This window comes from Spirillospora sp. NPDC048819 (assembly GCF_040650055.1).
Lineage (GTDB): Bacteria > Actinomycetota > Actinomycetes > Streptosporangiales > Streptosporangiaceae > Spirillospora.
Genome location: NZ_JBEZGN010000035.1, coordinates 1 through 55,531, shown reverse-complemented (window position 1 = coordinate 55,531; position 55,531 = coordinate 1). Strand labels below are relative to the sequence as shown.

The window sequence follows — 55,531 nt, the reverse complement described above, 5'->3', positions numbered from 1 at the left end:
CCCCGTCCGGGTGCGATGGCCCACACGACCATGGTGCCCAGAGTGGGCTTAGGGTTCCAATGTGGACCTTGGTGACGGTACGGCCCTGTTGACCGACCAGTACGAGTTGACCATGCTCCAGGCGGCGTTGCGCAGCGGAACGGCCGGCCGGCGCTCGGTGTTCGAAGTGTTCGCACGGAGCCTTCCCGCCGGCCGCCGGTACGGCGTCGTCGCCGGTACGGGACGGCTCCTGGACGCGATCGAGGCGTTCCGGTTCGAGCCCGCGCAGCTGGAGTTCCTGGCGTCGAACGGCATCGTGGACGAGCCCACACTGCAATGGCTGGAGAAGTACCGCTTCACCGGGAACGTCTGGGGTTACGCCGAGGGCGACTGCTACTTCCCGGAATCGCCGATCCTGGTCGTCGAGGGGACGTTCGGGGAGGCCGTCCTGCTGGAGACCCTCGCCCTGTCGATCCTCAACCACGACTGCGCGATCGCGTCCGCGGCGTCCCGGATGGTGCAGGCGGCGCAGGACCGTCCCATCATCGAGATGGGGTCGCGGCGCGCCCACGAGCGCGCCGCCGTGGCCTCCGCGCGCGCGGCCTACCTCGCGGGGTTCGCCACCACCTCCAACCTGGAGGCGGGCCGCCTGTACGGCGTGCCGACCGCCGGGACGAGCGCGCACTCGTTCACGCTCCTGCACGACAGCGAACGGCACGCGTTCGAAGCCCAGCTCGCCTCCCTCGGCGAGGGCACCACGCTCCTGGTCGACACCTACGACGTCGAACGGGCCGTCCGCACCGGCGTGGAACTCGCCGGGCCGGGCCTCGGCGCCGTCCGGCTCGACAGCGGCGACCTCGGCGTGCTGGCGCGCCGCGTCCGCGATCAGCTCGACGCGCTGGGCGCGCACGGCACGCGCATCGTGGTGACGGGCGATCTCGACGAGTACGGCATCGCGGCCCTCGCCGCGGCACCGGTGAACGGCTACGGCGTCGGGACGTCCCTGGTGACCGGCTCGGGCGCCCCGACGGCGTCGCTCGTCTACAAGCTCGTCGCCCGGTCGGACGGGCCCGACAAGGACGCCCCCATGCGCCCGGTGGCGAAACGCTCCACCGGCAAGCCGAGCCGTGGCGGCCGCAAGACGGCCGTCCGCCGCATCGACGGACACGGCGTCGCCTATGCCGAGACCGTCTCCACGGGGGAACCGGCCCCCGGCCCGCGCGACCGCGTCCTGCAGGTACCGCTGGTGCGCGACGGCGAGATCGTCGGACGCGAACCACTCGCCGAGACCAGGGAACGCCACGCGCGCGCGGTCGCGGAACTGCCGGCGACGGCGGTTCAGCTCTCCAAGGGCGAACCCGCCGTCCCCACCGAGTTCGTCAACGGCGGCCCACGCAGTTGAGCCCGAACCTTCGGGACCGGGTAGCGTCCCAGTTGTCTGGGCAAAAACCGTCTGGGCGAATCCGGAGGAGAAACCGGTACAGGGAGCGGTCATGGGCAAGAAGGCTCTGATCATCGTGGACGTGCAGAACGATTTCTGCGAGGGCGGATCACTCGCCGTCGGCGGCGGGGCGGACGTGGCCACGGCCATCTCCGGACACATGACCGGGCACCGGGACGAGTACCAGCACATCGTGGCGACCCGGGACTTCCACCTCGACCCCGGCGACCATTTCTCCGACGAACCCGACTTCGTCGACACGTGGCCGCCGCACTGCGTCATCGGCACCCCGGGCGCGGACTTCCACCCCAACCTGGCTCTCGCGCCCATCGAGGCCGTGTTCAGCAAGGGCCGCGAGACCGCCGCCTACAGCGGCTTCGAAGGCTCCTCCGACGACGAGACGCCCCTCGCGGACTGGCTCACCACCCGCGGCGTCGACACCGTCGACATCGTCGGCATCGCCACCGACCACTGCGTCCGCGCCACCGCCGTGGACGCCGCCCGCGCGGGCCTGCGCACCACCGTGCTGCTCGACCTCACCGCCGGGGTCAGCAAGCCCACCGTCGACCGGGCGCTGGACGAACTGGCACAGGAGGGGATCGTCCTGTCCGGTGCCCCCGTGGTGGCCGCCTGACCATGACGGAACACCGTGTCATCCTCATCGCCGGCGTGTCCGGCAGCGGCAAGACCACCATCGGGACCCTGCTCGCCGAACGCCTCGGCTGGGACTACGCCGAGGCCGACGCGTTCCACTCGCAGGCCAACATCGACAAGATGAGCTCGGGTCACGCGCTCACCGACGCCGACCGCCTCCCCTGGCTGCGCTCCATCGCCGCCTGGATCGACGACCGCCTCCGCACCGACCGCCCCGGCGTCGTCACCTGCTCCGCCCTCAAACGCAGATACCGCGACATTCTGGCGGGCGGCCGCCCGGAAGTCGCGATGGTGATGCTGGACGGCGACCGCGACACGATCGCCGCCCGCCTGAGGGCCCGCAAGGGCCACTTCTTCAGCGCCGACCTCCTGGACACCCAGTTCGCCGACCTGGAGCTCCCCGACCCGGACGAGGACGTCTTCACCACCCCCATCGACGGCACCCCGGAGGAGGCGGTCGCCCACATCATCGCCGCTCTCGGCCTCGCCCCCGCCGGCGCGGACCGCGGCGAGGCGGACCAGTCGTCCCAGTGACGGACGTGCTTCCGGGACCTGCGCACATCCGCGGCCAGTAGCGGTATCCGACCCCACTGGTGCGGGTAGAGCCGGGGCGAACCCGCACAACCGGCGCCACCGTAGGGGCCGGTGCTAAGTTGGTGAAACGACGCCACCACCGTTGAGCCCACGAGGAGACCTCCGATGACGGCGATGCCCGAAGAGCCGTCGTTCGTTCGTTACGACTTGCGTGAAGCGTTCGCCACGCTCGAGGTGATGCCGGGCTTCCGCGCCGAACTGGTGGATGGAGAAATCATCGTGTCACCGCCCCCGGACGGGCAGCACGAGACCGTCGTCGTCGCAGTCGACGACTGGGTGCGCGATGTTCACGGGCTGCGGTTGCACCGCAACCTGACGTTGATCAGTCCCGAGGGCGAGTACGTGCCCGATGGGATCGCCGCCCCAAAGGGCACATTCGCCGGACGTGAGTGGCACAGCAAGCCCGACGGCGTGGTGATGGTCTTGGAGGTCACCTCCGGTCGACGGGGGGAGCGCAAGGGCGCCGAGCGCGACCGCGGGCCCAAGCGCCGCGGGTATGCCGCGGCCGACATCCCGCTGTACCTGCTGATCGACCGGCTGGACGGCAAGGCCACGATTTTCTCCGAGCCGCGCGGCGACGACTACACGCACAGCACCTCAGTCGCCCTCGGCGAGGACCTGCCGATTCCAGCACCACTCGAAAGCATCCTGCCCACCGAACTCTGACGTCGCCCGCGCTGACGGCACCGGCACAGGGACCGGCGGCATCGACTCTCAGTGGCGGCGTTTGGCGGCCCATTCGCGGATCTTGGCGATGCGCTTGTGGATGTCGTCGGCGCTGGCATGGGCGGTGACTGGTTCCAGCTCCATCGGTACGGTGCGGATCGCGTGCTGCTGGTCGGCTTCGACGTCGAGGACGGCGAGACCAAGTTCGGCGGCGCGGCCGACGAGGTCGAGACCGATCTGCTCGCAGGGGCCCCCGGATGGTGGGCCGAAATCGTGCGCACCCGCCATCCCGGAGCATTCCTGGACGGCGCCGAATCCGACCCGATCACCCTCGTCTGCGGCTGGGACGGCAAGAATTGGACCAAGGCCATAGGCGCCCCCGACGCAACCCTCGTAGCCCAATGCCTCGAACTCGACGAAGACGCCTGAGGGGATCACATCCCGCCCGCATCAGTCGCGGACGTAGTAGTGCCCCAGCATGTCGTCGTAGCGTCCCGTCGGACGGCAGCAGCGGCGGAAAGCGCCGCCCGGACCCGCACGGGCAGGGGTCCTTGCCGCCGAGTTTCTCGATCAGCTCGGTGTCGACGCCGACCGTCCGGTCGCCGCGCTTGACCTTGGTCTCGCTAAGGGGAACCCCCGACGGCGCTTGCTGATCGGCTCAAAAGGACGTCTCGGCGTCGCGGTCGCGGTACATGACAGCCTCCTGTGCTCGGGAGTCGGCAGTGCAGACGGTAGAGCCGAGGGCACCCCGCACGCCACCGATTAACGGCCGCGCCGGGAGTCCCGGGCGCGGGATCGGGGCTGCCGGCGATGATGGCGGCTCAACCCGGGCGCGCCAGGTCGTGTCGTGCGAGGGTCGGCCGGCCGCCGCCGAGACGGCCTCGCGGCGCGTCGGCGCCTGCGGCATGCCGAGGCGGCGAAGCCGGGCCACCAGGCGCGCCCGTTCCTACCGCGCCGACACCTGGAACCGCGGTCGGCCGGTCACGGGCCGGCGCGGGCGGGCGTCAGTGGCGGCGTTTGGCGGCCCATTCGCGGATCTTGGCGATGCGCTTGTGGATGTCGTCGGCGCTGGCCTGGGCGATGACGGGGCCGCCGCACGCGGCGCGCAGCTCGGTGTGGATGACGCCGTGCGGCTTTCCGGTGCGGTGGTTCCACGCGCCGACGAGGCCGTTCAGCTCGCGGCGGAGGGCGGCGATGTCCTCGGCGGCGGTGCGGTCGGCCGAGGGATCACCCGTCTTGCGCCTGCGCTCCCCGGCGATCTGCTCCGCCTGCCGCTTGCGCAGCAGCGCCGACACCTGCGCGGGCTCCAGCAGGCCGGGGATGCCGAGGTACTCCTCCTCCTCGGCCGAGCCCGGCTGGGCGTGCATGCCGAACTCGCCGCCGTCGAAGAGCACGCGGTCGAACGTGGCGGACGCCTCGACCGTCTCGAACGGAAGCTCCTCGCCGACGTCGGGCGAGTCGTTCTCGCGGTTGGCCTCGGCGAGCAGCTCGTCGTCCAGGCCGTCCTCGCGGACCGGGCGGTCGAGGACGTGGTCGCGCTCGGTCTCCATCTCGGCGGCGTGCTCCATCAGCGTCGGCACCGACGGCAGGAAGACCGAGGCCGTCTCGCCGCGTCTGCGGGCGCGGACGAAACGGCCGATGGCCTGCGCGAAGAACAGCGGCGTGCTCGTGGAGGTCGCGTAGACGCCGACGGCGAGGCGCGGGATGTCGACGCCCTCGGACACCATCCGCACCGCGACCATCCAGCGGTCGTCGGTGTCGGCGAACCCCTTGATCTTCTTGGACGCGCCGGGATCGTCCGACAGCACGACCGTGGCGCCCTGGCCGGTGACGGCGCGCAGCATCTTGGCGTAGGCGCGGGCCGTCTCGTGGTCGGTGGCGATGACCAGGCCGCCGGCGTCGGGGATGACGCGGCGCAGCTCGGTGAGGCGGCGGTCGGCGGCCGCGATGACCTGCTTGATCCAGTCGCCCTTGGGGTCGAGCGCGGCGCGCCACGCCTGGGCGGTCTGGTCCTGGGTGAGGGGCTCGCCGAGCGTCGCGGTGATCTCGTCGCCCGCCCGGGTGCGCCAGCGCATCTCCCCCGCGTACGCCAGGAAGATCACCGGGCGGACGACGCCGTCGGCGAGGGCCGGGCCGTACCCGTAGGTGTAGTCGGCGCGGCTCCGCCTGACGCCGTCGGGCCCCTCGTCGTACTGGACGAACGGGATCGGGTTGATGTCGGTGCGGAACGGCGTGCCGGACAGCGCGACCCGCCGCGCCGCCGGCTCGAACGCCTCCCGGACGGCGTCGCCCCAGGACAGGCCGTCGCCCGCGTGGTGCACCTCGTCGAAGATGACCAGCGACTTGCGGGACTCGGTGCGGTTGCGGTGCAGCGCGGGACGCGCCGCCACGGTCGCGTAGGTGATGGCGACGCCGTGGAAGTCCTTGCCGACGGGCCCCTGCCCGTTCTGGTACTCCGGGTCGATCATGATGCCGACGCGGGACGCCGACTCGGCCCACTGCCGCTTGAGGTGCTCCGTGGGGCAGACGATCGTGATGGCCGAGATGACGCGGCGCTCCATCAGCTCGCGGGCGAGGCGGAGCGCGAACGTCGTCTTACCCGCGCCGGGCGTCGCGACGGTGAGGAAGTCGCGCGGGCCCGGCTGCCGGCCGTCCGCTCCGAAGTACGCCTCCAGCGCCTGTTGCTGCCAGGCGCGCAGGGACGACGCCGTCCCCCAGGCGGCCCGCTCGGGGAAGGCGGGAGGCATGCTCGATGCGGCGAAGGTGCTCACGGTCATCGAAGGCTACCGAGCCCCACCGACAGTTCGTGCCCCGGGCGCCTCACGTGTGCCGAGATCCACACTCCGGTGACCGCTCCGGCGGGACCGGTAGGCGGCCCAGGCGGCCCGGATGCGACGGCCCTGACCTGCGGTGAACTCCCGCATGCAGGCGTCGTGGGCGTAGTCCATGAAGTTGTGCACGGGATCACTGCCGCGCCTGGGACAGGTGTCCCGGGAGTGAGGACATCCTTGCGCCGGCCGCGCCTCGTACGGGGTGTCGGCCACCCCGTCCCCGGGTGAGAAGCAGCCGCCCTCGAACGTGTGGAAAAGGCCGAGCCAGTGCCCGATCTCGTGGACGGCCGTGTAACCGTGGTCGTACGGACCGAACGACCCGCCCGGCAGGCTCCGGTAGTCGACGACGACGCCGTCCATGCGCGGGTTCTCGCGGTACCACTGGGGGAACGTGGAGAAGCCCAGCACGTCCGTTCCCACGGCGGCGGTGTAGATGTTGAGCGTGCGACGCCCTCCCTTGCGCAGACGCCGCTTCATGGGGCTCTCGTATTTCCGCGGGTTGAGGAACCAGGCCGATTTGTCGGTGCGGTCGTAGCCGGTCAGGCGAAACCTGACGCGAGTGTCCGCGCCGCCCTTCTTGCCGCCGTACGCGGCGTTCAGCGTGGAGATCTGCCGGCGGACGTCCCTCTTGGACAGCCTGCCCTTGCGCCCGCTGTGGACGACGTGGAACCGCACCGGGACGACGACGCGCCGCGCTCTGCGCAGCGTCGAGTCGAGGCGTCGCTCGTCGGAAGTGCCGAACTGGCCGAGGAGCGTCCGCCGGAGATCGGCGAGCATGGAGACGACCTGGTCATGGCCGAGGTCGGCCCGGTCTCGCGGACGGCCCCCCGGATGAGACCTTCGCGCGACGGGATCCGGGACGCATCCGTCCGCCCGTCCCGCCGCCGGAGCGGCCCGCACCCGCGTCCGATCACCCACCGAACCCGGAACAGCACACACCGTAATCAGCAGTGCGCACACCGAAACCCCGGCCAACCGCCGCATTCATCCCCCGTATGTGTGAAGACACCGAAGTCCCGCGATCAGCGCCCCTCAGGGATCTCCCAGAGGTGGAACGCGACCGCGGGACCGCACGCGCGCACGCCGGAACGGGCGGCGCGCCATCAGCCGCCTCTCAGCGGCCGGTCACTCGTCGCCCTTGCCGCCGCCCGTCTTCATGGACTCGTAGATCTCCTTGCACTCCGGGCAGACCGGGTACTTCTTCGGATCCCGGTTCGGCACCCAGACCTTGCCGCACAGCGCGATCACCGGCGCGCCGGTCACCGCACTCTCGGTGATCTTCTGCTTCTTCACATAGTGCGCGAACCGCTCATGGTCGCCGTCACCGTGCGAGAGGTCGGGCCTGACATCAGTCTGGGTGTCGCCGTCGGGAAGGATCTTCGTACTCACGTCGTCCACCTTAGTTCAGCGTCGGGTCCTCGGGGAAAGTGGAGACGAACGCCAGGTCGCCGCCCTGCCTGCGCAGGACCTCCTGCCACAGCCGGTCCGGGTCGGCCGCGAAGACGTCCCCGGCCTCGGCCGGCACCAGATACCAGGAGCCGTCCTCGATCTCGGCGCGCAGCTGCCCGGCCGACCATCCGGCGTAACCCGCGAACACCCGCAGCTGCAGCAGCTCGGCCGCCAGCAGGCCCGGAGGGGCCTCCAGGTCGACGAGACCCACCCGGGAGACCTCGGCGCCGCCGTTCAGGGCGCGCCATCCGAGCGGCTCGTCCTCCCCCGGAAGGCGGGCCAGGGCCAGCGCGTTCTCCAGCGCGACCGGACCGCCCTGGAACACCACCGCCGGCCCGGTGACGAGCTCGGCCCACGGCGGCAGCACGCGGTCGACGGGGACCTCCGTCGGCCGGTTGAGGACAACGCCCAGCGTGCCGCCGTCGCCGTCGTGCTCGACAAGCAGGACGACGCTCCGCCGAAAATTGGGATCCTCCAGTTGGGGGGTCGCCACCAGCAGAAGCCCCACCCTGATGCCGTCTTCCATGGGTTCCATCATGCGTTGCGCGGACCTCCGGCGGCACGTCCCCCAGCTCGTTAGCCTGTTACGCATTCCTATCGATGGGGATATCGGCACCACAAGGACCTAGGTTAAGAATGATCTAGCAACATCGGCCACCCGCTTGGGACGCCCCGGCGGGCCGGGGAGGACAGCGTGCAGTTGCCCAGGGTCGTCATCGCCGCCGTGTTCTTCGTCATCGGGGCGCTCCTCCTGATCCCGATGCTGTTCGACTGGGGGTCATCGGCGTCACGCGCCTCCACCTCGGCCACCACGAGCCCCAGCCCGTCCGGGACGGCGACCTCGCCGTCGCCCGGCCCGTCCAAAACATCACCGGCGCCCGCGCAGCCCGTGACGGCCTCGATCGGGTCGGTCTCCTGCCCGGCCGGCACGGTGAAGGTCACGGTCCGCAACACCGGGAAGCGGAACGAGGACTTCGGGGTCGAGAAGAACGACGGCAGCGCCGCCATCCCCGGCCAGATCCGGGCGAACTCGACCCGGTCGGTGGCCGTCGAGGTCCGCGAGGACCGCCGCACCCGCATCACCGTCAACTGGGCCAACAAGCGGATCGAGAGCAAGACGGTGAAGGCGAACTGCGAGAAGGCCGGCGCCGCACCGACCAAGACCCCGCCGGAGGAACTGCCCCACACCGGGCCCGACGCCGTCCTGTGGGCACGCGGCGCGACCGGCGTCGCCATCATCGTCACCGGCGCGATCATCTTCTGGTACGGCGGCATCTGGCCCCGCCGCCGCGACCAGATCTTCCCCGAGAAGCGCTAGCCCAGGGGGGCGACCCCCTGGAACCCCCGTTGCGAGCCGGTCGATCCTCACGACACGGTTTCGGTTGCTGTGACCGTCTCGGTCTGCCTCGTGTCGCTGCGGTCGCCCGGCTCGGCGGGTCGTGCGACCTCCGGCGCCTGGGGCGCCTCCGGCCGCACGACCCGTGCCGTGATAGTCCAGGGGGCGTTCTCCCAGGGGCGGTCGCCCTAGCGTGCGTCGGGGGTTGGGTTTCGTCGGGTGGGTGTTGGGGGTCAGGCTTCGGTGCGGGGGCGGCCGCCTGCGGCCTCGCGGACGGCGCCTGCCACGAAGTTGCTCACGTCGGGGTGGAAGACGCTGGGGACGATGTAGTTGGGGCCCAGCTCGTCCGGGGTCACGACCTCGGCCAGGGCCTTGGCGGCGGCGGCGAGCATCTCCAGGGTGACGATGTCGGCCTGGGCGTCCAGGAGCCCGCGGAAGACGCCGGGGAACGCCAGCACGTTGTTGATCTGGTTGGGGTAGTCGCTGCGGCCGGTGGCGACGACGGCGGCGTGCTCGCGGGCCTCGTCCGGCGACACCTCGGGCTCGGGGTTGGCGAGCGCGAAAACGATCGCGTCGTCGTTCATCGTGGCAATGTCGTCGCCGTTCAGGATGCCGGGGGCGGACACGCCGATGAACACGTCGGCGTCTTTGACGGCGCCGCGCAGGTCGCCCGCGTAGCCGTCGGCGTTGGTGTGGTCGGCGATCCAGCAGAGCGAGCCGTCCATGTCGTCGCGGCCCTTGTGGACGGCGCCCAGGGCGTCGCAGACGACGAGGTTGCGGGCGCCCGCGTGCATCAGCAGCTTCAGGATGGCGGTGCCGGCGGCGCCCGCGCCCGCCATCGTGATGCGGACGGAGCCGATGTCCTTGCCGACGACGCGCAGCGCGTTGGTCAGCGCGGCGAGCACGCAGATCGCGGTGCCGTGCTGGTCGTCGTGGAAGACGGGAATGTCCAGCAGCTCGCGCAGCCGGGCCTCGACCTCGAAGCAGCGCGGCGCGGAGATGTCCTCCAGGTTGATGCCGCCGAACGCGGGCGCGAGGATCTGCACCGTCCGGACGATCTCGTCGGTGTCCTGGGTGTCGAGGCAGATCGGCCACGCGTCGATCCCGGCGAACCGCTTGAACAGCGCGGCCTTGCCCTCCATGACCGGCAGCGCGGCCTCCGGGCCGATGTTGCCGAGGCCGAGCACGGCCGAGCCGTCGGTGACGACCGCGACGCTGTTGCGCTTTATCGTCAGCCGGCGGACGTCCTCGGGGTTGCGGGCGATGGCGAGGGAGACGCGGGCGACGCCGGGCGTGTAGGCCATCGACAGCTCGTCGCGGTTGCGCAGCGGCACCTTGGACTGCATCTCGATCTTGCCGCCGAGGTGCATCAGGAACGTCCGGTCGCTGACCTTGTGGATCTTGACGGACTCGATCTGCTCCAGCGCGCCGGAGATCGCCTCGGCGTGCTGGGTGTCGCGGGTCGCGATCGTGACGTCGATGCGCAGCGTCTCGTGGCCGGCGGTGTTGACGTCGAGGGCCGTGACGATGCCTCCGGCGTTCTCCACGACGTGGGTGATCTGGCTGACGGCCCTGCCGCCCGCCGGGACCTCCAGCCGGACGGTGATCGAGTACGACACGCTTGGCACACTCGCCACGGCAACTGCTCCCTCTGCTACGGGTCGTCGATGTCCCGCGCGCGCCGCTCCGGCCGGGACGATGCGTCCGGGACGGTGCGTCCGGGGGCCGCGGCCCGGACCGTCCCGCGGCTCACAGCGCCCGCGCCGCGACGACGATCAGCTCGACGGTCGCGGGCACGGGCAGCCCCGTGGAGTCGATCACGAGGTGGTAGAGCCGCGGATCGGCGGGGTCGGCCCCGTAGAAGTGCTTCACGTAGGCCGTCCGGGCGCGGTCGTTGTCATCGAGCATACGCTCAACATCACGGTCGGGTGTCCTGGTCCGCGCGGCTCGTCCCGACTCGGCGGGCATCTCGGCGGCGGCGCGTGCCAGCCGCCGCTCCCGCGGGCCGTCCAGCCGGACGTGCAGCGCGCCCTCGTGTCCGGCCAGGACCACCGCGGCGGCCCGGCCGAGCAGCACGGCCCCGCCGCGCTCGGCCGTCCGGTGGATGACGCTCTCGGTGTGCTCCACGAACTCCTCGGGCAGGGGAATCGCGCGTTCGGGGAAGTAGACGTCCATGCCGAGCGCCACCGTGGGCAGCCGCGCCGCCCCGGCGAGGATCCGGCCGATGCCGCTCTCGGCCCGGTCGTCGTGGGCGAGCGCCTCCTCCAGCGTGCAGCCGATCTCACCGGCGACGAGTTCGGGGATGGCGCGGTCGACGAAGCGCAGCCCGAGGCGCCCGGCCACCGCCGGGCCGATGACCGGCCCACCGGCCCCGAACGCGGCCGAGATGGTCACCACCCGCGCGCTCACATCCGGTCCATGCCCGTTTCGAACGCGGACAGAACCGGCAGAACCGGACGCAACCGGTCAGAACAGGGCCGACTGGAGGGAGCGGCGGGCCTTGGCGACGCGCGGGTCGTCCGGCGGAAGAAGCTCGAACAGCGACAGCAGGTGCTTGCGCGCGGCGTCGCGGTCGTCGCCCGCGCTGCCGCGCACCGCGGTCAGCAGCCGGTCGAACGCCTGCTCCATCTGGCCGGACACCATCTCCACGTCGGCCGCGCTGATCTGCGCCTGGACGTCGCCGGGCTTCGCGGCGGCCTCCCGGAGGGCGCCCTCGGCGTCCAGCGACCGCACCCGCAGGCTCAGCCCCACCAGCGCGAGGCCCTGCTTGGCCTGGGCGTCGCGCGGGTCGCCGGCGAGGATGTCCTCGAACGCGGCCTTGGCGCCGTCCAGGTCGCCGCGCTGCAGCGCGTCCTCGGCCCGCTGGTACACCGGGTCGACGACGAGCGCTCCCGCCTCGTCCGCGACGGGCTGCTCGCCCTCGGGGGCGTCCGGCAGGATGCCCTCTTTGCGCAGCGCCTCGAAGAGCTGGTCGATGGCCTGGCGCACCTGCGGCTCGGGCGCCGCCCCGTTCAGGAACGGCAGCAGCTGCCCGGCGACGACGGCCGCCACGAACGGGATGCCGCGCACGCCCATCTGCTGCATGTATGCGCCGAGCTGCGGGTTGGCGTCGATGTCGACCTTGGCCAGCACCCACTTGCCCGCCGCCTCGGTGGCGAGCTTTTCCAGGATCGGCCCGAGCTGCTTGCACGGACCGCACCACTCGGCCCAGAAGTCCACGAGGACGGGAACGGACTGCGACCGCTCCACGACCTCGGTGTTGAACGTCTCGTCGGTGACGTCCACGACGTACTGGCCGGCGGGCGCGCCCGCACCCGCGGACGCGCCGCCGCCCTGGGCCCGGCGTTCCTGCTGCTTCCTGGCGGCCGACTGGCGCGCCCCCAGATCGATGGCCCCGTGCAACGAAAAGTCCCGAGAAGGCATGGGTCCATCCTGCCTCATGAGCGCGTGTGACCGCGCGTCCGTACGCTCCCAGCGGAGCGCGGCGCCCGCACCGGACGTCCGACACGTCCCGATTCTGCGCACAGTTCGGCAATTGCCCGCCTTTTTCGAATTCCCATCTAGGGCGCGGCGGGCAAAGAATCCAGGCGTCCTGCCGTAAAGGCAAAAAGATTGCTGGCAGCCATCACCAAGCCCGGTTATAGTCACGATGTCGATGCATCGCGGCACGGCTAAAGCGACCGGCGCGCCGGGACCGCCGAACGGCGGCCCGGCTCGGCGGGCACCGAGTGGCGGGGTTGGGGGACCACGGCCACCGGCGCACCGGGTCACCGGGCTCGCCGCCGGCCGCCGCGACCGCATGACGAGCAATGGGGGGAAACTTGTGATCGCGGATCATTCCGTGATCGTGGCCCGAGGAATGGGTGTCCGCCGCGGGGGGCGGTGGCTCCTGCGCCCGGTGACCTTCGGCGTACCCGAAGGCGTGGTCGGCCTTGCCGGTCCACCTGGTGCCGGTAAATCCACTCTGCTGGCCACGTTCGCGACCTTGCGCAGGCCGAATGCCGGCGCCCTGCACGTTCTCGGGCACGACGTGGCGCACACCGCCGGCGTGCGGGCCGCGCGCGCCCGGATCGGATACCTGCCGGCGCGGTTCTCCCGGGCGGAGCACATGACGGCCGGGGAGTTCGTCGAGTACGCGGCGTACTACAAGCGGACGAGCGCGTCCGCCGCGCGCGCGATGGTGCGGCGGCTCGACCTCGCCGAGGCCGCCGGCACCGAACTGGCGCTGCTGCCGCCCGACGTCCGGCTGCGGGCCGGGCTCGCCGCCGCGTGCGTCCACGAGCCCGACGCCGTTTTCCTGGACGACCCGTTCGGCGAGCTGTGCGCCGCCGCCGAGCCGTGGCCCACCGGCGCCGACGGCCCCGGGCACCACGTGCTCACCTCCGCCATGACGGAGCTGATCCCGGTGCTGCGCACCCTCGCCCCGACGGTGGTGGTCACGGCCGACGCCACCGGGACGCTCACCGGGTGGTGCGACCGCCTCCTCACGCTCGCCCGGGGCAGGCTGACCGAGCACCCCACGCGATCCGCCACCGCGCGCCGCGGCCGCACCGCCGCCGACCGCCGCGGCGCGGACCCGGCGGCGCCGGTGCCCGCGCCCCCACCGCCGGAGCGCCGCCCCGCGCGGCTGACGCTGCCGCAGATGACGCTGCCCAGCGTGCCGCTGCCGCAGCTGACGAGGCTGCGGGCGAGGCGGCCGCCCGCCGGGAGCACCACCGGTGTCTGACCTGGGGCGGGTGCTCCGGCTGGACGCCCGCCGCACGGCACTGCTGGTCGCGGTGCCGGTCCTCACCTCGGTCGGGACGGCGGCGGCCGTCCTGTCGCTGTGCCCGTCGGTCGCGTACTGGGACAACACCGTCGTCGCACTGCTCAACGCGGTCCGCTTCCTGGGTCCCGTCGCCGCGGGCCTGGCGGCGTGGACCGCGGTCCGGGAACGTCCGCTCGACTATCTGCGCGACCTCACCGCGCGCTCCCCCGCAACCGGTGTGCTGTTCGACCTGCTTCTGCTGTCCTCCGCCGCGCTGGTCTCCTACATCGCGGTCACGGTCATGGTCGTCGCCGTCACCCTGTTCCAAGGCCAGTCGGGGCATCCCCACCCGATGGGCATCGTCGCCGGTGCGGGCTCACTCGTCCTGCACGTCGTCGTTGGTTACCTGGCCGGACGCGTCGTCCCTCACCGCGCCACAGCCGCCCTGGTTCTCGCCGTGACGTCGCTCTGGGCCGCGCTGCGCGTCCCAGGCGTGTCGTGGTGGAGCCTGCTTCCCCCGGCGGCGTTCGAGCACATCGCCCTGTTCACCACCCTGCGCCCCCAGGTGCTCGTCGACCAGGTCACCTGGACGGCGGGGCTGACCACCGCGCTGATCCTCGGCTACGTGATGTGGGTGACCCGGCGGTTCCTGCTCGTCCTCCCGCTCGTGGTGGCGCTGGCCGCGACGGTCACCGCCACGCTCAGCCTGCACGGCTCCGGTGGGACGGTCGCGCCCGTGGCGGCGGCGCCGGTCTGCAGGGAATGGCCGCTGACCGTGTGCGTCCACCCCGCCCTGCGGGACGCGCTGCCCCGGCTGATGGCGGCGGCCACTCCCCTCGCCGCGCGCCTCAACGACACCCCCAGCGCGTTCACGAAGGTGGAGCAGCGTCCGGCGGGGACCCCCGTCTCGGTGGAGAACGGCGTCGCCACCGTCCACCTCGACGAGGAATTGTCGCCCGGGTACGCGGCGCGGGCCGTCCGGCAGATCAGCCGAAGCCTCAAGGACGCCCGCGCCTGCGCGGCCTCACCGAACGGCTACCGCACGCTGGTCGACGCGTGGCTTCTCGGCGACGACCCTCCCGCCATCGCCGACACTCACGCGGCGCGCCGGTTCGCGTCCTGGAGCGAGGCCCGGCGCCGCGCGTGGCTGCGGCTCAACTTCGCCGACTACCGCGCTTGCGCGCTCGGCCCCGCCGACTTCCGGACGGGCGGCACCCACCACCTGGTGAAGCAGTCGAAGAAGCAGGCGAAGCAATCCTCCGGACGCGCGGCGAAGGACTCGGACGTCACCGCCGGGCGCAAGCCCCTCGGCAACGCCGACTGAGCCCGGTCATCCTCTGCGCGGCCGCGGCGGACCCCCAGCCGGCCGCGGCCACGCAGAAGTTCATCACCGTCAGCGCGCCGCCGTCGCGGCGCCCGCTGCGGTCGTGTTCGCGGGCCTGGTCCAGTAGCGCTCCACGAGGAACGGGGCGACCGGCAGCACGGCCGCGGCGAGCGCCAGCACCGTGCGCTTGAGGTCCCAGCGGAGCGCCTCGCGGACGAGGAAGACCATCCCGACGTAGGCCATGAACAGGACTCCGTGGATCGGACCCATCAACTGCACGCCCACTTCCGCGTCCGCCCCGTACTTCAGCGGCATCGCGACCAGTAGCAGCAACAGGAACGAAACCGCCTCGGCGACGGAGACGAGGCGGAAAACACGAATCATGTCCACACCCGCTTCAACGTACCGGCCCCCGCCTGGGGTTTCGTCCCACGCTATGGCCTCGCTCACATCGACCTAACCGGCACGCCAGATACGGGACGTTCCTGCCGGGAATGTCCCGTACATGGCTCGCCCGGAACCGAACGCGCCCCGCACGTCGTCCCCCGTCCGGTCCCGCGCTTCCCGGCGCGGGCTGATCACCTCCGTCCTGCTCGTCGTCGCGACCGTCGCGGTCGTGCTCGTGGCCCAGCAGGCGCTGCGGGGTCTCCCCGGATGGCTGAACCCGTTCGGCGTGGAGACCAAGGACCGCAGCGGGCCCGTCCTGCTGAAGTCGATCCGCGACCTGCACCGCTACGAGGCGGCGAGCGGAAACTTCCAGGTCATCGTGGACCTGGAGAAGGACGCCAAGTTCCTGCCGGGGTCACTGCGCGGCAAGCGCACCCTGTTCGTCGGGAACGGCTCCGTCGACGCCTACGTGGACTTCTCGAAGCTCGGCTCCGGCGCCGTCAAGGTGAACGCGGACCGGACGTCCGCGACCATCACTCTGCCGCCCGCCCAGCTGGAGAAGACCAACCTCGACCAGGAGCACAGCTACGTCTACGCGACCGAACGCGGCCTGTTCGACCGCTTCGGCGACTTCTTCAGCAGCAATCCCGCCGACCAGCAGCAGCTCTACGTCCTGGCGTCCCAGAAGATCCAGACGGCCGCCGCCCAGAGCGGCCTGAAGGGACGCGCCGACGCCAACACCAAGACGATGCTGGAGAACATGCTCAAGGCCCTCGGCTTCACGACGGTCACCGTCCACCAGCCCAAGGCCCAGTGACATGCACCGACCTCAGCCGTCGCCGCAACCCCACAACAACCAGAGCCGTCGCGATCGCGACCGAAGGCAGGATTCGAGCCTGCGAGAAACCTGATCGCGCAGCGAGCCGCAAGGCGAGCCGAAGCGATGCAGCGATCGCACGTGGTCCGATCGGTTCTGAGCCGCTAGGCGAGGGTTCGGGTCGGGACACGAATAAGCAACGCGTCTCCCTGGCCGCCGCCGCCGCAGAGGCCGGCAGCGCCGACGCCGCCGCCGCGGCGCTTCAGCTCGTAGGCCAGGTGCAGGGCGATGCGGGCGCCGGACATGCCGACCGGGTGGCCGAGCGCGATGGCGCCGCCGTTGACGTTGACCTTGTCGGGGCCGACGCCGAGGTCGCGCATCGACTGGATGCCGACGGAGGCGAACGCCTCGTTGACCTCGATGAGGTCCAGGTCGTCGACGCTCAGGCCCTCCTTGCCGAGGGCGTGCTTGATCGCGTTGGACGGCTGGGACTGCAGCGAGTTGTCGGGGCCGGCGACGTTGCCGTGCGCGCCGATCTCGGCGAGCCAGGTGAGCCCGAGTTCCTCGGCCTTGGCCTTGGACATCACCACGACCGCCGCGGCGCCGTCGGAGATCTGCGAGGACGAGCCCGCCGTGATCGTGCCGTCCTTGCTGAACGCGGGGCGCAGCTTGGCGAGCGACTCGGCGGTGGTGTCGCCGCGCACGCCCTCGTCGGCGGAGAACACGACCGGCTCGCCACGGCGCTGGGGCACCTCGACCGGGGCGATCTCTTCGTCGAAGACGCCGTTCTTGATGGCCTCGGCGGCGCGCTGGTGGGAGCGGGCGGAGAACTCGTCCTGCTCCTGGCGGGAGATGTCCAGCTTCGCGTTGTGCATCTCGGTCGACTCGCCCATGGCGATGCCGTCGAACGCGTCCGTCAGCGCGTCGTGGGCCATGTGGTCGAGGACCTCGACGGAGCCGTACTTGTAGCCGCCGCGCGACTTGGGCAGCAGGTGCGGGGCCTGCGTCATCGACTCCATGCCGCCCGCCACGACGATGTCGAACTCGCCGGCCCTGATCAGCTGGTCGGCGAGCGCGATCGCGTCCAGCCCGGACAGGCAGACCTTGTTGATCGTGATCGACGGGACGCTCATCGGGATGCCCGCCTTGACCGCCGCCTGCCGGGACGGGATCTGGCCGGCGCCCGCCTGCAGGACCTGGCCGAGGATCACGTACTGCACCTGGTCGCCGGACACCCCGGCGCGCTCCAGCGCCGCCTTGACCGCGTGCGCTCCGAGGTCGGCGGCGGAGAAGTCCTTCAGCGAGCCCATCAGGCGCCCGATGGGGGTGCGCGCTCCGGCGACGATCACGGAAGTGGCGGTCATGAGGGGGCCTCCAGGGTGGTGCTGCGGCGACGTTTGCCACCATACCCAGGAGAACCATGTTCGGTTCAGTTCGCCCCCGCCTGGCCGCCCGAGTAGGGAGAAAGCCCATGCTGACCCGTATCGACCACATCGGCATCGCCTGTCATGACCTGGACGCCACCGTCGAGTTCTACAAGGCGACCTACGGCTTCACCGACGCGCATTTCGAGGTGAACGAGGAGCAGGGCGTCCGGGAGTGCATGCTCAAGATCAACGAGACGGGGGACGGGGCGGCGAGCTACCTGCAGCTGATCGAGCCGATCCGGGACGACTCGGCGGTCGCCAAGTGGCTGGCGAAGAACGGCGAGGGCGTGCACCACATCGCGTTCGGGACGGACGGGACCGTCGAGCAGGAGGCGGCCGGCATCGCGGGCAAGGGCGTCCGGGTCCTGTACGACGCGCCGCGCAACGGGTCCATGGGATCCTTGATCAACTTTTTGCACCCCAAGGACTGCCACGGCGTCCTGACCGAGCTCGTGCAGAAGCGCTGACGGACCCGCGTGATCTTCTGGAGCCGCCGCCACAGGGGCGCGATCGGATCGTGACGTGTTCGATATCACCGTCGCCGACGACGGGGTACCGACCGCCGCTGTGTGACCGTTCCGCCACATCTGGTGCATTTGTGGTGCCCGTACCTGGGCGGTAACCCAGCGGAAGGTCAGGTGGACAAAAACGACAAAATACGCAGCGCGTCAAGATGAGCCCCCAACACGGCAGCGTCCGGAGTACGCTTCAGTCGCCGGAAGAGGTCTGGGGCACTGCGCCCGTCATGTCAGGCGATCAACCGGTCCCCGGAACTACCCGTAGCCCCGTCACATCAGGATTGAGCCACATGCAGTCCGACATCGACGCCCAGCTCAGCAACTTCTTTGAAGACACGCCCCCGCGCGAATTCGACGTGGTGCTTCGCGGCTACGACCGGCACCAGGTCGACGAGCACATCAAAACGCTCGACAACGAGGTCCGGCAGACCCGCGAGCAGACACAGGCCATGCAGCGAGAGCTGTCGGACGCCCACCGTCAGCTGCAGGAGCAGGAACGTCCCACCTACTCCGGTCTCGGCGCGCGCATCGAGCAACTGCTCAGGCTCGCCGAGGAGCAGGCCACCGAGCTCGTTCAGGCCGCACGCTCCGAGGCGAACGAGATCAAGGCCGCGGCCAAGGTCGACGCCGCCGAGCAGCGCGCCACCGCCGAGAACGACGCCGCCGAACTGCGCGCGAACGCCCAGCGCGAGGGCGACGACATGCGCGGCGCGGCCGAGCGCGAGGCGGAGGAGGTGCGAACCTCGGCCCGCCGCGAGGCCGACGAGCTGACCTCCACGACCGAGCGCGAGGTCGCCAAGCTGCGCGCCACCGCCGACCACGAGGTCGCCGAGAAGCGCGCCGGCGCCGAGCGCGAGATCGCCAAACTGCGGACCACGACCGAGCGCGAGGTCGCGCAGCTGCGCGCGTCCACCAAGCGCGAGCGGGACGAGATCCTCACGACGGCCAAGCGGCAGGCCGACGAGATGCGGGCCCAGGCCCAGCGCATCCTGGAGGAGAGCGAAGCCCAGCGCGCCCAGGCCGAGGCCGAGTTCGAGATCCAGCTGGCCGCCCGCCGCGAGGAGGCCGACCGGCAGGACGCCGAGCGGCACTCCAACGCCCAGGCCGCCACGCAGAAGCTCGTCGCCGAAGCCGAGCAGCGCGCCGCGTCCGCCGAGCAGCGGGCCGCCAAGGCCACGCAGCAGGCCGAGCAGACCCGGCGCGAGGCCGACTCGCACGCCAAGCAGCTCATGGCCAACGCCCGCAAGAACTCCGACAACGTGATCGCCGAGGCCAAGGCGCAGGCCGAGCAGCTGCTCGCCGAGACCAAGGCCGAGTCCGACCGCGTCCGGACGGCGGCGCAGCGGCAGGTCGACGAACTCACGCGCCAGCGCGACAGCATCACCAGCCACCTCAACCAGCTGCGTCAGCTGATCGGCGGTGTCGCGCCGAACCTGGGCGGCGACGCCGAGCTGGCCGCGCCCCCGGAGAAGGCCGCGATCCCCGCGGCCGAGCCCAAGCCGGCCCCGGCGCAGCAGGCCGAGCAGCCCAGGCAGCAGCAGCCGAGGCAGCAGCAGCCCGCAGGCAAGGCCGCGCCCGCCAAGCAGGGCGCCCCCGCCGCCAAGTCCGAAGAGGACGACGAGGACTGGTGGCAGGAGTGACCGTCATCTGACGGTGGCCCGAACGTGACGGAAAGCCTAGAGGCAGCGGAAACGCCTCTAGGCTTTCCGTCGTCTCACCCTGTAGCGCGGGCTCCGGTCCGCGACGCGGCGTGCGCAACCACGGCAGGATGAAAGAGGAGAGCGGCGTGTCCGACGAGACCCCCCACGAGAACGGGCCGGAGGCGATCCCCGGCAAGGGGCGTCCCGCGACCGGCGGCAAGGTTCCCGCTCCCACCCCGCCCGCCGACGACGACCCGGCGAACCCGTCCCCCGAGTCCACCGGCGAGCCGCCCGACGGTACCGACCGGGATGACGACACCGGCCGTGACGACGACACCGGCCGGGATGACGAGGACGCGCCCGGACGAGCGACAGCGGACGAATCAGGCGAACCGGAAGAACAAGTCGAGGACGCGCCTGGACGAGCCGCAGCGGACGAATCAGGAGACTCGGAGGAACGAGTCGAGGACGCCGTCGCGCCCAGCGGTGCACTGAAGCCCGAGGAGATCGACGAGCCGTCCGGGGAGCGCGACCCGGCCACCGGCACGCCCGTCAACCTCCCGGCGCCGGTGCCGGCGGTCGGCAAGGCTTCGCCCGACCAGGGCGCGCCCGACCCGGCGCAGGACGTGGAGCAGCGCAGGCGCGAGGCCGGCGTCGACCACCTGTTCCCGTTCGGACGGCCCGGTCAGCCGCTCGGCCGGGCCCACCCGTTCGTGTTCGGGTTCACCGCCGCGCTCGGCGTCATCACCGCCTGGCTGCTGGTGCGGGCCGCGACGAACGCCAAGTCCGTGATCGTGATGATCGTGGTGGCGATGTTCCTCGCGGTCGGCCTGAACCCGGCGGTGGACCGGCTCCGCAAGTTCGGGTTCCCGCGCGGCGCGGCGGTCGCGACGGTGTTCCTCGTCGTGATCCTCTTCTTCGCGGGGTTCGTCGCCTCCCTCGTCCAGCCGGTCACCGAGCAGGTCACCGAGCTGCGCAAGAGCATCCCCGAGTACGTCGAGCAACTGCAGAACAACCAGACGCTGGCCGAGTGGGACAAGCGCTACGGGCTGCTGGACCGCGCCGAGAAGGCCGTCAACAGCCCGGACTTCCAGAACAGCCTCACCGACACCGCCACCGGCATCGGCAAGGTCGCGATAAGCGGCGCCTTCCAGACGATCACGATCCTGATCCTGACGCTGTACTTCCTCAGCTCGCTGCCGCAGATCAAGACGTTCTTCTACAAACTCGCACCCCGATCCCGCAGAGCGCGCGTCGCCCTGCTGGGCGACGAGATCCTCGACCGGATCGGCGGGTACGTCGCCGGGCAGTTCACGATCGCGTTCATCGCGGGCGTCTGCTCGTACATCTTCCTGTCGATCCTCGGGGTGAAGTACGGCCTGGCGCTGTCGCTGATCGTCGCGGTGACCGCACTGATCCCGCTCGTGGGCGCGACGATCGGCGCGGTGGTCGTGGCCCTGGTCGCGTTCCTGACCGGAACCACCACCGATCTCATCGTCTGCGTGATCTTCTACCTGGTCTACCAGCAGGTGGAGAACTACGTGGTGTATCCGCGCGTCATGAAACGGACGGTGGACGTGCAGCCGGCGGTGACGATCGTGGCGGCGCTGGTCGGCGCGGCGTTGCTGGGCGTAGTCGGGGCGCTGCTGGCGATCCCGACGGCGGCGGCGATCTCGCTGCTGATCCGCGAGGTCGTCATGCCCCGGCAAGAGGTGATCTAGCCGGCCGCCGGACGTTCAGCGGCTCGTGCGGGCCAGGGCGGTGGCGAACTCCGCCACCGCCTGGTTGAACAGGTCCGGCTGCTCCACCGCGCACAGGTGCCCGGCGCGCGGCATGACGAGCAGTTCCGCGTTGGGCAGCGCGTCGGACATGGCACGGGCCTCGTCCTCGGTGGCGAGCGCGTCCTCGTCCCCGATCATGACGAGGGCGGGCACCCGCACGCCGCGGAGCGTGTCGAACGCCTCCGCGCGGCCGGCCATGGCGCGCTGCGCCCACGCGGCGGCAAGCGGCGGGGTGGCCTGGACGAGACCGCGCACGCGCCCGTAAATGAGAGCGCGCCGGCTCAGCGTGGTGGGCCCGACGAGGCCGGGCAGCACCTCGTCCACCAGGACCTGCGTGGTGGCCTCGCGTTCGAGCCGGCCCGCCTGCCGCAGCCGGACCTCCCGGACGGAGTCGGCGTCGGCGGTGGCGCGGGTCGCGGCCAGCACCAGGCCGAGGACGAGGTCGGGGTGCCGCCTGCAGAGGGCCATCGCGACGTAGCCGCCCATGGACAGCCCGCCGACGACGGCCCGGCCGACGCCGAGGCGCCGGAACATGCGGGCGACGTCGTCGGCCATCGCATCGATGGACGGCTCGTCGTCGCCGAGCACGGAACCGCCGAAGCCGCGCAGGTCGGGGGTGATGACGCGGAACCGGTTCGCGAGGCCCTCCCGCTGGCCGAGCCACATCGCCGAGGAGAGCGGGAAGGCGTGCAGCAGGACGAGCGGCGTGCCGGTTCCGACATCCCTGGCGTACAGCTGCACGGTCATGGACGGTCCCTCCGGACGGCGTCCCGGTCGGGTCGCCGTGAACGCGATCGCTAAGCCATCGTTACCCGCTATCGGGTCGTACGTGACGAGAGTGGCCGCGATCGGCCGCATGAGGTTATTCGTCCAATTCGTCCCATTCAGTGGGGAGCGGGGCCGCCGCCGGAGCGACCCGCTTGACGATCTCGTTCAGAACGATCCGGACATACGGCTCGCCCACCCAGAGGTGCTTGGCGTTGTCCACCGCGATCACCTCGGCCTGCGGGACGCGCTTGAACCGCTCCCGCGCCTCCACCGGGCGCAGGTAGTCGTCGAACTCCGGGACCAGCGCCACGACGGGCCGTCCGTCGGCGCCCCAGGCGTCCAGGTCCGCGTCGCCCGCGCGCCTCAGCGGCGGGGACAGCAGGATCGCGCCCTCGACCAGCGGGTCACGTCCCCACTTCAGGGCCAGCTCGGTGCCGAACGACCAGCCGAGCAGCCACGGATGCGGCAGATCGTGGTACTCGGCGTACTCCAGCGCCGCCGCCACGTCGAACCGCTCGGTCTCCCCCTCGCCGAACTCGCCCTGGCTCGTGCCGCGCGCCGACGTCGTCCCGCGCGTGTTGAACCGCAGCACGGCCACCCCGGCGAGCGCGGGCAGCCGGTAGGACGCCTTGCGCAGGACGTGGCTGTCCATCATGCCCTCGGCCGTGGGCAGCGGATGCAGGCACACCAGCGTCGCCACCGGCGGCCGGTCCGGGGGCAGCGCCAGCTCGCCGACCAGTTCCAGCCCGTCGGAGGTGTGCAGCGTGATCTCCTCGCGCCGCGCCGGCAGCACCGTCGCCGCCCTGATCTCGGCCATGGGTCTCCTCCGTGTCGGTTCCGGGGGACGGCCCCCGGTCAAGGGGCTAATAGCGAGGCGCGTCACGCGAACGCATGACACGGGGCGAGCGCCGGCCGCGGGCCTGCCAGCAGGGACGATGCCAGTGCCGGCGGTCCTCGCCGCCCCGGTCGTCCGCCGGCCACGCGACGACGTGCGCGACGCCCGGCGGGATCTCCTGGTCGCACCCCGGGCACCGGTACGCCTTGGTCGCGGCGGCCCCGGAGATCGCCCGGACGATCCATGCGCCGTCCGGCCCGTCCTCGGTCTCCTGAGCCCACACTCCCCCGCCGCCCCGCGAGGGACGTCCGGACATTGCGCGACGATTTTTCCGGGGGCTCATGGCTTCGAGGATATTCAGCGCAGCGGGCTTCCGGCCGTCACGTGCTCGGTGAGGAGGGGGGTGGGCGCCATGGCCGGGTCGCGGGTCTCGGCGTGGAGGGCGTGCAGGACGGTGACCGCGCGGTCCAGGCCGAGCCTGTCGAGGTCGGCGATCGGGCCCGTCGGGTAGCCGCAGCCGAGCGTCATCGCGGCGTCGATCGAGTCGGCGTCGGCGTACCCGGCGCCGAGCATCGCCGCGGCGTCGTTCAGGTACGGGAAGCGCAGGGCGTCCACGATGAAGCCGGCGCGGTCGCGGCAGCGCACGGCGGTGAGGCCGAGGCGTCCGGCCAGGTCGAGGGCCCGGTCGGCGATCTGCGGGTCGGTCGCGACCGTGGCGGCGACCTCGGCGAGCGTCCCCGCCGGGTCGGGCAGGTGCAGGCCGACGACGTCGGCGGGACGGCCCGTCGCCATCGCCTGCTCGATCACCGGGCCGGACGCCGACGTCACGGCGAGCACCGCGCCGGGCTTGGCGGCCTGGGCGGCGGCCGACAGCAGCGCCCGCCCGGCCTCGGCGTCCTCCGCGGCCTCGACGATCAGGTCGCAGTCGGCGAACCGGGCGGCGGAGTCGCGGACCTCGGCGCCCGCCCGCTCGCACAGCGCGGCGATCGCGTCCGCGAGGGGACCGACGCCGACGATGCCCACGACCGGCGCCGGGCCTGCGGCGGCCTCGGCCTCCGGCTCGGCGGCGGACTTGTCGTAGGCGTAGAAGCCGCGGCCCGTCTTGCGGCCGAGGACCCCGGCGGTGACGAGTTCGCGCAGCAGCGGGGACGCGGCGTGGCGCCGGTCGCGCGACTCGGCGTAGATCGCTTCGAGCACCTCCAGGCAGGTGTCGAGGCCGATCAGGTCCATGAGGGTGAACGGGCCCATCGGCAGGCCCGCGCCCGCCTTCATCGCGGCGTCGATGTCGTCGCGGGTCGCGTGCCCGGACTCCAGCATGGACGCGGCCTGGTTCAGATAGCCGAACAGCAGCCGGTTCGCGACGAACCCGGCGCGGTCCCCGATCGTCACCGGGGTCTTGCCGAGGCCCGTCACCAGGTCGGCGACGCGGGTCACGGCGTCCGGCTCGGTCAGCACGGTCGCGATGACCTCGACGAGCTTCATCACGGGCGCCGGGTTGAAGAAGTGCACCCCGACGATCTTGGTGGGGCGTCCGGTGGTGACCGCGATGTCGGTGACCGACAGCGACGAGGTGTTGGTGGCGAGGACGGCGTCGTCCCGGCACACCCGGTCCAGCTCGGCGAAGACCTTGCGCTTCAGGTCGAGCCGCTCCGGGACGGCCTCGATGACGAGGTCGCAGTCGCCGAGGTCGGCGAAGTCGGTCGTCAGCGCGACCCGGCCGAGGATCTCGCGCTGCGCGTCCTCGGTGAGCCGCCCGCGCTTGACGGCCCGCCCGGTCGAGCCCTCCAGATGCCCGCGCCCGCGTTCCAGCGCGTCCTGGTTCACCTCGACGCCGACGACCGCGAGGCCGCCGCGCGCCAGCACCTCGGCGATGCCCGCGCCCATCGTGCCCAGTCCGACGACTCCGACTCTGCTGAACGAACCACCAGTCATGAGGGCAGTCTCCCAAAGCGCTCGCCCGCCCACGAGGGCGGGTACGACGGGGACGTGCGCCTCGGAATCTTCCTCCTCGCCACCCGCTACCCCAACAAGCTCCGCTCGCAGGCCTCGGATGACGCCGATGCCTTGGCGCGGACCGTTGAGGCCGCCGTCGCCGCCGAACGGGCCGGGTTCGACGACGTCTGGCTGGCCGAACACCACTTCATGTCGTACGGGGTCGTCCCGTCGGCGACCGTCCTCGCCGGGCACATCCTGGCGCTCACCGGCCGCGTCCATGTCGGGACGGCGGTCAGCGTGCTGTCCAGCCGGCATCCGGTGGCGCTGGCCGAGGAGGCGGCGATGCTGTCGCTGCTGTCCGGCGGCCGTTTCCGCCTGGGCGTCGGACGCGGCGGGCCGTGGCGGGACCTGGAGGTGTTCGGCACCGGTCTCCCCCGCTACGAGGAAGGCTTCGCCGAATCCCTGGACCTTCTTCTGTCTTGGCTGCACTCGGACCGGGTCGCGTGGTCCGGGGAGCATTTCCGCTTCCGCGAGGTTCCGGTCGTCCCGCGCGCGCTTGTCCCGCCGCCGGTGACCGTCGCTTGCACGTCCGAGGCCACCGAGATGCTGGCGGCGGAGCGGAATCTGCCGATGCTGCTGGGCATGCACATAGGCCCGGATGAGAAGGCCGCCGCAGTGGCACGCCACGGCATGCCGGACGCCCCGCACATCTCGACCCACGTGGCCCAGGTCGCCGACACACGAGAAGAAGCCGTCAGAACCCTCATGGACGAGATGCCGCGCTGGCTCGGCCCCGGCCTGGAGGGATACGTCCCCGTCAACGACCGTCCGCGGCCGTCCCGCGATCCCGTCGCCTACACGCGCCTCATGTGCGACCTGCATCCAGTCGGTTCACCGGACGACTGTGTGGAGTCGCTCGTGACCACCGTCGAACGCACGGGGATCCGGCACCTGATCCTGCTGGTCGAAGCCGCCGGCTCCCGCGCCGCCACGCTGGAGAACATCGCGCGGCTGGGCGCCGACGTCCTCCCCAAGGTCCGCGCCGCCGTCTCCTGAACACACGTGCGGCGTGCCGGTGCCATCGGGGACACCGGCACGCCGCGCGCGTGGACGAACGGTCAGCAGTCGCGGAGTTCGGGGGACTGGTTGAGGATCTGTTCGCGGGCCGTCACGAACGTCCGGTAGGCGTCGGACTCGCCGGCCGGGAAGACCGCCACGCGGTGGCAGTTCTGGAAGGCGAGCTTGACGCCGAAGTAGCGTTCCAGGGTGTCGCGCATGGCGTCGCTCGCGAGGACGCGGAGCAGCTGGCCTCGGGCCTTCTCGTCCGGCGGCGGCGTCAGGTTGTCGGCGAAGTCCCCGCCGTCCACCTGCAGCCGCGCCACCAGCCCGCTGATCATGTCCCACGCGTACGGGAGGGACGTTCTGATGCACTCGACGAACGCCGCGTCGCCGACCTCGCCCTTCTGCGCCGTCTCCAGGAGTTCCGGGGTCACGTCAAGAGACATGCGGGGGTCCTTTCGCCAGACGGAGGATGACTCCCACACGCGACGCTAATCACGGCGGCCTGAGAATTCCAGGCTTGACAAGGATTTTCATTTCGCTATGAGCCGCCCCCGGCCGGGCACGCCGGGCCGGGGGCGGGTCAACGTGCGGGCTCCGCGCCGTGCCCGGACGGCCGCCGCCGGACCGGGCGGGCCGCGCCGCGCTCGGCTTGGTCGGCCCAGAATTCGCGGGCCCGGCGCGCCAGTCGGCCGGCCCGGGCGGCCCGCGCCTCCGCCCGCATCCCGCGGGCCCGCTCCCGCATGATCGACTGCATGATGTCGTGGTGGAACACGGCCCCTCCTCCTGGACGCCGGGCCCACCGGACGGGCCCGACATCCAAGAGGTTCGTCCTAAGGCGTCCGCCCCCACATCGGCACGACGCCTTAGATCCGCGGCCGTCCCGCCTTAGCGACCGGCGGCGGTGACGACGGGTACGCCGCCCTCGCCGCCCTCGCCGTCCACGGCCGATCCGGCCCGCGCGCCCGGCCGCGCCGCTAAAGTTGGGCGGCGTGCGTCTCGTTATCGCCCGGTGCAGCGTCGACTACGCCGGCAAGCTCACCGCCCACCTGCCGATGGCCCCCCGCCTGATCCTCATCAAGTCGGACGGGAGCGTCAGCGTCCACGCCGACGACCGCGCCTACAAGCCCCTCAACTGGATGAACCCGCCCTGCTCGCTGCGCGAGGAGAGCTACGAGGACAACGGCGCCATCGCCCGCTGGACGGTCACGCACGGCAAGTCCGGTGAGCGGCTCATCCTCACGATCGAGGAGATCCTGCACGACACCAGCCACGAACTCGGCGTCGACCCGGGCCTGCAGAAGGACGGCGTGGAGGCGCATCTCCAGGAGCTGCTCGCCGAGCACATCACCACGCTCGGGGACGGATGGTCGCTGATCCGCCGGGAGTTCCCCACCGCGATCGGCCCCGTCGACATCCTCTGCCGGGACGAGGGCAGCGCCACGGTCGCCATCGAGATCAAGCGGCGCGGCGAGATCGACGGCGTCGAGCAGCTCACCCGCTACCTGGAGCTGCTCAACCGCGACCCGCACCTCGCGCCCGTCCGCGGCGTGTTCGCGGCCCAGGAGATCAGGCCGCAGGCCCGCGTCCTCGCCACCGACCGCGGCATCGACTGCGTCACCCTCGACTACGACGCGCTGCGCGGCATCGAACACGAGGGCACCCTGTTCTGACCGGTCCTCCCGCGGCGCCGCCGCGGACGGCATCATTGCGGGCATGACCTTTCAAGCCGGCGGCAGCTTCGACATCGACGCCTGGGACGCCGACAAGCCCTATGACGAGCGGGACGGCACCAAGCTCACCCGGGTGTCCGTCCGCAAGACGTTCCACGGCGACCTCGTCGGGACGAGCACGACCGAACTGATCACCGTGGAGTCCTCGGCCGGGCCCGTCGCCTACGTGGGGATCGAGCACGTCCAGGGCATCCTGCACGGCCGCGAGGGCACGTTCGTCCTGCAGCACAGCGCGGGCAGCGAGGACGGGACGCCCGGCACGCAGTGGCTGCGGTGGCTGATCGTCCCCACGTCCGGCACCGGCGAGCTCGCGGGCATCCGCGGCGTCGGCCAGATCACCGTCACCGAGGACGGCGCGCACACCTGGACCCTGGAGTACTCCCTGGACTGAGGGCCCGGCGGGCGGCCGGTAATGTGCAGCCATGCCCCCGGTCAGCACCGACGCGACGCGCGAGCGGATCATCGACGCCGCCGAGGAGTGCTTCGGCCGTTTCGGCGTGGCCAAGACCACGGTCGAGGACATCGCGGCCGCGGCGAAGCTGTCCCGGGCCACGGTGTACCGCAGCGTCACCGGCGGGCGGGACGAGCTGATCCTGGCCGTGGTGGTCCGTGACCTGCACCGGTTCCTGGACCGCCTCGCCGAGCGGCTGCGCCGGGAGCGGTCGGTGCCGAAGGCGATCGTCGAGGGCACGATGGACGCGGTCGAGTACGTCCGCAGCGAGCCGACCATCGCGCACTTCCTGGTACCGGAGGCGGCGGGCCACATGCAGGCGGCGGTGGCGGGCGCGGCCGAGCACGTCCTCGCGCTCTGCTGCGACTACGTGCGGCCCTACTTCGAGCAGGCCCAGCGGCAGCGCACGCTCAGGGCCGACATCGACGTGGAGGGGACGGTGGAGTTCCTCTTCCGCATCATCACCTCGCTGATCGTCATGGACCGGGACCGGGACGCCGACGGGCTGCGCCGCTTCCTGCGCACCTATGTCGTTCCGGTGATCGCGGCACCGTGACTCCAGGGAGAAGGTAGCTTCGGAGACCGGACGGGGCGCCGGCGGAACGGCGTGGCGAGAGGGGCCAGGGCGATGGAGGGGACTGCGCACGGGACGCGAGGGGGTGCGGCCGTACGGCCGAGCCCCGTGTTCCTCGCGATCGTGGGGGCGACGGTCCTGTGCGGCCTGATCACCTGGCGGTACGGGGTGGATCCGGCCCAGCCGGCCCGGATCGCGCTGTTCGGGTTCGTCCTCGCGGCGTGGATGCTGTCCCTGTGCCTGCACGAGTTCGGGCACGCCTACATGGCCTACCGGTCAGGCGACCGCAGCGTCGTGTCCAAGGGCTACCTCACGCTGAACCCGCTGAAGTACTCCGACATCACGCTCAGCTTCCTGATCCCGGTGGTGTTCATCGTGCTCGGGGGCATCGGGCTGCCGGGCGGCGCCGTCTGGATCGAGCGGCACCGGATCCCGGGCAGGCTGCGGCACAGCCTGATCTCGGCGGCCGGCCCGCTGTCCAACGTGCTGTTCGCGATCATGCTGGCGGTGCTGTACAAGAACTTCGCCCACCAGGATCACGGGGTGTTCTGGCTGGGTGTGGCGTTCCTGGCGTTCCTGCAGGTCACGGCGGCGGTCCTGAACCTGCTGCCGATCCCGGGGCTGGACGGCTTCGGGATCATCGAGCCGTATCTGCCGCGCCAGTGGGTGGACAAGGTCGCCCCATACGGCGGTTACGCCTTCCTCATCCTGATCGCGCTGCTGTGGCTGGGGCCGATCAACGGGGCCTTCTTCGACGTGGTCTTCAACCTCACCGGCGCGCTGGGGCTCGGGGAGGCCCCGATCCAGGCCGGCCACTCGCTCTTCCAGTGGTGGGACAACTGACGTGCGGAGCCGGGGGTGCCCCCTCGGGGCTTAGGGTGATTTACTAGCGAGTACATCGCTGCAAGCAATCACTTACCAGGCTCCTCCCGGGAGGTTCCTCATGTCCGTGGCCACGGAGAGCGCCGAAACCTTCGCGTCCCTGAACCCGGCCACCGGCGAGGTCGTCGCCGAGCATCCCGTCCAGGACGCCGCCGCCGTCGCCGCGGCGCTCGAGCGCGCCCGGGAGGCGGCCGGCTGGTGGCGCGCCCTCGGCTGGAAGGAGCGGCGGCTCCGGCTGCTGAACGTCAAGGGGTCGCTCGCCCGCAACCTCAACCGGATGGCCGAGCTCATCCACTCCGAGACCGGCAAGCCGGTGCAGGACGCCCAGCTTGAGACGATCATGGCGATCTCCCACCTGGACTGGGCCGCCCGCAACGCCCAGAAGATCCTCGGGCCGCGCAGCGTCTACCCCGGCATCATGGCGATCAACCAGAAGTGCGTGCTGGAGTACCAGCCGCTCGGCGTCGTCGGCGTGATCGGCCCGTGGAACTACCCGATCTTCACCCCGATGGGCTCGATCGCGTACGCGCTCGCCGCCGGCAACGCCGTCGTGTTCAAGCCGTCGGAGTTCACCCCCGGCGTCGGCGTGCTCCTCGAGGAACTCGTCGCCGCCGTCGTCCCCGAGCACCCCGTCCTGCAGACGATCACCGGGCTGGGCGAGACCGGCGCGGCGCTGTCCTCGTCCCCGCACGTCGACAAGATCGCCTTCACCGGCTCGGCCCGCACCGCCAAGCGCGTCATGGCCGCCTGCGCGGAGAACCTCACCCCGATCGTCGCCGAATGCGGCGGCAAGGACGCCTGCATCGTCGACTCCGACGCCGACCTCGACGCCGCCGCAGACGCCGCTCTCTGGGGCGCCATGTCGAACGCCGGCCAGACCTGCATCGGCGTCGAGCGCATCTACGTCGTCGACGACGCCTACGACAAGTTCCTCGGCAAGCTCACCGATAAGGCCCGCGACCTGCGTCCCGGCTTCGACCGCGAGGCCGCCTACGGCCCGATCACGATGCCGTCCCAGCTCGACATCATCGAACGCCACATCAAGGACGCCCTCGACAAGGGCGGCACGGCCGTGGTGGGCGGCGCCGAGTCCGTCCGCAAGCCGTACGTGGAGCCGGTCGTGCTGACCGGCGTGCCGGACGACTCGTCCGCGGTCTGCGAGGAGACGTTCGGCCCGACCATCACCGTCCACCGCGTCAAGGACCTCGACGAGGCCGTCGAGAAGGCCAACCGGACCAGCTACGGCCTCGCCGGGACGATCTTCTCCGGCGACAAGTCCCGCGCCCTGGACGTCGCCCGCCGGATGCGCTCCGGCATGACGTCCATCAACGCCTTCGCCGCGTTCGCCCAGGTCGCCGCCCTGCCGTTCGGCGGCGTCGGCGAGTCCGGCTTCGGGCGCATCCACGGCGCGGACGGCCTGCGCGAGTTCACCCGCCCGAAGGCCATCACCCGGCAGCGGTTCGCGACGATGAACCTGACGTCCTTCGAGCGGACCGAGAAGGAGATGGCCCGCGTCCTCGGCCTGATCAACATGCTCCACGGCCGCCGCTACAAGCGCTGACGCCCTCGCCCGCCCCCGCCGGGACCCGGCGGGGGCGCGGCCTAGACTCGAAACCATGACATCAGGGACGTTCGGCGCACCGGTCCGCAGCCGCCTCCATGCGCCCCTGCACGCGATGCCCCCGCCCCCGCGCGGCTTCCGCCTGTTCACCGACGACGACGTCCCCGCGCTCGCCACGCTCATGTGGGAGGCCTACCGGGGAACCCCCGACGAGACCGACGTCGGCGACCTCGAAGGCGCGGAACGCGAAATCCGGCTCACCCTGGACGGCGAGTACGGCGTCTTCCAGCGCGAAGCATCGTTCGTCGCCGATCACGAGGGACGTCCCGTGGCCGGGGCCCTCGTCACCCTCTACAAGGACCTCCCGCTGCTGGCGTTCCTGTTCGTCAGCCCGTCGCATGCGGGCCGGGGCCTCGGACGCGGCCTGGTCCAGGCCGTCATGCACGTCCTCGCCGAGCAGGGCCACGACACCCTGTCCCTCGCCGTGACCCGCCGCAACCGCCGCGCCCGGCTCCTGTACGACCGCCTGGGCTTCGTGGAAGTCGCCTAGCCGCCGAGCTGGGCGAACAGGCTGGAGAAGCCCTCGTCGCCGTGGCCGGCGGCGATCCGCTCGTCCATGAGCCTCTTGACCTCGCGCATCCGCGTCACGTCGACGCCGAGGGACCGCCGATGGTCGATCAGGTCGTCCATCAGGGCGGCCTGCACCGACAGCGGGCCCAGGTCCGGCGGGAACTCGCCGTCGCGGACCGCCTTCCCGATCACCGTGAGCAACGGCGGGTAGCCGACGGCCATCGACTCCGCGACACGCTCGGCGAACTCCGCCGGATCCACGCCTTCCGCCCGCACCAGCCGGAGGGTGTGCAGGAAGCCGATGAGCAACTCGTATCCGGTCGCGACCTGCGCCATGAACTCGACGGAGGCCAGTCCGGCGTCGGTGCCGTAGAACGTGCTGTTCCCCAACTCCCGCAGCGTCGGCTCGTGGTCCTCGAACGCTTCACGCGAACCGCTGAAGGAGATGAACGCGTTGGACGTTCCCAGGTCCGGCGGGTCGGCCATGATCCCGCCGTCGATGTACGCGGCGCCGTGCTCGTCCGCCCAGCGCCCGGTCGCCCGTGCCCGCCCGGGAGAGCCGCTGGTGAGGTTCACCAGCACCTTGCCGGCGATCGCATCACCGACTCCGGCCAAGACCTCGTCGACCGCTTCGTAGTCAAGAACGCACACCACCACGAGCGGACTCGCGGCGACCGCCTCGGCAGCGGTGTCGGACACCGAGGCGCCGGCCTCCGCCAAGGACGCGCCCTTGCCGGCCGTGCGGTTCCAAACCGTCGTCGGATGGCCGCGCTTGAGAAAGGTCTCGGCGATGGCCGATCCCATCTGGCCCAGCCCCAATACGGTGACGGGAGCGGTCGTGGTCATGGAGATCCCCCCTCGGACGGTCGTCTTGCCTTGCCGCCCGAAAGTACGACCTCAAGTTCGGTCGAGGTCAAACCCGGCGGCCTGCCACGCCGCCATCCCGCCGAGCACGTTGAGGACCGGCCCGTCCCGGTGCGCGGCCAGCAGGCTCGCGGCGACCGAGGACCGGTACCCGGAACCGCAGGCGACGGCCAAGGGTTTACCGCCGGGCACCTCGCCGAGCCGCTCGGGCAGTTCCGCGCCGGTGATGAAGGCCGCACCGGGAGCATGTCCCGCGGACCACTCGGCGGGCTGGCGGACGTCCAGCAGGTTCACCTCGCCGGCCCGCAGGCGGTCGCGGAGTTCGTGCACGGTGATCTGCGGGATGCGCTCCACGGGTTCGGCGGCGGTGCGCCACGCGGCCATCCCGCCGGCCAGCCAGCCGATGGGCGGGTCGTAGCCGATGCGCAGCAGGTCCCAGACCACCGTCCACAGGTCGTCGGGCCGGTCCAGGACGAGGAGCACGCGGGCGTCCTCCGGCAGCACCGTCCCCGCCCAGGTGGCGAAGGACGAACCGAGACCGACGTTCAGCGCGCCGGGCACATGACCCCCGCCGAACGCCTCCGGCGCACGCACGTCCAGCACCACCGCGCCGTCACCACGGGCCTGCTTGACCTGCTCCACCTGCAGAGCGGGCGGCTCCGCGACCGAGGTGACGGGCTCGACGCCCGCCAGGTTCTTCGCGCGCATCCGGCGCCAGTACGGCGGGACGGCGGGCAGGCCGTCCACCGGCAGGCAGTGCTCGACGAACCGCGCCGTGTCACCCGCCTCGGCGAGCCGGGCGTTGGTACGCCGTTCGTAGCCGACAGTGGTGGACAGCCGGCTCCCGATGCTGCCACCGCACAGCGACCCGGCCACGTGCGTCGGGAAGACCTCCACATGGTCGGGAAGAGAGAGGATCTTGTTCTGCACCGTCGCGCAGAAGGCCCGGGCGGCCTCCTCCGCCTCCGCACGCCCGCCGAGCAGGTCGGGCCGCGCCAGATCACCGACCAGGAGGGCACCGCCGGACAGCAGCAGCGCCGGCTCGTCCGAGCTGATGTCCCGGTCGTAGACGAGGAGGCTGATGTGCTCGGGCGTGTGCCCGGGGGTGTGCAGGACCTCGATGCCGATCTCGCCGATCTCGACCTGCTCCCCGTCACGCAGCGGCCGGTGCTGGTATCCGAGGTCCGCCGTGGCCGCGCCGAACACCTGCGCGCCGGTGCGGACCGCGAGCTGCGTCACCCCGGAGAGGTAGTCGTTATGGCCGTGGGAGTCCAGCGCGTACCGGATACGCAGCCCTTGACGGCGCGCCTGGGCCAGGTAGTCCTCGACGTCCCGCCGGGGATCGAACACCAGCGCCTCTCCGGTCTGCTCCGACCCCAGCAGATACGAAGCGTGCCCCAGACCTTCGAGATGGAACTGCTGGAAGAACATCCGGTGGCTCCTGAGTGTCGAAGTCGCTTACACACGGGCATTAGGCCTGCCGTACCCGTAAACCCCGTGTTTCGCACCCAAGGCGACCAGCGCATGGACCGCTTCAACCACACGGAGCGGGTACCCCGGCAGCATGAGCGCATGGGGGAAACGGGACGACATGCTGGTCCACCAGCGGGAGCCGTTCAACGCCGAACCGCCCCGCACGGCACTGGCCGGACATCGAAGAACGCCGCCGGACGCGTTCTACGTCCGCAACCACGGCCCCGTCCCCGGCATCGACCCGGCCACCTGGCGGCTGACCGTGGACGGCCTGGTGCGGCACCGGCTTGACCTGTCCCTGGAACACCTGCGCGAACGCTTCGACGAGGCCGAGGTGACGGCGACACTGCAGTGCGCCGGCAACCGCCGCGCCGGCCTGATCGAGGTGCGCGACATCCCCGGTGAGGCCCCGTGGGGCCCGGGCGCCACCGCCACCGCCCGCTGGACCGGGGTGCGCCTGGCCGACGTCCTGGCACACGCCGGCCTGCGCCCCGGCGCCGCGCACATCGCCTTCGCCGCCCCGGACGTCTCCCAACTCGCCGACCCGCCCCAGCCCTACGGCGGCTCCATCTCCACCGGCAAGGCCCTGGGCCCGGAAGTGCTCCTGGCCTGGGCCATGGACGGCCGTCCGCTCCCCCAGATCCACGGCGCCCCGCTGCGTGTGATCGTCCCCGGATGGATCGGGGCCCGCAGCGTCAAATGGCTCACCCGCGTCACCGCGCAGGCCGAACCGTCCGCCAACCACTTCCAGGCCACCGCCTACCGCGTGCTGCCCGCCGAGGCCGACCCCGGCCGCGCCGGACCGGGCGACGGCATCTCCCTCGGCCCGATCGCCCTGAACTGCGACATCCTCAGCCCCGACGACGGCGCGCACCTGCCTCCCGGCCCCACCGAGATCACCGGCTACGCCCTGGCCGGCGACGACCGCACCGTCGCCCGAGTCGACGTCTCCCTGGACGGCGGCCGCTCCTGGGCACAAGCGGACCTGGACGCAGGACACGACCCGTGGACGTGGCAACACTGGCGCACCACCGTGGACTTGCCCGAGGGCGCGATCAAGGTCACCGCAAGGGCCTGGGATTCCACCGGCGCCGTCCAGCCCGAATCCCCGGCACACCTGTGGAACCCCAAGGGCTACGTGAACAACTCCTGGGCCCACATCCACTTGAACTCCTGACGGGCCCCCACGAGGAGCGACCCTGCTGACCGTGTACCCATGACCCCGCAGGAGCTGCGCGAGCGCGCCCACGAACACGTGCCCGTCCGCCATGGCGCCGCCTGTTCCACATCCGTCCAGATCTGGTGCGCGGCCACTCTCGGCGCCTATGAGGCTGGGTTCGTGTCGGCGGTGGATTTCGGCGCGTCCCCGTTCTGCTCTGACATGTTGGGGTTCACTGCCGGTCAGGGTGAACCAGGTACCAGGCACCGGACGGGGCGACCCAGATCAGCAGTCCAGCCCAGATTTGGAACAGCCTCCAATCGGCTCGCTGCTTCAATCTGTGGTGCCGTCTGCAAAGTGGTGCGAGGTTGCATCGGCACGTAGTTCCAGGCCGCCACGGGACGGTGTGGTCGAGGTCGCAGCGGTGTGACGGCTGGTTGCAGGTGGGGAACACGCACGTCGGGTGGCGGGCTTCGACGTCTCGCCGCATCGCTGCGGGCGGCCGGTAGCCGGGTCTGCCGTGGACCTCGTCGCCACCCCGGCAGGCCGCGTCGCGAGCGTCTGAGAACTGGTCGTGGATGCGCTGCACCGTCCGCCGGATGGTGTGTGGCAGTTCACGGGGTTGGACGCGTGCTTGGACGTGTCTCAGGCGCCGGTCCACTTCGTCCGCCAACGCCGCGATGCCCGTATCACCGCTGAGATCTTCGGACGTACCGCCCGGCTCGCTTCGCGGGCTCGGGGAGCGCGGTCCCGTGTGGTGGTGGGCCGCCGACACCGGCTGACGCGACGCGGGGTCACGGCCGTCGGTGGGGGCGGGGGCGTCGCACCCCTGTTTGAGGACGGCGCGGATGGCATCGGGAAGTTCCGCGCCGTGCAGAAGTTGTGCGGCGAGGTCGGCGCGGATGGCGTTCAGGGGCCGGGTGTCACCGTCGGTTCTGATGCCGTGCGCGGCGGCGGTGATCTTGTTGTAGATGGCGTGGGCGTCCTCGGGGGCCAGGTCGCAGAGGGCCAGATCGGTGGTGCCGGACGGGGTGTCCCACACCTCCAGCCGCCGTAGCCGGGTCGCCTCCCGCTTGCGTTCTTCGATCGCTTCGGGTGCGAGGCGCTGCGCGATCCTCCTGATGCGGCGGCGCAGTTGCCCCGTGGTCTGCCCGGACGCCTTCTCCAGGGCGGTGCACTGCACCCGCCGGGCCGCCTCTTCGGGAAGACGGTCGGTGACATCGCAGATGACGCGCGCCTTGGCCATGTCGAGTTGCCCGGCGCCCAGCGCCTCTCCCGTCTCGGCCAGCGGGCCGGTCAGTCGTTCGGCGAGGTGGACCAGGTTGGCGGCGGTGTCGCTCGTAACGGTCAGCGCGGCGGCGACCTCTTCGGTGACCGACTCCCGGGCGGACAGGATCCGGTAGTCGGGGTCGCCGGCGTCCTCATCGGCGGTGTGGCGCCGGGTGAGTTCGGCGATCGCAGCCAATTCCCGCGACTGCGCCCACGAGGTCTGCCGCCGGGCGGCGGCCGCGACCTGGAGCAGTTCACCATCGGTCAGATCGTCCAGCCGGTTCTTCCCGCCGGAAAGGCAGATCGCCAGTTTCGGGCCAGGCGGAAACCACCCCCGATCCTCCCATTCACGCTGGCCGCCGACGATTGCAGTGACCGGTTCCGGCATTGACACGGAGATTCACCTCCCAACCCTAATTCCGTCCCTCAATTATAAGCGACTCCCCCACCAACATCGGCAGGACAATCCGGACACGCCACATTACTGTCACCCCCTTTTCTCCCCTAGCCCAAAAAAGCCGGACGCAGCATCCGACCCGGAACACGCACTCTGAGCCGCACCATCACCGGCACCCCCATCAACCCCCCATCCTCGCCGACCGCTTTCCGCGCGCAGCGCGGCACCGACAGCACCCCGCACCAAACCCGCAGATGAACACCTCACACCAAACCACCACCGCAACCAACGTGACAGCAACCGGCGACACAGCGAAACGAGCGCACCCACCTTCGGAAGGCCACCTCAGCCACCCACCCGCAGCGACCACACAAAACCGATAAAAAATGGACCTCAGCCAAACGCTGTACCCCAGGGCCTCCGCAGTGAGCAACCGTCAGCAGCCGACCACAGCAAGAAACACCACAAGGGGAGGCCACAGGGGGACGCCGCAGGATAAGTAGATTCTGCTAAGGCCCGGAATACCTTCACTCACCTCAGCCGAAGGCGGAGCGCATTCTCAGATCTTGCCGCAAGACCAAGGACCGTCAGCGGGGCACTTGTGAGCTCGTTGCGTGCAACGGCCCGCAGGCGAGTATCAACGCCCCCGCCCGGAAAGGACGGGGGCGTTCTCTCATTTCACGGGGGTCCAGGCACTTCGCGGGTTCAGCCGATTCACGTCGGGCCGATCGGTGAGTGGCATGCTGATGGATCAGTCGGCGACGAGGCGGGGGCCCCATCCGCCGGCCGCGTATTCGCGCTGGCGGCGGATGGCGTAGCTGCCCGGTGTGCAGCCGGAGGCGCCGTGCTCGGGATGCAGCAGGTAGACGGGGGCCGACGCCTCGAAGACGCCGATGGTGAGCCCGCCCGGGTCCGACACGTTCTTCGTCCAGCGGCAGGTGTCGGGGTCGGCGACGAGGGTGTGGGGGTTGCCGCCCGCCGCGCCCCGGAGCAACTCGACGCCCTCGGGCGGCACGCCCATCCAGGTGGGGTTCGGCCAGTACGACAGGGATGCCGAGATCTCGGACAGGGGGATGACGATCAGGTCGCCCTGGGCTTGGAGCCCGTCGACGACGGGGATGCTCACCGACTGTTCGAGATGGTCGAGCACGGCGAGTCCGGTCTGCTGGGAAAGGGACGCGAGAGTCACGGTCATGGGAATCACCTCAGGTTCGTCGGACGAGTCGTGAGTACTGATCGGCGGAGAGCCCGTAGGTCCATCCGGCGGCGGCGATCGGGTCCTCGATACCGCCCGGCACGGTCAGCCCGTAGCGGCGGCGGTGTCCGTCGCGTTCGACGGAGCCGTTGACGGCGAGCAGCACCCGGGTCTGTTCACGCAGGTCGTAGAGCCGCAGCTCCGAGCCGGGGTTGCCGGGGTCCGGCGCGGCGGCGACGAGTCTCAGCCCGGCCTGGTCGATGTATTCGCCCCAGCCGATCTTCTCGATCGCGCACCGCCGGACCTCGATGTTGGTCTCCCGCATGATCCGTTCGACACTCGGGTCGTCGATCACCCAGGACGGCACTTTCGTGCCGTGCCAGGCATGCACGGCCCAGCCGTCGGCGAAGCGGAGCGCGGGGCCGTCCGGGCGATGCAGCCGCACCTGCTCTTCGTCGCCCCAGACCTCGGTGTGGATCTCGACGGGCCGCTCGGAGACGACGCAGACGTGCTCGCGCGGCCACCACCAGCCGCAGGACCGGACCAGCGTCGCCCACAGGTCGAGCAGGCGGTTCTGCTCAGGCGGGAAGACCACACCGGACGTCCGGCGAACCGCGTCGTAGTGGGCGGACCAGGACGCGCAAAGGGCCGCGTACCAGGAGTCGCTCCGCCTGACCGTCTCCTGAACCGACCGGAGCGCCATGGCGAGCGTGCTGTGGCCGGAGGCCATGATCGGTGCTCGGACCAGCTGCCCCATCATCTGGTCCAGTGGGCGGTAGCCGCGAAGAACGGAGACGTTGAACTGCGCGGTCAGTTCGCTGATCAGCCTGCGGAGGCGCAGTGGCACAGGCCAGTCGGAGAGTCGGTCCACGGTCTCGGACGCCCGCAGCCGCACGCCGGGCGGGACGGTTTCCAGTGCGGCCAGGGGTGAGGCGACCCAATGGAAACGCGGTGGGTCGAGCCCGATCAGCCGGTACAACTCGGAGATGGCGGCCTCGGCGGCCGGACGGTCGGCGGGCGCGGTGGAGAGCAGATGCCCGAGCCATTCCGCGCGGATGTCGGCAGCTTCCCGCTGCGCGAAGACGCTCACCGGACGAGGGCGGCGACGCCCCTTTCATAGATCATGGGCTGGATGCTGACAGACCACGGGCCCGCCTGTCCACCCCTTTCCTAGCCGCCCCGGAAGAGACGGCGGCTCACCGGCGGTGCCGATATCGGCCGCTCACCGGCGGTGCCCCGACGTCGGCTGCTTACTGGTGGCGCTTGGCGTCGGCTGCTCTTCGCCTGGCCACGCGAGGGCGGGCGCGGCGGACCGCGTGTTCCGCCCTCCTCTTCCGGATGGCCTGGATCACCCCCGTCTCCAAGCCCAGTGCCAACCGGACCGCGTCGGCGACCTCGTAGCCGAGGCTCAGCGGTGCGAAGGCCCAGAGGTTGGGCAGGTACGCGAAAGAGAATCCGCGTTCGGGGTCGGCGAAGGACAGGCCGCTGTTAGGCGGCCAGCCGAACGCGTTCGCACTGCCCATGTCCACGGTGCCGACGATGTAGCCGAGCCCCTTCGGGACGGGGGTCCTGGTCACCCGGTCCTCCTTCATCGTGATCGCCGCCGAGAGGCGGCTGGTCCGGGCCGGGCCGATGAGGCGGACACCGTCCACCTCACCGATGAGGGCGGCGTACATGCGGGCGACGGCATGGGCCGTCGCCCCGCTCGCGGACGGGGCGTCCACCGTCTGGTATTCGGGCCGGTTCGCCAGTGCGGCGTCTCCTTGCAGTTGTGGCGGGATCACCTGGTGGTACAGCGAACCGGGAGGGTAGTTGGCCAGGGGGTCCGATCGGTCCCCGTCCTCCAGCCGTGCCACCCGGGGCAGGTGGTGGGCGGGGATGCCGAAGAACAGGTCGTCGGGGACGCCGAGGGGGGCTGCGACCTCGTCCCGCAGCACCGCCGAGACGGGCCGGCCCGTGACCCGGCGGACGACCTCGCCGAGGATGAAGCCGAAGGTCACCGCGTGGTAACCGGTCGCGGTGCCCGCCCGCCAGAGCGGCCGCAGGTCCGCGATCCGCGCGCACGTCCCGTCCCAGTCGGCGAGGTCTTCAACGGTGATGCCAGGCGGTGCCTGCGGTACCCCACCGGAATGGGTGAGGACGTGGGCGAGCGTGATGTCGTGCTTACCGTGGTCGCCGAACTCCGGCCAGTAGGCGGCGACCGGGGCGCCGTAGTCGAGCAGTCCACGCTCAGCGAGGACATGGACGACGGTCGACATCGGCCCCGGTCCCGGCCCCGGCTGACCGGTGAAGAGGGTTCGTTCGTCGACCGGACGGCCGGTGGTGGTGTCCGCCTTACCGGAGCACACGTTCACCACGAGTTCGCCGTTCAGGTAGGCGGCGATCTGGAGGCCGACCTCCTGACCGGACGCGACAAGGTGGTCGGCCAGTTCCTGGGTGCGTGACTGCACGTCCATCTGAGGTTCCTCCTGGGGGTCGGCACGAATCTAAGGCGTCCTAGGCGGCGTAGATAAGGCGTCGTCCCAATGTGGGGGGTGGGGTCTTAGGACGAACCTTGTACATGTCGGGCCAAGAGGGGCCCGGCGGGAACAAGGAGAAGGACATGAACCGGCCGGAGTTCAGCAACGTGATCATCAAGGACCGTGTACGGGTGCTGCGGGACGAGGCGAAGAAGGCGCGCCGCGTCCGCATCGCGAAGGCGACCAAGCGGTGACGCCCGCGGCCTGTACGAGCACAGCGCCCCCGTCCGGACGGACGGGGGCGCTCCTCTTTTCAGGGACGGCTTTCAGGGACGACTTTCGGGGACGGCCGTCAAGCGTGCGCGGCCGCCGGGTGGATGTTCTGGTTCGCCCGGAAGAAGTTGTCGGGATCGTACTTCGCCTTGATCTGCGCGAGCCTGTCGTAGTGGTCGCGGTAGGTGGCCCGGACCCTGTCCTCGCTTTCATCCGCGCCGAGGAAGTTCACATAGGAACCGCCCATCGAGTACGGGTGCAGTTCCTCCCAGTAGTCCACGCACCACTGCCGGATGGTCGCGGCGTTCGCGGGATCGGGGTCGATGCCGGCGTAGACGCCGGACCAGATGGCGTCCCGGTAGCCCCAGGCGGTGTCGTCCCTTCCCACCCGGTGGGCCGCGCCGTCGATCGGGTACAGGTGCATGGTCGACAGGTCGGTGGGGATCTGCGAACCGTACTTGTGATGCACGTCGACGGCCTCGTCGGTGAGGCGGTCGAAGAAGTCGCCCCGCCAGTACCACTGCAGACCGGCCGGGATGAGGTCGTCGAACATGGACTGGAGCATCGGATACGGCATCGGGCTGGTGAAGTGGAACGCCGGCCGGGCGGGCTCGCTCACCTCCGCGAGGGCGTCGTCCAACTCGTCCGGATCACCGGTGTAGCACCAGACGACGGCGCACATCTTCCTCCCGTGGATCTCCTCGGGGAACGGCGGCCCGGGAGGGACGACCATGACCGCGAAGAAGCCGCTCAGGTCTTCCGGCGCCTGCGGCAGGAAGTCGCGATACCACCGGAGGACGTCACGTGTGGCGTCGATCGGCCACACTGTGATGCCCACTCCGACCGTGTGCACCGGGTGTAGCCGATAGGTGAACGAGGTGACGACGCCGAAGTTGCCGCCTCCGCCCCGGAGCGCCCAGAACAGGTCGGGGTTCCGTGTCTCGGACGCGGTGACCAGCGTGCCGTCCGCGAGGACGACGTCGGCGGCGAGCAGGTTGTCCACCGTGAGGCCGTACTTGCGGGTGAGATGACCGTGGCCGCCGCCGAGAGTGAGGCCGCCGACCCCGGTGGTCGAGACGATTCCCGCGGGCACGGCCAGGCCGAAGGCGTGGGTGGCGTGGTCCAGGTCGCTCATCAGGGCTCCCCCGCCGACCTCGGCCGTCCGCGCGTCCGGATCGACCCGCACCCAGCGCATGGGCGACAGGTCGATGGTCACTCCGCCCTCCACCAGGCACAGGCCGGGACCGCTGTGCCCGCCGCCCCGGACGGCGGCCTCCGCGCCGGCGTCGCGGATCAGGCCGATCGCCGCCATCACGTCCGCGGCGTCGGCGCACCGGACGATGGCGGCGGGACATGTGTCGATCATCGCGTTGTAGATCGCCCGGGCCCGGACGTACTCCGAGTCCTGCGGGCCGAGGACCGGGCCGCGCAGCGTGGTCCGCATGGATTCCAGAACCGTGGCCTCCATCTGGCCTCCCCCGTCGGGCCGCGGCACACCCCCACATCGCGTGCCCGTCGTATCGGTTTCCCGCCGGGTCCCTCCCGGCGGGGAGTCACCACCAGCATCACCCCAGCCTCAATCCCCCCACAACCAGACAAAAGGTAAATACTGCCCCCACGTCCGGACGGATCGGAGCGTTGCCTACCTCGGAGCGTTGCCTACCTCGGAGCGTTCCCTACCTCGGGGCGTTGGCGGGCTTGAGAGGGGTGCGGCCGCGGATGAGGTCGGCGGCGCGTTCGGCGATCGCGATGGTGGGGGCGTTGGTGTTGCCGTGCGGGACCGCCGGCATGACGGAGGCGTCCACGACGCGGAGGTCCTCGACGCCGCGGACGCGCAGTTCGGGGTCGCAGACTGCGGCGCCCGCGCCCATCGCGCAGGTGCTCGTGGGGTGGAACAGCGTCGCGACCTCGCGGCGGACGAAGTCCGTGATGGCCTCGTCGGACTCGACCTGCTCGCCGGGGGCCCACTCGCCGCCGACCAGGGACGCCAGCGGCCCGGACGCGGCGATCTCGCGGGCCTGGCGGACGCCCGCGACCAGGATGTCCAGGTCGGCCTTCTCCGCGAGGTAGGCGGGGTCGATCAGCGGCTTGGCATAGGGACTGGCAGACCGGAGGGTCAGTGAGCCCCGGCCGGCGATGGAGATCGCGGTGACCATGACCGACAGGAGCCGCTCGGACGTCTCGGTGAGCCCCTGGTCGACGAACGGCGTGGGCAGGACGTGGTACTGCAGGTCGGGGGCGGGCAGCCCCTCGACCGTTCGGACGAACCCGCCCGCCTCGGCGACGTTGGACGCGTAGGGGCCGCGTCCCAGGGCCTGGTAGAGGGCGAGGGAGCGGGCGTTCGCCAGTTCCCACAGGGCCTTGTTCCGGGGGGTGGCGAACATGACGTTCACGAACGGGTGGTCCTGGAGCCCCTGCCCGACCGGGGAGTCGACCAGGACGTCGATGCCGACGGAGCGCAGGTGGTCGGCGGGCCCGACGCCGGAGAGCATCAGGAGCTGCGGGCTGTTCACCGCGCCGCCCGACAGGATGATCTCGGCCTCGGCGCGCGCCAGCATCGTCTCGCCGCGTGCCTCGTAGCGGACGCCGGTGGCGCGGCCGTCCTCGATCACGACGCGGGTCGCGAGGGCGTCGGTGACGACGGTGAGGTTCGGGCGGTGCTCGATCGGGTGCAGGTAGCCGGCGGCGGTCGACCAGCGCCGGCCCCGCTTGTGGGTGACCTGGTAGAAGCCCACGCCGTCCTGGTCGGCGCCGTTGAAGTCGGGGTTCGCGGCCAGCCCGTACGCCTTGGCCGACTGCACCCACGCGCGGGTCAGCGGGTGCTTGTAGCGCAGGTCCTCCACGCGGAGGGGGCCGCCGACGCCGTGGTAGGGGATCTCGCCGCGCTGCTGGTCCTCGGCGCGCAGGAAGTAGGGCAGCAGGTCCTCGTAGCCCCAGCCGTCGCAGCCGTAAGCGTCGCGCCAGGTGTCGTAGTCGTGCCGTGCTCCGCGGACGTAGATCATCGCGTTGGTGGACGAGCTGCCGCCGAGCGTGCGCCCCCGCGGCCAGTACACGCTGCGGCCGGCGGCGTGCTCCTGCGGGACGGTGGCGTAGTCCCAGTCGTACGGGCCTTTGATCATGGACGCCACGGCGGCCGGGATGTGGATCTCGGGAGCGTCGTCGGGCGGGCCCGCCTCCAGCAGCAGGACCTTCACCGAGGGGTCCTCGGTCAGCCGGGCGGCGAGAACGCAGCCCGCGCTGCCCGCTCCCACGATGATGTAGTCGTACACGGCGGCCTCCGGGAGTCTTTCCGAAACCCTACCGAACGGGCTTCGACGTGCGACGGCGCTAGGGTTCTCGCTATGGCGAAGAACAGGGACAACCCGGTCGTGCTCTCGCGGATCTACACTCGGACGGGCGACGACGGCACCACCGCGCTCGGCGACGCGTCACGTACCCGCAAGACGGATCCGCGGCTCGCCGCCTACGCGGACGTCGAGGAGGCCAACGCCGCGATCGGCACCGCGATCGCGCTCGGCTCCCTGCCCGAGGACGTGGTCGCGCTGCTGACCCGCGTCCAGAACGACCTTTTCGACGTGGGCGCCGACCTGTGCGCACCGGTCGTGCCCAACCCGCAGTACCCGCCGCTGCGCGTCGAGGCGTCCTACATCGAGCGGCTGGAGGCGGCCTGCGACGAGCACAACGAGAGCCTGCCGGTGCTGCGCAGCTTCATCCTCCCCGGCGGATCTCCGGGGGCGGCGCTGCTGCACGTGGCCCGGACGGTCTCCCGGCGCGCCGAACGCACGGCCTGGGCGGCCGTCGAGGCCCACGGCACCGCCGCCGAGGGCGACCCGGACGCGGTGGAGGGCGGCGTGAACCCGCTGACCGCCAAGTACCTCAACCGGCTGTCCGACCTGCTGTTCATCCTGTGCCGCGTCGCCAACGCCGAGCACGGCGACGTTCTGTGGAAGCCCGGCGGGGAACGCTGACAGGCCGGGGGGTGGGGCTAACCCCACCCTCCGGAGACCGGTTCCCCTCCTGGTGACGGCGCCGCGGCCAGTGCAGGCTTGGTCCAGTACGGGCGGACGGCGACAACGGGAGAGACCACGTGAGGACCCTGACGGCTACGGCCATGCTGGCGGTCGCGGCGGCGGCGGTGACCGGCTGCGGGAACCTGAGTTTCGGCACGCACGAGGAGACCCGCTCCTACACCGCGCCCGCCGGGATCGCCGCGCTGAAGATCAAGGGGGACGGCAGCCGGGTGCAGGTCACGGCCTCCGACACCGGCGCCATCAAGGTCAGCGAGCGGCTGCGCTGGTCCAACGACAACAACAAGCCGAAGGTCGAGCACGCCACCGCGGGCGACACGCTCACCCTGTCGGCCAAGTGCGCCAGGGCCACGATGGGCGTCACCGCCTGCGGAGTCTCCTACCGGGTCGAGATTCCGCGCGACATCCCCGTGGAGGTCGACAACAACAACGGGTCGATCGTCGCGTCCGGTCTCGCCGGAACGGTGAAGATGCACAGCGACAACGGGTCGATCGAGGTCAGCGACATGCGCGCGACCTCGGCGTCCCTCAGCTCCAACGACGGGTCGATCCGCGTCTCCGGACGGGCCGCCACCGCCGACCTGTCCAGCCAGAACGGCTCGGTCGCCGCGACGGGCCTCACCGCCGACCGGCTGACGGCCCGCTCCCGCGACGGGGCCATCCGCCTCAGCGGCAGCGTGAAGACCGCCGACCTGGACACCCAGAACGGCTCCATCGACGCCATGGGGCTGACGGCCGAGCGCGTCACCGCCAGGACACGCGACGGCGGCGTCCGGCTCGGTTTCGTCTCGGCTCCCGCGAACGTCCGGGCCAGCAGCCAGAACGGCTCCATCCGGGTCTGGCTCCCGGTCTCCCAGAGCTACGCCATCACCGCGTCCACCGACAATGGCGGTAAGCAGATCGACCCCGCCGTGCACCAGGACTCCGCCTCCCCGCGCCGTATCAGGCTGGACACCAGGGACGGCAGCGTCACCGTCACCCCGTCCGATCAGCGGAGCTGGTAAGGGCCCCGCCAGACGGGCCGGTACGACGGTTCGCGGAGCAGGGGCAGCCGCGCCCCGCCGTTGACGGCGACGGTCGTGCGGGCCAGGTGCTGGGTGACGTGCGCGATGCCGTCGACGTTGGTGTCGAGGAGTTTCAGGTGCACGTTCTTCACGCGGTCGCACTTCGCGTGGTAGCACGGGTCGTACACCTTGCCGGCCTTGCCGCCGAACGCCTTGGCCTCCGCGGCGGTCTTGACGCCGTCGGCGCCGGTGTCCATGCCGCCGGCCGGGATGCCGTGCTCGACGAACGGGCCGTAGTCGGACCGCCCGTTGAAATCGCTCTCCGTCGTCGGCAGCTTGCGGGCCTTGAAGTAGTCCCGGAACATCTTCTCGATCGCGCCCGACCCGGCGGGCGCCCGGGTGCCGGCGCCGGTGGAGTGGTCGCCGTCGTAGACGCCGCGGGTGCCGTTGCGTGAACCGAGCATGTCGAAGTTGAGGTTCAGGGCGATCGCGTCGCGCTTCGCGTCCGGCAACGACTCAACATAGTGGGTGGAACCGCGCAGGCCCTCCTCCTCGGCGCCCCACCAGGCGAAACGAACCCGGTTGCGCAGGCCCTTCTTGCCGAGTTCCTTGATCTCGGCGGCGATCGCGAGGAGCGCGGCGGCACCGGTGCCGTTGTCGTTGATCCCGGGACCGTCCGGGACGCTGTCGAGGTGCGCGCCAAGCAACACCACGTTGTCGGCCCGCCCCCGCGCGGTGTCGGCGATGACGTTGGACGACGACCGCTTCCCGTGGACGGTGTCGGTCTTCACGCGCAGCTTCAGCCCGCCCTTCTTCGCAGCCTTCACCAGCGCGACACCCAGTTTGCGGGTGGGGCCGACGACCGGGATCTTTGCCGGCTTGCCGACGGTGCCGTGCACCGGGCCCTTCTCCCCTGGCTTGTTGTAGATCACCACGGCGGACGCTCCGGCGGCCCTGGCCTTGGCGGCCTTGCTCTCGAACGTGCAGGCCCCGCGCTGGATGAGCGCGACCGACCCCTTCTTGAAGCCCTTGAAGTCCCGCTTCTCGCAGCCGCTCGTCCCCTCCTTGCCCTTCGCCGGGACGTCGACGGCGATCACGGGCGCGGTCACGTCACCGGAACCCGAGTAGGCGAGCGTGACGAAGTCGCGGCCCCGCTTGTAGGACTTCTTGGACGGCGCCGTCCGGGCCAGCACCGCGCCGGACCTCTCCCGCCAGTACGGGTACGTGAACTTCTGCACCTTCGGCCGGAAACCGGCCCTCTTCAGCCGCCGGACGACGTACTTCACCGAAACGTCATAACCGGGGCCGCCCGCCGCGCGGTGACCGCCGTTGTAGTCGGCGATCTCCTGGAACGCCTTCAGATGCGCCTCGACGTCCTTCAGCGTGACCAGCTTCGCCAAGTCGGGACGCGCCGGCGCGGCATCCGCGGCGGGCAGCGCCGACGGGAGGAAGGCCGCGGGCAGAAAGGCGGCGGGCAGCGCCACCGCGGCGCCGGTGAGCAGCTTTTGCTTGGACAGGCGCACGTGCACTCCTGCGGACGGAGACGAAGCGGACCAGTGGCGATCCTGGTCCCCGCCCCGCACGCCTCAAAGGGCGGCGCGGCGCCTGCGGCCGATTCGATACCGGCGCCTTACCCGTTGATTGCGGAGCGCCCGCCGATCGCGGCGCCCGCCGATCGCGGTCCCGGTCATTCCGGGGGGCGAAGGTCCACCGGGAAACCCGGCGGGGCCGCCTCCAGCCAGGCCAGGAAACCCGTCAGCGCCTCCGCGCCCATCGCCAGTTCCACGGTCAGGTCACCGTCCCTGACCTCGATGATGCTCACGTCCGGCAGCAGCCCACCGGCCTCCTCCGGGTCCGGGTCGCGGCGGTTGGACACGACGAGGCCCCGGCGGTGAATCACCTGCCGGGGCCTGCTGCGGAACTCGAACACGCGGTGCCAGTGCAGGGCGTCGCCCTTGTAGCGGCCGATGCCCAGCCTCCACACTCCCGGGGCTCCGCCCTCCCGGGGCAGCTCCCGCAGGCTGCACTCAACGGTGCCGCCTCCCCGCGCGAACAGCCGGCGGCGCACCGCCATGGAGACGTACAGCAGCGCCGCCACCAGAACGAGCACGGCGAGCACCCCGCCCGCATCCAGTGCCAGGTGCTCGCCCAAATCCCCCGCCGTCCGTCGATGCCGCCGCGGCCGGCGCCTAGGCTTCGATGCCCGCGGCGCGCAGCCGCGCCCGGGCACGCCGCTCCGGCGTCGCGTCCTCGTTCTCGGCCGCGAGCGCGTCATCCAGCGCCCGCCTGGCCTCCTGAACGTCGATCTCGTCGCCCAGCTCGGCCTGCTCGGCCAGGACCGACACCTCGTCGGCGGCGATGGAGAAGAAGCCGCTGCCGACCATCGCCCTGATCGGCTCGCCGCCGTCGGCGGGCTCGATCTTCACCACGCTGCCATCGAGGAGGACGCCGAGCACGGGGGCATGGCCCGGCAGGATGCCGAGCGAGCCCTCGATGGTCTGGGCGACCACCATCTTCGCCTCGCCGGACCAGATCTCGCGCTCCGGCGAGACCAGCCCGACCTTCAGGGTTGCCACGTCTGTTCCTCCGACTACTGGAGCGGGGCCGCCCCCCGAAGGGACGGCCCCGCCGGAGCGGACTACTTCTCCAGCTCCTTGGCCTTCTTCTCGACGTCCTCGATGCCACCGCACATGAAGAACGCCTGCTCGGGCAGGTGGTCGTACTTGCCCTCCGCGATCGCCTTGAACGAGGAGATCGTCTCGTCCTTCGGCACCGTCTCGCCGGGCTGGCCGGTGAACTGCTCGGCCACGTACATCGGGTGCGACAGGAAACGCTCGATGCGCCGCGCCCGCTGGACGGTGACCTTGTCCTCCTCGGACAGCTCGTCGATGCCGAGGATGGCGATGATGTCCTGCAGCTCCTTGTACTTCTGCAGGATCCGCTTCACCTCCTGCGCGACCGAGTAGTGCTCGTTCCCCAGGATCAGCGGGTCCATGATCCGCGACGTGGAGTCGAGCGGGTCGACCGCCGGGAAGATGCCCTTCTCGGAGATGCCGCGCGACAGGGTCGTGGTGGCGTCCAGGTGCGCGAACGTGGTGTGCGGCGCCGGGTCGGTGATGTCGTCGGCGGGCACGTAGATCGCCTGCATCGAGGTGATCGAGTTACCGCGCGTCGAGGTGATCCGCTCCTGCAGCACACCCATCTCGTCGGCCAGCGTCGGCTGGTACCCCACCGCGGACGGCATGCGGCCGAGCAGCGTGGAGACCTCCGAGCCGGCCTGCGTGAACCGGAAGATGTTGTCGATGAACAGCAGCACGTCCTGGTTCTGCACGTCGCGGAAGTACTCCGCCATCGTCAGCGCGGACAGCGCCACCCGCAGCCGGGTGCCCGGCGGCTCGTCCATCTGGCCGAACACCATCGCGGTGTCCTTGAGGACGTCCGCCTCGGCCATCTCCACCCAGAGGTCGTTGCCCTCACGGGTGCGCTCGCCGACGCCGGCGAACACCGAGGTGCCGCCGAAGTTGCGGGCGACACGGCGGATCATCTCCTGGATGAGCACCGTCTTGCCCACGCCCGCGCCGCCGAACAGGCCGATCTTGCCGCCCTGGACGTACGGGCACAGCAGGTCGATGACCTTGATGCCGGTCTCCAGCATCTCCGTCTTGGACTCGAGCTGGTCGAAGGCGGGAGCGCGCCGGTGAATGCCCCAGCGCTCGTTGACCTCGAGGGACGCGGTCGGGACGTCCAGCGCCTCGCCGAGGGCGTTCCACACGTGGCCCTTGGTGATGTCGCCGACCGGGACCGCGATGGACTTGCCGGTGTCGACCACCGGCGCCCCGCGGACCAGGCCGTCCGTCGGCTGCATGGAGATCGCCCTGATCATGTTGTCGCCGAGGTGCTGCGCGACCTCGAACGTCAGGGTCTTCTCGTCGCCGCCCAGCGAGACCTCCGCGTGGAGGGCGTTGTAGATCTCCGGAATGGCGTCGGCGGGGAACTCCACGTCGACGACCGGGCCGATGACACGAGCGACGCGCCCGGTCGCGGTCGCCGTCTCTACCTGAGCAGTCATTATCACTCCCCGCCAGACTCGGCGAGCGCGTCAGCGCCACCGACGATCTCGCTGATTTCCTGGGTGATCGCGGCCTGCCGCGCCTGGTTCATCTGGCGCGTGTAGACCTCGAGCAGTTCGTTGGCATTGTCGGTCGCCGACTTCATCGCCCGCCGGACCGACGCCTGGAAGGACGCCGCCGACTGCAGCAGCATGTGGAAGATGCGGCTCTCGATGTAGTTCGGCAGCATCAGGTCGAGCGCGGCCGCCGGGGACGGCTCGAACTCGTACGCCGGCGGGACCTTGGAGGACTCGGCCTCCTCGATCTCCAGCGGCATCAGCCGGGTGACCCGGACCGCCTGGGTCAGCATCGAGACGAACTCGGTGTAGACCACGTGGATCTCACCGACACCGCCCTCCGCGTCGGTCTTCAGGAAGTCCTCGGTCAGCCGCCGCCCGATCTCCTCCGCGTTCGCGAAGGCCGGCCGGTCGCTGAACCCGTGCCAGGTCTGCGCGACGGGCCGCTCCCGGAACCGGTACCAGGTGATGCCCTTGTTCCCGACGACGTACGGGACCGGCTCGCGGCCCTCGTCCCGCAGCGCCTTGATCAGGGACTCGGCCTCGCGGATCACGTTGGCGTTGTAGGCGCCGCAGAACCCGCGATCGCTCGTGACGATCAGGACCGCGCTGCGGGTGTCGGTCGGCTGCTCCTGCAGCAGCGGATGGTCGATCCCGACGTGATGACTCACCAGCGCGGTCAGGGCCTGCGTGATCTGGTCGGCGTACGGCTTGGACGCCGCCACCGCCTGCTGGGCCTTGACGATCCGCGACGTGGCGATCATCTCCTGGGCGCGCGTGATCTTGGCGGTCGACTTGACCGACTTGATCCGCTGCCGGAGTTGACGAAGCTGTGCGGCCATTGCCGTCAGACCTTCTTGACGGTGCGGGTGATCGTCTCCTGCTCGACGTCCTCGTCCGCGATCGCCTCGACGGGCTCGTCCGCGAGGATCTCGCCCTCGCTGGTCTGGAAGCCCTTCTTGAACTCCGTGATGGCGTTCTTGAGGCTGGTGAGGCCGTCGTCGGAGAGCTTGCCGGTCTCCCGGATGGAGGTGAGCATGCCGCTCTCCTCCCGCTCCATGTAGTCGAGGAACTCGCGCTCGAAGCGGCGGATGTCGGCGACGGGCACGTCGTCCAGCTCGCCGGACGTCCCCGCCCACACGGACACGACCTCCTGCTCGACCGGGAACGGGCTGCCCTGCGGCTGCTTCAGCAGCTCGACCAGGCGCGCACCGCGGTCCAGCTGGGAACGCGAGGCGGCGTCCAGGTCGGACGCGAACGCCGCGAACGCCTCCAGGTCGCGGAACTGCGACAGCGCCAGGCGCAGCGTTCCGGCGACCGTCTTCATCGCCTTGATCTGCGCGTCGCCGCCGACCCGGGACACCGAGATGCCGACGTTGATCGCCGGCCGGACGCCCTGGTTGAACAGGTCCGACTCCAGGAAGCACTGCCCGTCGGTGATGGAGATGACGTTCGTCGGGATGTAGGCCGACACGTCGTTGCCCTTGGTCTCGATGATCGGCAGACCCGTCATCGAACCGGCGCCCATGTCGTCCGACAGCTTCGCGCAGCGCTCCAGCAGCCGCGAGTGCAGGTAGAACACGTCGCCGGGGTAGGCCTCGCGGCCCGGCGGGCGGCGCAGCAGCAGCGACACCGCGCGGTACGCCTCGGCCTGCTTCGACAGGTCGTCGAACACGATCAGGACGTGCTTGCCCTGGTACATCCAGTGCTGCCCGATCGCGGACCCGGTGTAGGGGGCGATGTACTTGTAGCCCGCCGGCTCGGACGCGGGCGCCGCCACGATCGTGGTGTACTCCAGCGCGCCGGCCTCCTCCAGGGAGCGGCGCACGTTCGCGATCGTGGAGCCCTTCTGCCCGATCGCGACGTAGACGCAGCGGACCTGCTTCTTCTCGTCGCCGGACTCCCAGTTCTCCTTCTGGTTGATGATCGTGTCCACGCAGACGGTCGTCTTGCCCGTCTGCCGGTCACCGATGATCAGCTGCCGCTGGCCGCGGCCGATCGGCGTCATCGCGTCGATGGCCTTGATGCCGGTCTGCAGCGGCTCGCTCACCGACTGCCGCTGCACGACCGAGGGGGCCTGCAGTTCGAGCGCGCGGCGCTCGGTGCTCTCGATCGGGCCCTTGCCGTCCAGCGGGTTGCCCAGCGCGTCCACGACGCGGCCGAGGAAGCCGTCGCCGACGGGGACCGAGAGGACCTCACCGGTCCGGCGGGCCTTCTGGCCCTCCTCGATCTTGCTGAAGTCACCCAGGACAACGGCGCCGATCTCACGCACGTCCAGGTTCAGAGCCAGGCCACGGGTACCGTCCTCGAACTCGACGAGTTCGTTCGCCATCGCGGAGGGAAGGCCCTCGATGTGGGCGATGCCGTCGCCGGAATCGACAACGGTGCCGACCTCTTCGCGCGCGGCGGCCTCAGGCTCGTACGACTGGACGAAGCGCTCCAGCGCGTTCCGGATCTCGTCCGGACGGATCGTCAGCTCCGCCATGATTCCTCTCTTGCTCCCTTTGGGGTCGGCTCCGCCGGTCGGCGGTCGGCCACGCCGGCCTCAGCCGGCGCCGAGCCGCCGGCGGACATCGTCCAGCCGTCCGGCGATCGTGCCGTCGATGACCTCGTCCCCGATCTCGATCGACAGTCCGCCGATCGCCGTGGGGTCGAGTTCGATGTTCAGATGTACTTCGTGCCCGTAGGCGGCGGCGAGGACCGCGGCGAGCCGGGTCCGCTGCGCCTCCGACAGCGCGGCGGGCGAGCGCACCAGCGCGACCAGCCGCTGCCGGCGCTGGGCGACGAGCTTGCCGTACTCGGCCAGCCCGCCTTCCAGGCTACGTCCTCGCGGACGCAGCACCAGCTCGGTGACCAGCGTCAGCGTCGACGCCGTGACCTTGCCCTCCAGCAGCGCCTGGACCAGCCCGAGCTTGCGCTCGGCCGGCAGCCCCGGCCCGGCCAGGGCGCCGCGCAGCTCGGCCTCGCCCTCGATGACCCGGGAGAACCGGAAGAGCTCGTCCTCCAGGTCGTCGATACGGCGGTCGGCCTCGGCGCGGGCGGCCTCGGCGGTGACCGCGAGGACCTCCACCGCGTCCGACAGCTCCGACGGCTTGGACCAGCGCAGCCGGACGACGTCGGCGACCAGCCCGAGAGCGGCCGGCGACACCTTGCCCTCCAGCAGGATCTGGACGAGCTGCGCCTTGTCGGCACCGTCCCGCGACGGGTCGGAGACCGCCCGCCGCAGGCCGTGCTCGCGGTCGATCAGGTGCAGCACCGCGAACAGGTCGCCGCCGAGCTCGGCCAGGTCGGAGGACGGGATGACCGCCTCCAGCCGCTCCTTGGCCTCGGCCAGCGACGCCCTGCTCACCGCTCCCGTGATGGTCATGATGTGATCTGCTCCTGCGTGCGAGCGCGCTCCTCGAGTTCTTCGAGGAACCGGTCGACGACCCGGCTCTGCCGCGCGTCGTCCTCAAGGGACTCGCCCACGACACGTCCGGCCAGCTCGACCGACATGGCGCCGATCTCGGCCCGCAGCGACTGCAGCGCCTGCTGCCGCTCCGCCTCGATCTGCGCCTTGGCGTTGTCGACGATCCGGCGCGCCTCGACCTGGGCCTGCTCCTTGGCCTGGGCGATGATCTGCGCGCCCTGCTCCTCGGCCTTGCGGCGCTCGTTGGAGGCCTCGACCGCGGCCGCCTTCTGCTGCGCCTTGTACTGGTCGAGGACCTGCTGGGCCTCCTTCTGCGCCTGCTCGGCCCGCTCGAGCCCGCCCTCGATCGCCTCGGTCCTCTTCTCCAGCGTCTCCTGCAGCCGCGGAGTGAGGATCTTGCCAAGGACGATCATCACGACGAGGAACGCGAAGATGCCGACTACGAGCTCGTAGGCGTGCGGGACGAGAGGGTTGTTCTCCTCCGCCGCAAGGACGGAAGCTGCTCCGATCATGTCTGCAGCCCTTCCTCAGCTGGGACCCGTGCTCAGATGCCCTGGAAGATGAACGGCGCGACCAGGCCGATCAGCGCCAGCGCCTCGGTGAGGACGAAGCCGAGCATCATGTTGGTGCGGATCACGCCGGTCAGCTCCGGCTGACGGGCGATCGCGTTCACGCCCTGACCGAAGATGATGCCGATGCCGATGCCCGGGCCGATGGCCGCGAGGCCATAGCCGATCGAGGTGACGTTGCCATTGACTTCGGCGAGGACTCCCGTCATGGGTTCTTTCCTTTTCTGTCGGCCGGCGGAGTCTCCGCCGGTCTGGCTTGTCGAGGTTGTCTTGCTGGGCCCCCGTGCCGGGGCACCGCGGGCCCGGGCTTAATGGTCCGCGTGCAGGCCGCTCTGGATGTACATGGCGGCGAGCATCGCGAACAGGAACGCCTGCAGGAACTGGATCAGCAACTCGAACACGGTCAGCAGGATGGTGACGAGCACGCCGATGATGCCGACCCCGAACCCGAGCGCCGTGGGCTTCTCGAACAGGAACCAGAAGCCGACGAGGCTGAAGAACGCGAGGATCATGTGCCCGGCGAACATGTTGGCGAAGAGCCGCACCGCGTGGGTGAAGGGGGCGATGATGAAGGTCGAGAGGTACTCGATCGGCACCAGCAGGAAGTAGACGGGCAGCGGCAGGCCCTTGGGGATCATGTTCGTGAAGTACTTCACCGGGCCCTGGTGCTTGATGCCCAGGTACACCTTGATGCAGTAGACGAAGATCGCCAGGACGGCCGGGAACGCGATGTGCGAGGCGATCGGGAACTGGATGATCGGGATGACCGAGAAGATGTTCCAGACCCAGATCAGGAAGAACAGCGACATGAGCAGCGGCATCCACCGCTCGGTGTTGCGGCCGAGGAACGGGCGGGCGATCTCGTCCCGCACGAACATGTAGCCGACCTCGCCGATGTTCTGCATGCCCCTGGGCACCAGCTTCGGCTTGGCGAACGCCATCCAGAACACGACGCAGACGACCAGTGCGCCGAAGACCGCGAAGACGACGGGCTTGGTGAGCCAGGCGGGGCCGCCGGCGAAGAGGGGCGGGAAGTCGAACAGCTCCGTCCCCGGAGCCTGGAACTCCCCCTCACCGGAGGCGGCGAGGACCGTCAGCGCGTTCACGCGGCGTTCCCTTCATCAATGTGGTGATGTTTCACGAAGGCTTCCTCGGCGGCGGGGCCGCTCAGAGGGAGTGGCGACCGTACTTCACGTAGACCAGGTAGATGGCGAGCCCGACGCCCAGGACCACGCCGACCAGGGTCAGCCAGGTCTGCCCCGTCCATTCGGACAGCAGCCACCCCACCCCGCCCCAGATGATCATCCCGGAGAGGAGGTAGCTGGGTACGGACCAGGCGGCGTCGGC

57 protein-coding genes are annotated in these 55,531 nt (G+C 70.8%); 23 read left to right on the top strand and 34 right to left on the bottom strand.

The features are described 5' to 3' along the window. Nucleotides 1-61: 61 nt before the first annotated feature. The 5 genes from AB0C35_RS34985 to AB0C35_RS34965 all read left to right on the top strand — a co-directional run bounded on the left by AB0C35_RS34985 (nt 62) and on the right by AB0C35_RS34965 (nt 3,763). Nucleotides 62-1,381 carry a nicotinate phosphoribosyltransferase gene (locus tag AB0C35_RS34985; protein ID WP_358465766.1) on the top strand — a complete coding sequence of 440 codons (1,320 nt, stop codon included), beginning with the start codon at nt 62-64 and terminating at the stop codon, nt 1,379-1,381. Between the two features lie 91 nt (nt 1,382-1,472). Continuing rightward, entirely contained in the window at nt 1,473-2,054 is a 582-nt protein-coding gene (locus AB0C35_RS34980) for an isochorismatase family protein (RefSeq protein ID WP_358465764.1), read from the top strand. A 2-nt stretch (nt 2,055-2,056) separates the two neighbouring features. Next, nucleotides 2,057-2,608 carry a gluconokinase gene (locus AB0C35_RS34975; RefSeq protein WP_358465762.1) on the top strand — a complete coding sequence of 184 codons (552 nt, stop codon included), beginning with the start codon at nt 2,057-2,059 and terminating at the stop codon, nt 2,606-2,608. 165 nt (nt 2,609-2,773) lie between these two features. Beyond that, nucleotides 2,774-3,334: a Uma2 family endonuclease gene (locus AB0C35_RS34970; protein ID WP_358465760.1), complete on the top strand. Its 561-nt coding sequence runs from the start codon at nt 2,774-2,776 to the stop codon at nt 3,332-3,334. Nucleotides 3,335-3,496: 162 nt separating this feature from the next. Further along, on the top strand, nt 3,497-3,763 hold the full coding sequence (locus AB0C35_RS34965) for a hypothetical protein (RefSeq protein ID WP_358465758.1): 267 nt from the start codon (nt 3,497-3,499) through the stop codon (nt 3,761-3,763). Between the two features lie 575 nt (nt 3,764-4,338). On the opposite strand, the gene AB0C35_RS34960 is transcribed toward AB0C35_RS34965, so the two are convergent. From AB0C35_RS34960 to AB0C35_RS34945, 4 genes are all read right to left on the bottom strand, one after another. Further along, nucleotides 4,339-6,081, bottom strand: coding sequence for a DEAD/DEAH box helicase (locus AB0C35_RS34960; RefSeq protein ID WP_358465893.1), 1,743 nt, complete (start codon nt 6,079-6,081; stop codon nt 4,339-4,341). Between the two features lie 36 nt (nt 6,082-6,117). Further along, nucleotides 6,118-6,942: a zinc metalloprotease gene (locus tag AB0C35_RS34955; protein ID WP_358465756.1), complete on the bottom strand. Its 825-nt coding sequence runs from the start codon at nt 6,940-6,942 to the stop codon at nt 6,118-6,120. A gap of 348 nt (nt 6,943-7,290) precedes the next feature. After that, a complete protein-coding gene (locus AB0C35_RS34950; RefSeq protein WP_358465754.1) occupies nt 7,291-7,554 on the bottom strand; it encodes a DUF3039 domain-containing protein in 264 nt (87 codons plus the stop codon). 10 nt (nt 7,555-7,564) lie between these two features. After that, nucleotides 7,565-8,140: a YqgE/AlgH family protein gene (locus AB0C35_RS34945; protein WP_358465752.1), complete on the bottom strand. Its 576-nt coding sequence runs from the start codon at nt 8,138-8,140 to the stop codon at nt 7,565-7,567. Between the two features lie 168 nt (nt 8,141-8,308). On the opposite strand from AB0C35_RS34945, the gene AB0C35_RS34940 reads away from it, so the two are divergent. Continuing rightward, entirely contained in the window at nt 8,309-8,932 is a 624-nt protein-coding gene (locus tag AB0C35_RS34940) for a hypothetical protein (protein WP_358465750.1), read from the top strand. 251 nt (nt 8,933-9,183) lie between these two features. Here AB0C35_RS34940 and AB0C35_RS34935 read toward each other — a convergent pair whose 3' ends face one another. The 3 genes from AB0C35_RS34935 to AB0C35_RS34925 all read right to left on the bottom strand — a co-directional run bounded on the left by AB0C35_RS34935 (nt 9,184) and on the right by AB0C35_RS34925 (nt 12,373). After that, a complete protein-coding gene (locus AB0C35_RS34935) occupies nt 9,184-10,587 on the bottom strand; it encodes an NAD-dependent malic enzyme (protein WP_358465748.1) in 1,404 nt (467 codons plus the stop codon). Between the two features lie 112 nt (nt 10,588-10,699). Further along, nucleotides 10,700-11,359: a cytidylate kinase-like family protein gene (locus tag AB0C35_RS34930; RefSeq protein ID WP_358465746.1), complete on the bottom strand. Its 660-nt coding sequence runs from the start codon at nt 11,357-11,359 to the stop codon at nt 10,700-10,702. 57 nt (nt 11,360-11,416) lie between these two features. Then, nucleotides 11,417-12,373 (bottom strand): tetratricopeptide repeat protein, encoded by a 957-nt coding sequence (locus tag AB0C35_RS34925; protein WP_358465744.1) that lies wholly within the window; start codon nt 12,371-12,373, stop codon nt 11,417-11,419. A 376-nt stretch (nt 12,374-12,749) separates the two neighbouring features. Between AB0C35_RS34925 and AB0C35_RS34920 the strand changes: the two genes are divergently transcribed. After that, entirely contained in the window at nt 12,750-13,676 is a 927-nt protein-coding gene (locus tag AB0C35_RS34920; RefSeq protein WP_358465742.1) for an ATP-binding cassette domain-containing protein, read from the top strand. Continuing rightward, nucleotides 13,669-15,021, top strand: a complete 1,353-nt coding sequence (locus AB0C35_RS34915) for a hypothetical protein (RefSeq protein WP_358465740.1) — start codon at nt 13,669-13,671, stop codon at nt 15,019-15,021. Before AB0C35_RS34920 ends, AB0C35_RS34915 begins: the two co-directional genes overlap by 8 nt. Nucleotides 15,022-15,090: 69 nt before the next feature. Here the strand turns inward: AB0C35_RS34915 and AB0C35_RS34910 are convergent, their stop codons facing one another. Further along, nucleotides 15,091-15,405, bottom strand: a complete 315-nt coding sequence (locus AB0C35_RS34910) for a DUF3817 domain-containing protein (RefSeq protein ID WP_358465738.1) — start codon at nt 15,403-15,405, stop codon at nt 15,091-15,093. 121 nt (nt 15,406-15,526) lie between these two features. On the opposite strand from AB0C35_RS34910, the gene AB0C35_RS34905 reads away from it, so the two are divergent. Continuing rightward, on the top strand, nt 15,527-16,225 hold the full coding sequence (locus AB0C35_RS34905; protein ID WP_358465736.1) for a DUF4230 domain-containing protein: 699 nt from the start codon (nt 15,527-15,529) through the stop codon (nt 16,223-16,225). A 164-nt stretch (nt 16,226-16,389) separates the two neighbouring features. Here AB0C35_RS34905 and AB0C35_RS34900 read toward each other — a convergent pair whose 3' ends face one another. Beyond that, nucleotides 16,390-17,589, bottom strand: a complete 1,200-nt coding sequence (locus AB0C35_RS34900) for an acetyl-CoA C-acetyltransferase (protein WP_358465734.1) — start codon at nt 17,587-17,589, stop codon at nt 16,390-16,392. 107 nt (nt 17,590-17,696) lie between these two features. Between AB0C35_RS34900 and mce the strand changes: the two genes are divergently transcribed. From mce to AB0C35_RS34885, 3 genes are all read left to right on the top strand, one after another. Further along, the gene (gene mce, locus AB0C35_RS34895) at nt 17,697-18,119 is read left to right on the top strand and encodes a methylmalonyl-CoA epimerase (protein WP_358465732.1); all 423 of its coding nucleotides are present in this window, start codon (nt 17,697-17,699) and stop codon (nt 18,117-18,119) included. Nucleotides 18,120-18,460: 341 nt separating this feature from the next. Next, entirely contained in the window at nt 18,461-19,810 is a 1,350-nt protein-coding gene (locus AB0C35_RS34890) for a DivIVA domain-containing protein (RefSeq protein ID WP_358465730.1), read from the top strand. A 146-nt stretch (nt 19,811-19,956) separates the two neighbouring features. After that, nucleotides 19,957-21,531 (top strand): AI-2E family transporter, encoded by a 1,575-nt coding sequence (locus AB0C35_RS34885; RefSeq protein WP_358465728.1) that lies wholly within the window; start codon nt 19,957-19,959, stop codon nt 21,529-21,531. Between the two features lie 15 nt (nt 21,532-21,546). Here AB0C35_RS34885 and AB0C35_RS34880 read toward each other — a convergent pair whose 3' ends face one another. The 4 genes from AB0C35_RS34880 to AB0C35_RS34865 form a co-directional block, all read right to left on the bottom strand. Further along, nucleotides 21,547-22,338: an alpha/beta fold hydrolase gene (locus AB0C35_RS34880; RefSeq protein WP_358465726.1), complete on the bottom strand. Its 792-nt coding sequence runs from the start codon at nt 22,336-22,338 to the stop codon at nt 21,547-21,549. Between the two features lie 115 nt (nt 22,339-22,453). Beyond that, nucleotides 22,454-23,176, bottom strand: a complete 723-nt coding sequence (locus AB0C35_RS34875) for an alpha/beta hydrolase (protein WP_358465724.1) — start codon at nt 23,174-23,176, stop codon at nt 22,454-22,456. Between the two features lie 46 nt (nt 23,177-23,222). Next, on the bottom strand, nt 23,223-23,510 hold the full coding sequence (locus AB0C35_RS34870; RefSeq protein WP_358465722.1) for an ATP/GTP-binding protein: 288 nt from the start codon (nt 23,508-23,510) through the stop codon (nt 23,223-23,225). A gap of 41 nt (nt 23,511-23,551) precedes the next feature. Then, nucleotides 23,552-25,126 (bottom strand): 3-hydroxybutyryl-CoA dehydrogenase, encoded by a 1,575-nt coding sequence (locus tag AB0C35_RS34865; protein ID WP_358465720.1) that lies wholly within the window; start codon nt 25,124-25,126, stop codon nt 23,552-23,554. A gap of 54 nt (nt 25,127-25,180) precedes the next feature. Here AB0C35_RS34865 and AB0C35_RS34860 point away from each other — a divergent pair, with 54 nt between their 5' ends. Then, on the top strand, nt 25,181-26,185 hold the full coding sequence (locus tag AB0C35_RS34860) for an LLM class flavin-dependent oxidoreductase (protein WP_358465718.1): 1,005 nt from the start codon (nt 25,181-25,183) through the stop codon (nt 26,183-26,185). A gap of 62 nt (nt 26,186-26,247) precedes the next feature. Here the strand turns inward: AB0C35_RS34860 and AB0C35_RS34855 are convergent, their stop codons facing one another. Together AB0C35_RS34855 and AB0C35_RS34850 are read right to left on the bottom strand one after the other, a co-directional pair. Continuing rightward, on the bottom strand, nt 26,248-26,634 hold the full coding sequence (locus tag AB0C35_RS34855) for an SCO5389 family protein (protein WP_358465716.1): 387 nt from the start codon (nt 26,632-26,634) through the stop codon (nt 26,248-26,250). A gap of 137 nt (nt 26,635-26,771) precedes the next feature. Then, on the bottom strand, nt 26,772-26,963 hold the full coding sequence (locus tag AB0C35_RS34850) for a hypothetical protein (protein WP_358465714.1): 192 nt from the start codon (nt 26,961-26,963) through the stop codon (nt 26,772-26,774). Between the two features lie 217 nt (nt 26,964-27,180). On the opposite strand from AB0C35_RS34850, the gene nucS reads away from it, so the two are divergent. From nucS to AB0C35_RS34820, 6 genes are all read left to right on the top strand, one after another. Then, nucleotides 27,181-27,861 carry an endonuclease NucS gene (gene nucS, locus AB0C35_RS34845; RefSeq protein ID WP_358465711.1) on the top strand — a complete coding sequence of 227 codons (681 nt, stop codon included), beginning with the start codon at nt 27,181-27,183 and terminating at the stop codon, nt 27,859-27,861. Between the two features lie 43 nt (nt 27,862-27,904). Next, nucleotides 27,905-28,312, top strand: a complete 408-nt coding sequence (locus tag AB0C35_RS34840) for a DUF3224 domain-containing protein (RefSeq protein ID WP_358465708.1) — start codon at nt 27,905-27,907, stop codon at nt 28,310-28,312. Between the two features lie 31 nt (nt 28,313-28,343). Then, a complete protein-coding gene (locus tag AB0C35_RS34835) occupies nt 28,344-28,928 on the top strand; it encodes a TetR/AcrR family transcriptional regulator (RefSeq protein ID WP_358465705.1) in 585 nt (194 codons plus the stop codon). A gap of 72 nt (nt 28,929-29,000) precedes the next feature. Further along, entirely contained in the window at nt 29,001-29,789 is a 789-nt protein-coding gene (locus AB0C35_RS34830) for a site-2 protease family protein (protein WP_358465702.1), read from the top strand. A 100-nt stretch (nt 29,790-29,889) separates the two neighbouring features. Then, nucleotides 29,890-31,389: an aldehyde dehydrogenase family protein gene (locus tag AB0C35_RS34825; RefSeq protein WP_358465699.1), complete on the top strand. Its 1,500-nt coding sequence runs from the start codon at nt 29,890-29,892 to the stop codon at nt 31,387-31,389. Between the two features lie 55 nt (nt 31,390-31,444). Then, the gene (locus AB0C35_RS34820; RefSeq protein WP_358465696.1) at nt 31,445-31,939 is read left to right on the top strand and encodes a GNAT family N-acetyltransferase; all 495 of its coding nucleotides are present in this window, start codon (nt 31,445-31,447) and stop codon (nt 31,937-31,939) included. On the opposite strand, the gene AB0C35_RS34815 is transcribed toward AB0C35_RS34820, so the two are convergent. Further along, complete coding sequence (locus tag AB0C35_RS34815; RefSeq protein WP_358465693.1) at nt 31,936-32,805, bottom strand: NAD(P)-binding domain-containing protein; 870 nt, start codon at nt 32,803-32,805, stop codon at nt 31,936-31,938. The two genes, AB0C35_RS34820 and AB0C35_RS34815, sit on opposite strands and share 4 nt — an antisense overlap. Nucleotides 32,806-32,856: 51 nt before the next feature. Then, nucleotides 32,857-34,254: an MBL fold metallo-hydrolase gene (locus AB0C35_RS34810; RefSeq protein WP_358465690.1), complete on the bottom strand. Its 1,398-nt coding sequence runs from the start codon at nt 34,252-34,254 to the stop codon at nt 32,857-32,859. Nucleotides 34,255-34,387: 133 nt separating this feature from the next. On the opposite strand from AB0C35_RS34810, the gene AB0C35_RS34805 reads away from it, so the two are divergent. After that, entirely contained in the window at nt 34,388-35,473 is a 1,086-nt protein-coding gene (locus tag AB0C35_RS34805) for a sulfite oxidase (RefSeq protein WP_358465687.1), read from the top strand. A 214-nt stretch (nt 35,474-35,687) separates the two neighbouring features. Here the strand turns inward: AB0C35_RS34805 and AB0C35_RS34800 are convergent, their stop codons facing one another. From AB0C35_RS34800 to AB0C35_RS34785, 4 genes are all read right to left on the bottom strand, one after another. Beyond that, entirely contained in the window at nt 35,688-37,112 is a 1,425-nt protein-coding gene (locus tag AB0C35_RS34800) for a DUF222 domain-containing protein (protein ID WP_358465891.1), read from the bottom strand. A gap of 760 nt (nt 37,113-37,872) precedes the next feature. Beyond that, nucleotides 37,873-38,316, bottom strand: coding sequence for a hypothetical protein (locus AB0C35_RS34795; protein ID WP_358465684.1), 444 nt, complete (start codon nt 38,314-38,316; stop codon nt 37,873-37,875). A 10-nt stretch (nt 38,317-38,326) separates the two neighbouring features. Next, complete coding sequence (locus AB0C35_RS34790; RefSeq protein ID WP_358465681.1) at nt 38,327-39,406, bottom strand: DUF6745 domain-containing protein; 1,080 nt, start codon at nt 39,404-39,406, stop codon at nt 38,327-38,329. Between the two features lie 160 nt (nt 39,407-39,566). Then, nucleotides 39,567-40,772: a serine hydrolase domain-containing protein gene (locus tag AB0C35_RS34785; protein WP_358465678.1), complete on the bottom strand. Its 1,206-nt coding sequence runs from the start codon at nt 40,770-40,772 to the stop codon at nt 39,567-39,569. Nucleotides 40,773-40,876: 104 nt separating this feature from the next. On the opposite strand from AB0C35_RS34785, the gene AB0C35_RS34780 reads away from it, so the two are divergent. Continuing rightward, entirely contained in the window at nt 40,877-41,029 is a 153-nt protein-coding gene (locus AB0C35_RS34780; RefSeq protein WP_358465675.1) for a hypothetical protein, read from the top strand. A gap of 98 nt (nt 41,030-41,127) precedes the next feature. On the opposite strand, the gene AB0C35_RS34775 is transcribed toward AB0C35_RS34780, so the two are convergent. Then, a complete protein-coding gene (locus AB0C35_RS34775; protein WP_358465672.1) occupies nt 41,128-42,516 on the bottom strand; it encodes an FAD-binding oxidoreductase in 1,389 nt (462 codons plus the stop codon). Nucleotides 42,517-42,724: 208 nt separating this feature from the next. Further along, entirely contained in the window at nt 42,725-44,317 is a 1,593-nt protein-coding gene (locus AB0C35_RS34770; RefSeq protein ID WP_358465669.1) for a GMC family oxidoreductase N-terminal domain-containing protein, read from the bottom strand. A gap of 72 nt (nt 44,318-44,389) precedes the next feature. Here AB0C35_RS34770 and AB0C35_RS34765 point away from each other — a divergent pair, with 72 nt between their 5' ends. Together AB0C35_RS34765 and AB0C35_RS34760 are read left to right on the top strand one after the other, a co-directional pair. Then, on the top strand, nt 44,390-45,016 hold the full coding sequence (locus tag AB0C35_RS34765) for a cob(I)yrinic acid a,c-diamide adenosyltransferase (protein WP_358465666.1): 627 nt from the start codon (nt 44,390-44,392) through the stop codon (nt 45,014-45,016). Nucleotides 45,017-45,135: 119 nt separating this feature from the next. Next, nucleotides 45,136-46,080 (top strand): DUF4097 family beta strand repeat-containing protein, encoded by a 945-nt coding sequence (locus AB0C35_RS34760; protein ID WP_358465663.1) that lies wholly within the window; start codon nt 45,136-45,138, stop codon nt 46,078-46,080. Here the strand turns inward: AB0C35_RS34760 and AB0C35_RS34755 are convergent. The 11 genes from AB0C35_RS34755 to AB0C35_RS34705 form a co-directional block, all read right to left on the bottom strand. Beyond that, nucleotides 46,065-47,603, bottom strand: coding sequence for a M20/M25/M40 family metallo-hydrolase (locus AB0C35_RS34755; RefSeq protein ID WP_358465660.1), 1,539 nt, complete (start codon nt 47,601-47,603; stop codon nt 46,065-46,067). The genes AB0C35_RS34760 and AB0C35_RS34755 overlap by 16 nt on opposite strands. A gap of 164 nt (nt 47,604-47,767) precedes the next feature. After that, on the bottom strand, nt 47,768-48,232 hold the full coding sequence (locus tag AB0C35_RS34750; RefSeq protein WP_358465657.1) for a DUF2550 domain-containing protein: 465 nt from the start codon (nt 48,230-48,232) through the stop codon (nt 47,768-47,770). Between the two features lie 37 nt (nt 48,233-48,269). After that, entirely contained in the window at nt 48,270-48,656 is a 387-nt protein-coding gene (locus AB0C35_RS34745; RefSeq protein ID WP_358465654.1) for a F0F1 ATP synthase subunit epsilon, read from the bottom strand. A gap of 62 nt (nt 48,657-48,718) precedes the next feature. Further along, the gene (gene atpD, locus AB0C35_RS34740) at nt 48,719-50,149 is read right to left on the bottom strand and encodes a F0F1 ATP synthase subunit beta (protein ID WP_358465651.1); all 1,431 of its coding nucleotides are present in this window, start codon (nt 50,147-50,149) and stop codon (nt 48,719-48,721) included. Between the two features lie 2 nt (nt 50,150-50,151). Continuing rightward, nucleotides 50,152-51,048, bottom strand: a complete 897-nt coding sequence (locus tag AB0C35_RS34735) for a F0F1 ATP synthase subunit gamma (RefSeq protein WP_358465648.1) — start codon at nt 51,046-51,048, stop codon at nt 50,152-50,154. 5 nt (nt 51,049-51,053) lie between these two features. Continuing rightward, nucleotides 51,054-52,691, bottom strand: coding sequence for a F0F1 ATP synthase subunit alpha (atpA, locus tag AB0C35_RS34730; RefSeq protein WP_358465645.1), 1,638 nt, complete (start codon nt 52,689-52,691; stop codon nt 51,054-51,056). A 60-nt stretch (nt 52,692-52,751) separates the two neighbouring features. Beyond that, nucleotides 52,752-53,573: a F0F1 ATP synthase subunit delta gene (locus tag AB0C35_RS34725; RefSeq protein WP_358465642.1), complete on the bottom strand. Its 822-nt coding sequence runs from the start codon at nt 53,571-53,573 to the stop codon at nt 52,752-52,754. Beyond that, on the bottom strand, nt 53,570-54,127 hold the full coding sequence (locus tag AB0C35_RS34720; protein WP_358465639.1) for a F0F1 ATP synthase subunit B: 558 nt from the start codon (nt 54,125-54,127) through the stop codon (nt 53,570-53,572). Before AB0C35_RS34720 ends, AB0C35_RS34725 begins: the two co-directional genes overlap by 4 nt. A 32-nt stretch (nt 54,128-54,159) precedes the next feature. Beyond that, nucleotides 54,160-54,393 carry an ATP synthase F0 subunit C gene (gene atpE, locus AB0C35_RS34715; protein ID WP_358465636.1) on the bottom strand — a complete coding sequence of 78 codons (234 nt, stop codon included), beginning with the start codon at nt 54,391-54,393 and terminating at the stop codon, nt 54,160-54,162. Nucleotides 54,394-54,492: 99 nt separating this feature from the next. Beyond that, the gene (atpB, locus tag AB0C35_RS34710; protein WP_358465633.1) at nt 54,493-55,290 is read right to left on the bottom strand and encodes a F0F1 ATP synthase subunit A; all 798 of its coding nucleotides are present in this window, start codon (nt 55,288-55,290) and stop codon (nt 54,493-54,495) included. A gap of 61 nt (nt 55,291-55,351) precedes the next feature. Continuing rightward, a partial coding sequence (locus AB0C35_RS34705; RefSeq protein ID WP_358465630.1) for an AtpZ/AtpI family protein occupies nt 55,352-55,531 on the bottom strand: 180 nt, incomplete at its 5' end.

What these genes read in the sequence shown, in the direction of transcription:
- AB0C35_RS34905 (WP_358465736.1), top strand. Translation starts at nt 15,527, where the DNA reads ATGGCTCGCCCGGAACCGAACGCGCCCCGCACGTCGTCCCCCGTCCGG.
- AB0C35_RS34875 (WP_358465724.1), bottom strand. Translation starts at nt 23,176, where the DNA reads ATGGCCGAGATCAGGGCGGCGACGGTGCTGCCGGCGCGGCGCGAGGAG.
- atpA (WP_358465645.1), bottom strand. Translation starts at nt 52,691, where the DNA reads ATGGCGGAGCTGACGATCCGTCCGGACGAGATCCGGAACGCGCTGGAG.
- AB0C35_RS34945 (WP_358465752.1), bottom strand. Translation starts at nt 8,140, where the DNA reads ATGGAAGACGGCATCAGGGTGGGGCTTCTGCTGGTGGCGACCCCCCAA.
- AB0C35_RS34775 (WP_358465672.1), bottom strand. Translation starts at nt 42,516, where the DNA reads ATGGAGGCCACGGTTCTGGAATCCATGCGGACCACGCTGCGCGGCCCG.
- AB0C35_RS34825 (WP_358465699.1), top strand. Translation starts at nt 29,890, where the DNA reads ATGTCCGTGGCCACGGAGAGCGCCGAAACCTTCGCGTCCCTGAACCCG.
- AB0C35_RS34785 (WP_358465678.1), bottom strand. Translation starts at nt 40,772, where the DNA reads ATGGACGTGCAGTCACGCACCCAGGAACTGGCCGACCACCTTGTCGCG.
- AB0C35_RS34980 (WP_358465764.1), top strand. Translation starts at nt 1,473, where the DNA reads ATGGGCAAGAAGGCTCTGATCATCGTGGACGTGCAGAACGATTTCTGC.
- AB0C35_RS34810 (WP_358465690.1), bottom strand. Translation starts at nt 34,254, where the DNA reads ATGTTCTTCCAGCAGTTCCATCTCGAAGGTCTGGGGCACGCTTCGTAT.
- AB0C35_RS34925 (WP_358465744.1), bottom strand. Translation starts at nt 12,373, where the DNA reads ATGCCTTCTCGGGACTTTTCGTTGCACGGGGCCATCGATCTGGGGGCG.
- AB0C35_RS34960 (WP_358465893.1), bottom strand. Translation starts at nt 6,081, where the DNA reads ATGCCTCCCGCCTTCCCCGAGCGGGCCGCCTGGGGGACGGCGTCGTCC.
- AB0C35_RS34835 (WP_358465705.1), top strand. Translation starts at nt 28,344, where the DNA reads ATGCCCCCGGTCAGCACCGACGCGACGCGCGAGCGGATCATCGACGCC.
- AB0C35_RS34880 (WP_358465726.1), bottom strand. Translation starts at nt 22,338, where the DNA reads ATGACCGTGCAGCTGTACGCCAGGGATGTCGGAACCGGCACGCCGCTC.
- AB0C35_RS34900 (WP_358465734.1), bottom strand. Translation starts at nt 17,589, where the DNA reads ATGACCGCCACTTCCGTGATCGTCGCCGGAGCGCGCACCCCCATCGGG.
- AB0C35_RS34725 (WP_358465642.1), bottom strand. Translation starts at nt 53,573, where the DNA reads ATGACCATCACGGGAGCGGTGAGCAGGGCGTCGCTGGCCGAGGCCAAG.
- AB0C35_RS34735 (WP_358465648.1), bottom strand. Translation starts at nt 51,048, where the DNA reads ATGGCCGCACAGCTTCGTCAACTCCGGCAGCGGATCAAGTCGGTCAAG.
- AB0C35_RS34815 (WP_358465693.1), bottom strand. Translation starts at nt 32,805, where the DNA reads ATGACCACGACCGCTCCCGTCACCGTATTGGGGCTGGGCCAGATGGGA.
- AB0C35_RS34955 (WP_358465756.1), bottom strand. Translation starts at nt 6,942, where the DNA reads ATGCTCGCCGATCTCCGGCGGACGCTCCTCGGCCAGTTCGGCACTTCC.
- AB0C35_RS34800 (WP_358465891.1), bottom strand. Translation starts at nt 37,112, where the DNA reads ATGCCGGAACCGGTCACTGCAATCGTCGGCGGCCAGCGTGAATGGGAG.
- AB0C35_RS34910 (WP_358465738.1), bottom strand. Translation starts at nt 15,405, where the DNA reads ATGATTCGTGTTTTCCGCCTCGTCTCCGTCGCCGAGGCGGTTTCGTTC.
- AB0C35_RS34975 (WP_358465762.1), top strand. Translation starts at nt 2,057, where the DNA reads ATGACGGAACACCGTGTCATCCTCATCGCCGGCGTGTCCGGCAGCGGC.
- atpD (WP_358465651.1), bottom strand. Translation starts at nt 50,149, where the DNA reads ATGACTGCTCAGGTAGAGACGGCGACCGCGACCGGGCGCGTCGCTCGT.
- AB0C35_RS34830 (WP_358465702.1), top strand. Translation starts at nt 29,001, where the DNA reads ATGGAGGGGACTGCGCACGGGACGCGAGGGGGTGCGGCCGTACGGCCG.
- AB0C35_RS34765 (WP_358465666.1), top strand. Translation starts at nt 44,390, where the DNA reads ATGGCGAAGAACAGGGACAACCCGGTCGTGCTCTCGCGGATCTACACT.
- AB0C35_RS34870 (WP_358465722.1), bottom strand. Translation starts at nt 23,510, where the DNA reads ATGTCCGGACGTCCCTCGCGGGGCGGCGGGGGAGTGTGGGCTCAGGAG.
- AB0C35_RS34890 (WP_358465730.1), top strand. Translation starts at nt 18,461, where the DNA reads ATGCAGTCCGACATCGACGCCCAGCTCAGCAACTTCTTTGAAGACACG.
- AB0C35_RS34855 (WP_358465716.1), bottom strand. Translation starts at nt 26,634, where the DNA reads ATGTCTCTTGACGTGACCCCGGAACTCCTGGAGACGGCGCAGAAGGGC.
- AB0C35_RS34780 (WP_358465675.1), top strand. Translation starts at nt 40,877, where the DNA reads ATGTCGGGCCAAGAGGGGCCCGGCGGGAACAAGGAGAAGGACATGAAC.
- AB0C35_RS34840 (WP_358465708.1), top strand. Translation starts at nt 27,905, where the DNA reads ATGACCTTTCAAGCCGGCGGCAGCTTCGACATCGACGCCTGGGACGCC.
- AB0C35_RS34820 (WP_358465696.1), top strand. Translation starts at nt 31,445, where the DNA reads ATGACATCAGGGACGTTCGGCGCACCGGTCCGCAGCCGCCTCCATGCG.
- AB0C35_RS34970 (WP_358465760.1), top strand. Translation starts at nt 2,774, where the DNA reads ATGACGGCGATGCCCGAAGAGCCGTCGTTCGTTCGTTACGACTTGCGT.
- AB0C35_RS34720 (WP_358465639.1), bottom strand. Translation starts at nt 54,127, where the DNA reads ATGATCGGAGCAGCTTCCGTCCTTGCGGCGGAGGAGAACAACCCTCTC.
- AB0C35_RS34920 (WP_358465742.1), top strand. Translation starts at nt 12,750, where the DNA reads ATGACGAGCAATGGGGGGAAACTTGTGATCGCGGATCATTCCGTGATC.
- mce (WP_358465732.1), top strand. Translation starts at nt 17,697, where the DNA reads ATGCTGACCCGTATCGACCACATCGGCATCGCCTGTCATGACCTGGAC.
- AB0C35_RS34865 (WP_358465720.1), bottom strand. Translation starts at nt 25,126, where the DNA reads ATGACTGGTGGTTCGTTCAGCAGAGTCGGAGTCGTCGGACTGGGCACG.
- AB0C35_RS34795 (WP_358465684.1), bottom strand. Translation starts at nt 38,316, where the DNA reads ATGACCGTGACTCTCGCGTCCCTTTCCCAGCAGACCGGACTCGCCGTG.
- AB0C35_RS34805 (WP_358465687.1), top strand. Translation starts at nt 34,388, where the DNA reads ATGAGCGCATGGGGGAAACGGGACGACATGCTGGTCCACCAGCGGGAG.
- atpE (WP_358465636.1), bottom strand. Translation starts at nt 54,393, where the DNA reads ATGACGGGAGTCCTCGCCGAAGTCAATGGCAACGTCACCTCGATCGGC.